Here is a 56,066-nt window from a genome sequence, read left to right as displayed (position 1 = left end):
CGCGCGGCTCGGTTCGTCGAGGACGGCGAGCCGGTCGTCGAGGCCGAACACGCCGAGTAACGTGTTACGGGCGACCTTCACCGGCTCGTCGTACGTGGGCGTGTTCGCCCGCGCCGTCGACGACCTCCTGTTAGTCCGGCCGGACGTCGACGAGGAACTCGCCGAGGACCTCGGCGCGGAACTCGGCGCGGAGCCGCTGCTGACGACGGTCGGGAGGTCCAACACGGTCGGCGCGCTCGCGACGGGCAACGAGCACGGCGTGCTCATCTCCTCGCGCGCGACCGAGCGCGAGAAGGACCGAATCGCCGACGCGGCCGGCGTCCCGGTGCGCGAACTGCCGGGGGAGATCAACGCCGCCGGCAACGTCGTCCTCGCGAACGACTACGGCGCCTACGTCCACCCGGACCTCTCGCGCGAGTCGGTCCAGGTGATCAAGGAGGTCCTCGACGTCCCCGTGACTCGGGGTGACCTCGGCGACGTCAGAACGGTCGGCACGGCGGCGGTCGCCAACAACACGGGCGTGCTCTGTCACCCGCAGTCGACGGAGTCGGAGCTACAAGCGGTCGAGGAGGCGCTCGACGTCCGCGCCGACCTCGGCACCGTCAACTACGGCGCGCCGCTCGTCGGCTCCGGCCTCGTCGCCAACGACGAGGGGTACGTCGTCGGCGAGGACACCACCGGCCCGGAGCTCGGCCGGATCGAGGAGACGCTCGGCTTCATCGACTAACGCCCGCGTCGTCGCGTTCGGTCTCTTTCGTATAGCACTCCCACATTTAAGACCCACAGCGGAGTTGCTGGCGGTATGCCCGCTATCGAGTGCCGAAACCTCTCGAAGTACTACGGCGACGTCCGGGGGATCGAAGACGTCTCCTTCGCAGTCGAGGACGGCGAGGTGTTCGGCTTCCTCGGCCCGAACGGCGCGGGGAAGACGACCGCGATCCGCACCTTGTTGGGGTTCCTGTCGCCGACGAGCGGCGGCGCGACGCTGCTCGGCCGCGACGCGACGGACCCGGTCGAGTCGCGCCGCGCACGCGAGCGGATCGGGTACCTCCCCGGCGACCCCGGACTCGACCGCGACCGCACCGCGGCGGCCTTCCTCGACCACCAGGCGGCGCTCCGCGGCGAGTCGAGCCGCGACGAGCTCGTCGGGCGGTTCGGCCTCGACGAGTCGCGGCGGATCGGCGACCTCTCGCGAGGGAACCGGCAGAAGGTGGCGCTGGTGGCCGCGTTCATGCACCATCCGGACCTGCTGTTGCTCGACGAGCCGACCTCCGGGCTCGACCCGCTGTTACAGGAGGAGTTCGCTGCCCTCGTGCGCGAGCGCGTCGAGGACGGGGCGAGCGTCCTCCTCTCGTCGCACGTCCTCGGCGAGGTAGCCGCGCTCTGTGACCGCGTGGGGGTCCTCCGGGAAGGGCACCTCGTCGCGGTCGAGTCCGTCTCGGACCTCCGGTCGCGCGGCGGCAAGCAGATCCGCGTCCGCGTCGCAGAAGAGGTCGACCGCGCCGACTTCGAGGTCCGCGGCATCATGAACCTCCGCGTCGGCGAGACCGTCTCGTTCACGTGGACGGGGGAGTACGACGCGCTGATCGACCTCCTCTCGCGGTACACCGTGCTGGACCTCGATGTCGTCGACGCGCCGCTCGAAGAGGCGTTCATGACGTTCTACGACGGCGACGTGCCGGGCCCGACGGGGAGCGGGAGCGGCGGGACTTCGGGTCCCGACGCGGCGGGAAGTGGGGCGGTCGACTCCGGAGGTGAGGGCCGATGAGCGACCGTCCGGCGCCGTGGCTCGCGATCGCGCGGTACGACGCCACCGGTCGGGCCCGCGGATCGCTCGTGGTCACGGGGCTGCTCTCCGCGTTCCTGCTCCTCTTCTTGGCCTTCTTCCCCTCGCTGTCGACCGCCGGAATCGACCTCGACGCGTACGTCGAGGCGTTCCCGCCGGCGTTCCGGGAGGCGTTCGGGATCATCGCCATCTCCTCGATCGAGGGGTTCCTCGCGGTGGAGTTCTACCAGTTCGCGTGGCTGCTCCTCGTCGGCCTCTACCTCGCGTACCTCGCCGGGGGGACGATCGCCGGCGACGTCGCCTCCGGCCGGATGGACCTCACGCTGTCGGCGCCGGTCGCGCGCCGCGACGTGGTGATCGGGCGGTTCCTCGGGCTGGTCCCGCTCGTCGCGCTCCTGAACGTCGTGCTCCCGGTCGTCGCGTACGTCGGCGTCCTCGCGGTCGGGGAGACGATCGCCGTCGAGCGGCTCGTCGCGGTCCACGCGCTCGCGGTGCCGTACCACCTGACGTGCGTCGCGGTCGGGATCGCCGTGTCGACGCTCGTCTCCCGTCCGGGGATCGCCCAGCGGGTCGCGCTCGGCGCGCTGTTCGCGCTGTTCATGTTCGAGTCCGTCGTCGCCAGCACCGACTACGCCGAGGCGGGAGACCTCAGCCCGACGGCGCACTACGACCCCTCCGCGGTCCTCGTGCTTGGCGAGTACGACCTGACGGGCGCGGCGGTCCTGCTCGCGGCGACGGCCGTCCTCGTCGCCCTCGCCGTCGTCCGGTTCCGTCGCGCGGACCTCTCCGGGTGAAACCCGCGTTTCGGGGGCGCTCCGCCGTCGTTCGAGGCCGGTTCGTTCCGCCTCCGGCCGCCTCGCAGCCTGTCCCTTTTTAGGAAGATACTTCCCTGTCCCTGCCGGATCGGGGAACATGAGTACCTACACGGTGAGTGGACGGTTCCAGAGCCGAGACGGCGACCAGCCGTTCACGAAGGACGTCGAGGCGGAGAACGAGGACCTCGCCCGCGAGCGGATCTACACCACGGTCGGGAGCCAGCACAACCGCAAGCGCACCCAGATCGACATCGAGGAGGTGTCCGAGGAATGATGGGCGGCGGGCAACAGCAGCTCCAGCAGCTCTCGCAGGAACTGCAGGAACTCGACGAGGAGATCGAGGCCCTCGAAGCCGAGATCGCGGACTACCGCGAGGAGAAGGCCGACATCGACGACGCGGTCGAGGCCATCGAGACGCTCGACACGGGCGCGACCGTTCAGGTCCCGCTCGGCGGCGGCGCCTACCTCCGCGCGGAGGTCCAGGACATCGACGAGGTCATCGTCTCGCTCGGCGGCAACTACTCCGCGGAGCAGGAGCAGGACGACGCCATCGACGTCCTCCGCCGCAAGCAGGAGGCGCTCGACGACCGGATCGCGGAGACCGAGGAGGAGGTCGAGGAGCTGGAGTCCGAGAGCGACGAACTCGAACAGCAGGCCCAGCAGATGCAACAGCAGATGCAGCAGCAGCAGATGCAGCAGATGCAGCAGGCCGAGGAAGACGACGGGGAGTAAGACGGAGACTACACCGTGTTCGACGGACTGAAAGACAAGCTCTCCGGCTTCCGCGAGGACGTCGAGGAGTCGACCGAGGTCGAGGAGGACGCGGCGCCCGACGACGGGGCGGCCGCCGAGAGCGACGCGGGCGACTCCGGCGCCGAAGCCGTCGGTGACGACGCCGCCGAGGCCGAGACCGCCTCCGACGGGCCGACCGCGGACGGCGACTCGTCGTCGAGCGACGACGAGCCGAGCACCTTCCAGCGCGCGAAGGCGTTCGCGACCGGCCGGATCATCATCGAGGAGGAGGACCTCGAGGAGCCGCTGTGGAACCTCGAGATGGCGCTGCTCGAAAGCGACGTGGAGATGAGCGTCGCCGAGCAGATCCTCGACAGCGTCCGCGAGAGCATGCTCGGCGAGTCGCGAAAGCAGGTCGAGACGACCGGCGAACTCGTCGAGTCGGCGCTTCACGACGCGCTACTCGACGTCATCGCCGTCGGGCAGTTCGACTTCGAACAGCGGATCGCCGACGCGGACAAGCCGGTCACCATCGTCTTCACCGGCGTCAACGGCGTCGGGAAGACGACGAGCATCGCGAAGCTCTCCGAGTGGCTCGCCGACCGCGGCTACTCCTCCGTCCTCGCGAACGGCGACACCTACCGCGCGGGCGCCAACGAGCAGATCCGCGAACACGCCGACCGGCTCGGCCGCGACCTGATCAGCCACGATCAGGGCGGCGACCCGGCGGCGGTCATCTACGACGGCGTCGAGTACGCGGAGGCGAACGGCATCGACGTCGTCCTCGGCGACACGGCGGGGCGGCTCCACACGAGCGACGACCTGATGGCCCAGTTAGAGAAGATCGACCGCGTCGTCGACCCCGACATGACGCTGTTCGTCGACGAGGCGGTCGCGGGCCAGGACGCGGTCAACCGCGCGAAGGAGTTCGACGACGCCGCCGCGATCGACGGCGCGATCCTGACGAAGGCGGACGCCGACTCCTCGGGCGGCGCCGCCATCTCGGTCGCGTACGTCACCGGGAAGCCCATCCTCTTCCTCGGCACCGGACAGGGGTACGACGACATCACCCGGTTCGACCCCGAGGACCTCGTCGAGAGCCTCCTCGACGAGGAGTGAGCGACGGGCGCACCGCTCTCCCTCTCTCGCCGTTTCGCCTTTCCCGCGAGCGGCGCGACTCCCGGTTCCCCGCGCGTCCGACGGTTACAGCCGTCGTCCGAGCGCCCCTCCGGCGTCGCGCGCGCAGTGCGGCCGCGAACTCGCCCTCGACCGCGTGCGGCCCGTCGGTGACGCGGTGCGGTAGTTCCCGCTCGGGTCTCGCTGATCGCCTTCGCGCGCCCCGCTCCGATCGCGTTCCGATCCGAACCGCGATAAAGAGATTTCTCACGCTTTTTTATTATCGGTAGCGTCGATGAGTATAGTGGATAATTATTTATGTTACTCAGGGAGCGATTAGTTTGAGGCGAAAGTTATGACCGACGGCGATAATCACGGGGACGGCTCGACGCACAGCCCAGAGACAACCGCGTCCGATCGCGGCTCGCAGCGCCGCGATATTTTAAAGGTGGGGGCCGGGGCGGTAGGGATCGCCGGACTCGCGGGGTGTCTCACCGACGACGGCTCGAACGGGTCGGACGGTTCGGACGGTTCAGACGGTTCGGACGGTTCAGACGGCTCGGACGGCTCGGACGGTTCAGACGGTTCAGACGGCTCGGACGGCTCGGACGGCGGCAGCGAGACGACGAACGTCGCTATCGTCTCCAGCCCGGCGGGGTTCGGCGATCAGGCGTTCAACGACCTCGCGCTCGACGGGCTTCAGAACGCGGCCGAGGAGTACGACATCGAGATCCAGCAGGTCGAAGAGACCAACCAGTCGAACTACCAGACGGTCCAGTCGCAGCTCGCCGAGAGCGGCGACCCGGACTACGACCTCATCGTTCTGGTCAGCTACAACCACACGCAGGCGCTCCAGACGAACGCCGAGGAGTACCCGGACCAGAACTGGATGCTGATCAACGCGTCGGTCGACCAGCCCAACGTGGCGGGGTACACGTGGGCGAACCACCAGATGTCCTTCCAGGCGGGCGTGTTGGCGGGGACGATGACCACGCGCGAGCTCTCCCACGAGGGCAACTCGCTCGACCCCGACGAGAGCGTCGTCGGGTTCGTCGGCGGCGTCGACGGCTCGCTCATCAACGCGTTCGAGCGGGCCTACCGCGCCGGGGTCGAGTGGGTCGACGAGGGGATCGAGGTCAACGTCGGCTACATCGGGAACTACACCGACACCCAGACCGCGAACAACATCGCCACCTCGCAGTACGACGCGGGCGCCGACATCGTGTATCACGCCGCCGCGGCGGCCGGCCAAGGCGTGTTCCAGGCCGCACAGGAGACCGACCGGTTCGCAATCGGTGTCGACGCCGACCAGTCCGTGACCCTCCCCGACTACCAAGACGTCATCATGGCGTCGGCGGTGAAGTACATCAACGAGGGGACCTACGAGGTCGCCGAAGCGGTCGTCGAGGACGACTGGTCCAGTGTTCAGGGGTCGAACGTCCTCGGCCTCGAGTCCGAGGGCGTCGAAGTCGTGTTCGGGCAGGCCATCGGCGACAGCCTCCCGGACGTCGCGGCCGAGAACCTCGAGGAGAGCAGGCAGGCGATCATCGACGGGGAGGTCACGGTCCCCTGTAGCGCCGGCGGTTGCTGACAGCGGGCGGTGCCCGCGAGTATTTTTCCACTATGCCAGAACCCACAGACAACGCGTCCGCCGTCGAACTCACGGACATCACGAAACGGTTCGGCGACGTCGTCGCGAACGACGGCGTCGACCTCACCCTCCGGAAGGGGTCCGTCCACGCCGTGGTCGGCGAGAACGGCGCCGGGAAGACGACCCTGATGAAGGTGTTGTACGGGCTCTACGATCCCGACGAGGGGACGGTGACCGTCGACGGCGAGCGCCGAACGTTCGAGTCGCCGCGCGACGCGATCGACGCCGGCGTCGGGATGATCCACCAGCACTTCCAACTGGTGGACACCATGACCGTCCTCCAGAACATCGTCTTAGGTCACGAGCCGTCGAGAAACGGGCTCGTCGACGACCGCGAGGCTCGCGAGCGCGTCCGGGAGATCTGCGACGCCTACGGGTTCTCCGTCGACGAACACCTCGACACGGACGTCGAGGACCTCGGCCTCGGCGTCCAGCAGCACGTCGAGATCGTCAAGAGCCTCTACCGGGGCGCCGAGACGCTCATCTTCGACGAGCCGACGGCGGTGTTGACTCCACAGGAGGTCGAGGGCCTGTTCGACGTCATGGACGCGCTCACCGACGACGGGCGGTCGCTCGTCTTCATCACGCACAAGCTCGACGAGGCGATGACGGCGGCCGACGAGATAACGGTTCTCAGGGACGGCAGCGCGGTCGGCACGGTCGACGCCGACGAAACGTCGCGGAACGAGCTCGCCCGGATGATGGTCGGTCGGGAAGTGCTCTTCGACGCCGAGCCCCGGGAGCGGTCCCCCGGTGACGTCGCGCTCTCCGTCGACGGCGTCTGCGCGGACGACGAGCGGGGCATCCGCCAGGTCGACGACGTGAGCTTCGCCGTCAGGGAGGGAGAGATCCTCGGCGTCGCCGGCGTCGAGGGAAACGGACAGCGGGAGCTGATCGAAACCATAACCGGCATGCGGGGCGCCGAACGCGGAGTCGTGGCGCTGTTCGGCGACGACATCACGGAGCTGAGTCGGCGAGAGCGCATCGAGTCCGGGATCGCGTACGTTCCCGGAGACCGGACGCGGGAGGGGCTCGTCCAGGAGTACAGCCTCGTCAAGAACGCGCTGCTCGGCAACCAGACCGTCGAACCGTTCGCGGACGGCGCCTTCCTCGACTGGCGGGCGATCACCGACCACGCGGACGCCATCGTCGAGGAGTACGACGTCCGGCCGGCCGACGCGGACGCCACGGCCGAGTCGCTGTCCGGCGGCAACCAACAGAAGTTCGTCGTGGGTCGCGAGCTCGAACGGAACCCGTCGCTGCTCGTCGCGGCGCATCCGACCCGCGGCGTCGACATCGGGTCGATCGAGTTCATTCACGAGCGGCTCCGCGAGATGCGCGACGAGGGCGTCGCCGTGGTTCTGGTCTCCTCGAAGCTCGACGAAGTCAAACGGCTCTCCGACCGGACGGCGGTCATGTACGAGGGGGAGTTCGTCGACGTGGTCGACCCCGGCGACGTGACCGAGGAGGAGCTCGGACTGATGATGGCCGGACAGTCGCTCGACGACCCTGACACGGTCGCGCTCGACGCGGGGGGTGACGCGTGAGCGACGCCGGCACTTCGCACGTCCGAGCCGCGCTCGACCGGATCGTCGACCGGATGCTCCGGGCGACCGTGCTGGAGCGGATCGTCATCGCGATCGTGTCGACGACCCTCGCGCTCGGTATCGGCGCGGGCATCGTGGCCCTGTCGGGCTACGACGCCGTCGAGTTCGTCTATTCGCTCGTGTACGGGGCGGTCGGCGAGCTCTCGAACGTCGCCTTCACGCTCCGGCAGTCGACGATGCTCATCCTGGCCGGCGTCGCCGTCGCCGTCGCGTTCCGCGCCGGCGTGTTGAACATCGGCGTTCAGGGGCAGTTCGTGGTCGGCGGGTTCGCCGCCACCCTCGCGATCCTGTTTCTGACGCCGCTGCTCCCCGCGAACACCGTCGTCGGCGTCGTTCTGATGATCGTCGCCGGCGGGGCCGCCGTCGTCGCCGGCGGGGCGTACGGCGCGCTGCCCGGACTGATGAAGGCGTACGCCGGCGCGAACGAGGTCATCACGACGATCATGTTGAACTTCATCGCCTCCGGCGTCGTCTACTTCCTGTTGGACGCGTACCTGCGTCCGCCGGGGGCGGCGGCGCCGAACACGGAGGCGTTCCCCGACTACGTCGACCTGCCGGGGTTCGCCTTCGGGAGCCCGTCGTTTTCGGTCATCGGGTTCGGGATCGCACTGGTGACCGTCGCCGTCGTGTACGTGTACATGACGCAGACGGGGTCCGGCTACGACCTCGTCACCAGCGGCTACCAGGAGCCGGCCGCGAAGTACTCCGGCGTCGATCCGAACCGAATGATCGTCCGGACGATGACGCTCTCCGGGATGATCGCCGGGCTCGCCGGGGCGCTGTTCGCCGTGATGATCCTCGGGTACTACAGCGACCCGAACACGTTCCCGACGTTCGGGTTCGACGCCATCGCCGTGAGCCTCTTGGCCGCGAACAATCCGCTCGGGGTGATCCCCGCCGGGCTCCTCTTCGGCGGGCTCGACGCGGGCGGACAGTACATCGGTTTCACGCTCGACGTCCCCAGCGAGCTGGTCGACGGCGTGATCGGGCTGATCGTCCTGTTCGTCGCGGCGCCGGAGCTGTTTCGCGCCGCCGGCCGGTACACGGGCCTCGGAGGTGACGCCCGATGAGCGCCGTCCGGGACGCGATCGGCGGCCGCTCGGCGTTCGTCGGCGGCCTCGGGCTGCTCGCGGCCGCTCTGCTCGCGTTTCTCGTCGCCGACATCCCCGGCTCCGACCTCGTGACGGTCGGCGCGATGGAACGGGCGCTTCAGGCCGCGACGCCGATCGCGCTGGCCGCCATCGGCGGGCTCTACGCCGAGAAGAGCGGCGTGTTCAACATCGGGCTGGAAGGGTTCATGATCTTCGGCGCGCTGTTCGGAGCCGTCACGGCTTGGACCGCGTCCGGCGGCGACGGCGTCGGGCAAGCGGACCTCTGGTTCGGCGTGTTGGTCGCGACTCTCGTCTGCGGCCTGCTGGCGGCGCTGTTCGCGGTCCTCCTGATCCGCTACGAGGCCGACCAGATCGTCGCCGGGCTCGCGGTGTGGTTCATCGGACTGGGCTTCGGTCCGTTCATCTCTACGGTCGTCTGGGGCGGCGTTTCGAGCCCGTCGCTCCCGAACATCGACAACGTGGCCGTCCCCGTCCTCTCCGAGGTCCCGATCGCGGGGCGGCTGTTCTTCGACGCGTCGCCGCTGGTCATGTTCACGGTCCTCCTCGCGGTCGGCGCGTGGGTCGTGCTGTTCCGGACCCGATACGGCTATTGGGTACAGGCGGCCGGGGAGAACCCGGAAGCGCTCGACACGGCCGGGGTCGACGTGAACCGCGTCCGCTACGCGACGCTCGTCTTCTCGGGCCTCATGGCCGGGCTCGGCGGTGCGGTGCTGTCGATCGGCATCGGGAGCGGCTTCACCGGGACGGGGGTGACGATGGTCGACGGTCGCGGCTGGATCGCGATCGTCGCGTACCTGTTCGGCAACTACAATCCGCTCGGTACGTACGGAGCGTCCCTGCTGTTCGGTGCGATGGACATGCTCCAGATCCAGCTTCAGACCGTCGGCATCTCGCTTCCCGGGAGCATCACGGGGCTGTTCCCGTACGTCGCCGTCCTCGTCGTCCTCGTCGTGGTCGGGTACACGCGGGTCCCGGCGGCCGTCGGCGAACCGTACACGAAGGAGGACTGACCGACGGGTCAGCGCTCTCGGCCCGTTCGGGCACTTCTTTACCCGCCCTGTCGAAAGCCGGCGTCATGAGCGGAACCGATCCCGATCTCCGGGACCAACTGAAGTCGTTCGGGTTCTCCGACAAGGAGATCGACACGTACACCACTATCCTGACCCTCGGCGAGGCGAAAGCGAGCGCGATCGCCGAGGGGGCCGACGTCTCCAAGCGGTACGTCTACAACGTGTTGGGGGAGTTCGAAGACCGCGGGCTCGTCGAGATACACGACCACGAGACGCCGACGACCGTCCGGGCTCTGGACCCGTCGACCGTCGTCGACCGACTCTCCGACACGCTCTCGACGCTCGAAGGGAACCTCGACGCGCTCTACGAGCCCGACCCGGAGGTCGACCGGCGCTACGAGGTCATCAAATCGACGGCGACCGTCCGAAAGCGTATCTCGCGGCTGCTCCGGGAAGCTGAAAACGAGGTGAGCCTCTCGGTCCACGCGTCCATCGTGTCGGACCTCGCCGCCGACCTCAGGTCCGCGGTCGACCGCGGCGTACTCACTCTCGTACTGGTCAACGACGACGGGACCGACGCGGTCGAGAGAGACCGCTTCGAGGGGCTGGGTAGCGCGGTGCGCGTCTGGGACCACACGGGGCCGATGATCCTCAGCGTCGACCGGACCCACGGCCTGTTCTCCCCGCCCGAAGTGGTCGTCGGGCCCCCTACCGACCAGCAGGCCATCGGCTTCACCGAGGACCGGCTCTCGCCGGCGCTGGTCGGGTCCTTTCTCGGGAACTACTGGCCCCTCGCGACCGAGGTCTACGTCGACGGGCCGAGCGAGCCTCCGGAGACGTACGATAGATTCAGACACGCGGTGTTGGACGCGACGCTCCACCGCCGCCGCGACCGCGAACTGATCGCGGAGGTGTCCGTTCGTCCCGCTCGGTCCTCCGAGCCGTTCGAGACCCGGCGCGGACGGGTGACCACGGTGCGGCAAGGGCTCGTCGAACCGACGACGAATAACATCCCCATCGAGAACGCGTTGGTGCTCGACGACGGAACCGAGGAGTTCACCGTCGGCGGGCCGGGCGCGATCATGGAGACGTACGAGGCCAGGCGAGTCACCCTCGAGACCCCCGAGACGGCCGACCAGTCCGTCTCCGAACTGCTCGACTCCTCCTCGAAGGTGTAGTCGAAGCCGGACCCGCCCCGCGGACTGGCCGCTCGACCGCCGATAGCCGTGATCTCCCGCTCACGCGTACGATTCCGTCGGGGGCGCCCCACATCAAATTGTGTATCGCGGTATATGATTTATGAGTTTCGCACTGAACGCGTTTTGACCGACTGAGCCCGACGGAATACGAGACGATTTGCCGTCAGACCTCTCAACCCAGGAGCCGGTACACGTTCGCTTCGTAGACCTGCCGCACCTGATCCCCCCAGTTGTGCGTGTACGTGTCGATCACGTCGTCGGCGACGTCGCCGCGGAGGTACTTCACTACGCCGCGGTCGCCGGTCCTGTCGCGGAGGTGCGTCGTGAAGAAGTGCCGGAAGTAGTGGGGCGTGACGTTCTCGTCGGCGCCGCCGCCGGTCCGGTACCATCCCTCCTCGCGGGCGTACCGCTCAACGACGTGTCTGACCGCCTCCGGCCGGAGCCGCTCGCCCCACCCTTCCGCAGTACCGACGAACAACGGCTCCGCGGGCGACGGCGAATCCGGTCGCACCGCGAGCCACGCCTTCAGCGCCCGACGGAGCTCGTCGTCGACCGGGATCACGGTCCCTCGCTTGCGCTTGTTCGCGGCCGTTCGAACCTCTCCGTTCAGCTCCTCGCCGACGGTCGCCTCAGCGGTCACGAATATCGAGTCCGGCCGCTCGGACAGCGCCGGCCGGCCCCCCAGCGAGTACGCCGCTTCGAGGTCCGGATCGGTGACCGACAGGTCCCGTAGATCGAGGTTACAGAGCTCGCCGACCCGCATTCCGGTCTTCAGGAGGGTGACCACGAGCGCGCGGTGGAGCGGGTGGCGGATCCCGGCGACGAACGACCGCATCGCCGGGATCGAGACGTCGCGACGCGCCGGGTCCTTGTCCACGGTCTCGTCCATCTCCTCCATCACCAGCGTCATCGGATTGCCGTCGAAGGCGCCGACCTCCGTCATGTACCCGTAAAACCGATGGAGATAGGCCGCGTACGTCGCGACGGTGCTGTCGGCGACGTCGCCCCGAAGCGAGTGGACGAACGACATACAGTCGCGGTGGCTCGCCGACTCCGGGCCGGTGTCGTCGAGAAACTCCTCGAACCGCCGCAGGACGCGCTCGTACGCCTGTCTGGTTCGGTCGGTCTTCCCGTGGTAGGTGAGGTCCTCGAGGAAGTACCCGATCGGGTCGTCGGGATCGGGGGCCGCGCGGGTGCTACTCATCGGTCAACACGTACCCCCCGTCGCGGCCACTGTACCGAACTCGGTTTCGTTCTTGGAGGTCGTCGAGCGTCGCCTCCAGTTCGTCCTCGACGTCGCCGACCACCGCCTCGACGAGCTCGTCCCACGAGCAGGGGCCCGATTCGAGAGCCGTCCGGACGCCCCTTTCGAGGTCGTTACCCCCGGGGTCACCGCCCTCGGGAGCAGGTTCCTCACGCTCGCCGGAGTCGACCGGCGCGAACCCCCTGCGTCCGGCCTGAACCATCGTCCTGACGAACTCGCTCAGCGACATGTCGAGTTCGTCGGCGTGGTCGCGCCAGACCTCTTTCTGTTCCGCCGGCACGTACGTCTTCACGGACCGTCGATCGCCTCCCATCGTTCTCGGACGACGGTTCTCACGGCCGCGACTTCAATCTATCCCAGATTTGCGGATAAGTGACTTTATCTCGGCGAGTGGTACCCTATATTCGCCGCTGCGTAAGTAATATCCCAAATTCTAGTACCGTACCTCGCGACTTTGGGGTCCAGATATTCGAATATCTCTCGGGTAGTATGCTCCACCCAAACACCCCCGAAGTTCGCCGCTCTCGGATCCCTATCGGCCGGCTCGGTAATGGTCCCGAGTATTCGGGCACGGCCCGCGTTGCGTCGTCGGCAGTAGTTCGGGAGGGTCGCGTGGATCGCAGATGGGTAGGCTAATCTGCGGAACTCGCGACGAATCGCGCGTCGGGACCGAACCCATCTTCTCCGCACGCGTATATTCCATACCGCTATACGATACGTGGACTCAGACCCGGATCTCCGAGTCGGCCGCCTCGCGTTCGAGCGCCCGCAGGACGCTGGAGACCGAATCGTCCGTCTCGGCCGCGTTACGCATCAGAACCGTCTCGCTGGGGAAGAGGTGTTCACCGACGCTGAGCCCGTGTTCGCGCGCCGTCGACCCGGTGACGGTGAGGTACACGCCGAGTCCGACCCGGGCGATCGCGGCCTCTTCCTCCTCGTCCGCCTCGGGATAGACGAACTCGACGCCGTCGAGCGCGTCGGTGCCCAACACCGCGGTGACGAGGCGCTCGTACCGCGGCGAGATACACAGCGGTCCCTCGTAGTCGTCGAGATACGCCCGGTCGAACGTCGCGTTCGGCGCCCGCCGGTCCTCGCGTCCCATCAGGGTGTGATACACCGTGTCGCCGAGTCCGGTGACGACGCGCACGTCGGTGTCGACCGGGTCGATCCGGTCGTTGATGTCCGAGATGTTGCCGAGCCCGGCGTCTCGAATCTCGACCACCTCCTCTAAGACGAGGTCCGCGGAGTCGAATCCGAGCGCGAACTCGTGGGTTCGAAGCGCGCGGAACGGCTCCTCGCGACCGACGAGCTTGACCGTCACGTCGCCCAGATCGACCGTTGCGGCGTCGAAGACGATCCGGCGGGGCTTCCCGTTCCGATCGTCGCGCATCAGCGTGAACTCCGGCTCTGCCGTCGTCGTCGGGTCCGAGTACTCCGCGAGCCGATCGTAGGGGCCGGCGTCGGCGTCGACCGACCCCTTCGTGACGGCCTTCTCGTATCGGAGCGTGTTGCTCACGCTGTCCGCGAGCCGGTCGAGGCGGTCGTCGGCCGAGACGGCCGCGATCCGCTCTAAGACCGCTTCGAGCGGGCGTCCCTTGCGGGGGACGGCGACCGGTACCGGATCTGTCATTGACCGATCTGCGTCCGGGCGCGTGAAACGGGTTGCGTTTTTGAACCGGCGCGGTAGAACGCGACCGCACAGGCCTACGGCGGCGTAGCGTCGAAAACGGCCTATTTAGGGACCGAAAGCCTCGTTGAGCCTGGTCCGGAACTCGTCGAGCTCGTCGAGGTGGTCGTTGATCTCCTCGATCTCGGACTCGACGTCGTCGAGGTCCTCCCCGAGGCGGTCCTCGATGTCGGTGAGCCGCGCGTCGACCTCCGCGAGGTCGTCCCACAGGTCGTCGAACTCCTCGTCGAAGCGGTCGAGGCCGGACTCCACGTCGTCGACGCGCTCCGCGGCGTCGGCGGCGCGTTCCTCCGCGTCTTCGGCCAGATCCTCGGCGATCTCGGCCCGCTCGGCAGCCCTGTCGACCTCCTCGTACAGCGTCTCGACGTCGTCGCCCAGGTCGCCGACCGTCTCCGCGACGGTGTCGGTCTCCGTTTCGACCCGGTCGACGTCGGCGGCGAGGTCGTCCACGTCGGCTTCGACGGCCGAAACGGCGTTTTGAACCGATTCGACGCTCTCGTCGACGGTCGCGACCTCGTCTTCGACCGCCCGCACGTCCGATTCCACGCTCCGTACGTCGCCTTCGACCGCCTCGACGTCGTCCTCGACGGCGTCCACCCGCTCGTCGACGGCGTCGACCGCCTCGGAGGCGGAGTCGACCGCAGAGTCGACGCGGTCGACGTCCGACGCGATCGCCTCTCGCTCCTCGTCGGCCGCGTCGAGCCGGTCGTCGAGGGCGTCGACCTCGGACTCGACGGCGTCGACGCGCTCATCGATCCCGTCGAGGATCTCCCGTGCCGTCCCCTCGCCGTCGATGAACTCCGCGAGCGCGTCGGCGTACGCCTCGATGTCGGCCACGCTCGACTGGAGGCGGGCGATCCGCACGTCGACGCTGCGCGGGACGCCGCCCTCGAACGCCTCCTCGATGGTCTCGATGTCCTCCTCGTCGGCCGCGCCGGAGCGGATCTCGGCCGCCAGCGCCGCCGCGAGGCCGCCCTCGCCGGGCAGCGTCGCGGGCTCGCCGGTCTCGTCGGCCGGTTCCTCGTCCGCCGTTTCGTCGTCGAGAACCTCCTCAACGGCCGTCTCGCCGGCTTCATCCGGTTCCTCGGACGCGTCGTCGGCCGCCGGTTCGGGTTCGGAGTCGGTCTCCGTCGCCGCGGTACCGATCGGTCCTCCCTCGTGCGCGGTCACGGCTGCCGTTCCCTCGTCGACCGCACGAGGTTCGAGAGCGTCGACTTCCGGCTCGTCGTCGTCGTCGGATTCCGCGTCGACTTCCGGCTCGTCCCCGGCTTCCCTTGATTCGTCGGGTTCAACGTCTTTCTCCTCGGTCTCGGACGCCTCGGCGGGTTCTTCAGCCGGATCGTCCGCCAGCAGCTCGCCGTCCTCCGCCATGCCGGGGAGCGTCGCGCGGTCGCCGGAGAGCACCTCCCGTACCGCGTCCGTGTCGCCGGCGCCGAGGACGTCCTCTATCTCCTCGCCGACCGGGACGTGTTCGATCACGGGCGTCCCGAGGAACCCGTCGAGGTCGGGGTCGTCGTCGCGGATCCCGAACACCGTCTCGACGCTCTCGTCGGGGTCGATCACGCGTTCGAACTCCACCCGGTGGTCCTTGTACGCCGTCCAGTTCTCGCTCTCGTACTCCGGGTGGAACCCCACCCGATCCATCGGGAACGACTCCGGGATCCGATCGACGATACGCACCCGTACGGGGTCCTCGCGGTGCGAAGAGAGGGTGTACATCACCGCGGGCACGGGGAACGCGTCGTCCGTGAAGGATTTCTCGACGCGGATGCCGTCCTCGTCGACGGTCGTGGCCGCCTCCGCCGTCCGTTCGCTCATATCCGCACGTCCCGGAGCAGGGGCTTAAATTCCACGGGCTGGGTTTCGTGGTTGATAACCGAAACGCCGAGAAAACGGCCGCTCGACTCCCCTCTACAGGTCGATTCGATCGCCGATCTCGACTATCTCTAACCGCTCCGGTGACTCGTAGCTCCGGACGTGGTCGTGGAGCGCGGTCGGATCGGCGGTCAGTCCCTTCCACATGTCCCAGTGGGTCGGCACGAGCCGGTCGAGGCCGAGGTCGTTCGCGGCCGTCGCGATCTCGTTCTCGTCGCTGTACCACTTCGTCTGAACCGGATCGCCCGTCTCCTTGTCGGGAACCGTGCCCTCGGAGCCGAACGCGAGGATGCCGAGGTCGATGTCGAACCGCTCCGCGAGCCCCGTAAAGGACGGCGATGGCTTGCTGTCGCCGGCGTGGAACACCGTGCCCGCGTCGTGTTCGATGACGTAGCCGACCGGGTGGGTGGCGTCGGCGTCGCGCGTCTCGACGACGTGGACCGTGAACTCCCCGATGCGCAGCTCGTCGCCCTCCCGAACCTCGGTGAAGGCGGCCTCCTCGACCGCGTACTCCTCCGTCCACGCCTCCTCATCGCGTGCGACGGCGAGCGAGTCGTCGGGCGCGACGAGGTCGGCGTCGGTGTTCGCTAAGATCGGCGCCTGCGAGGGACCGTGAACGTGGTCCGTGTGCTCGTGAGTCGCCAGTACCGCGTCCGCGGCGTCGACGTCGGCCGGATCGAACGGAATTGGGATCATGCGGATCGTCCGCGGCGGGTCGCCCGTGCCGACGTACGGGTCGATCCAGATGACGGTCCCCTCACTTCCCTTGATCGCGAAGCCGTTACAGCCTAAGTACCACAGCGCCACCGTGTCGGGGTCGGCGTCCGCGATCGCGCGCGGCAGCCAGTCGCCCCAGTCGGAGTCGACCATGGGCGTCGATGCGGATGCGGCGGGGGTAATTATTCCGGAGTGCGTCCGAATTGGTGGCCCAGTGCCGATATCCGTTGCTCCTGAAACGACAAAAATCTGTTCGACCCCGAACAAATAAATCATATGTCGCTATACTAAATACAGGCCGAATCGGAACGATAGGCGGTCACCGAGTATCCCCGCGAAACCCGGTCACGGCGTCCGATCGGAAGCGACGCGGTCAGCCGCGAAAGAGGTTGACGACCTCGTCGACGACGTCGGACTCCACCGCGAGGATGTACCGTTCGGAGGCCTCCAGCATCGTTTCGGGGCCGGCGAGACCGTCCCGGTCCGCGGTGGAAATGAGGAGGCTCCCGGCGGGAAGAGCGACCTCGTCGAGTCGTCTCCCCGCCACCGGGGCCGACTCGGCGACCGTCACCTCGATGATGTCGAGGTCGGCGGTGGGGTACACGAGCGTCCGAATCCCCTCGCCCGTGAGCATGTCGGCCGCATGGTCGCCGCCGAGCGACTGCGGGAGGAGGGTGGCGTCGACGACCTCGTCGTGGTCCGGCTCCGTGGCCGTCTCCGATCGGGCGAGCGTCCGGATCGACGGCTCGAGGTAGTGGGCCGTCAGGCAGATCTCCGTGTTCGTCTCCGTCTCGTCGGTGAGCGCCGCGATCGCGTCGGCGTCGCCGAGGTCCGCCTGCCTGAGAATCGACTGGTCCGTGGCGTCGCCGTGGATCACCGGTCCGAGGTACGCGTCGGCTAACTCCTCGACGCGGTCCCCGTCGACCTCGATCAGCAGCACTTCGTGTCCCTGCTCCGTGAGGTTCTCCGCGGTCCGCAGCCCGACCCGACCCCCGCCGGCGATGACGAACCGCTTCGTTCGAGTCATCGTGCCGGGTCTCGGCCCGCAGCGCCTTCAATCCGGCCGACGTTCCTACACGTCCGGAACGCCGGACACGGGCGCCGCGGATAAACCGTTATCAGCCCACGACACGATTCCCAGGTCGGGGAAACTCTCACCGGATATGAAGTGGTCGAGACCGTCCGGATCCGAGCGTACGATGGACGAACTCGGACGCGGCGCTCCCGAGCGATGAGTGGGGAACAGACCCGGTCCCCCGAGGCCGAACTGGGGCTGCTTGACGCGACGATGATCGGAATGGGAGCGATGATCGGCGCCGGCATCTTCGTGTTGACCGGATTGGCCGCCGAGATCGCGGGCCCGGCGGCGATCGTCGTCTTCGCATTGAACGGCGTCGTCACCGCCTTCACCGGACTCTCGTACGCCGAGCTCGCCAGCTCGATCCCGAAGAGCGGCGGCGGGTACGCCTTCGTCCGCGAGATCTTCGACGACCTCTCGTCGTTCATCATGGGGTGGATGCTCTGGTTCGCCTACATGATCGCGGGGGCGCTGTACGCGCTCGGGTTCGCCCCGAACTTCCTCGAACTGCTTCACGTGTACGGGGTCGTCCGACCGCCGGAGGAGGTCGGCGCCCTCGCCCTGCCGGTCGTCGACGCGGCGGTCCCGACGGGGTTCCTGCTGGCGTTCGCCGCGGTGTTCGGGCTCGTCGCGCTCAACGCCGTCTCGACCGCCGCCAGCGGGAGCGCCGAGACGGTGTTCACGATCATCAAGGTGGCGATCCTGCTGGTGTTCGTCGCCTTCGGGCTGGCGTCGCCGATGTTCTCGGGCGCCGAGTTCCAGCCGCTGTTCCCCGAGGGGAGCGGCGCGGCCGCCGTGCTGCCGGCGATGGGGCTCACCTTCATCGCCTTCGAGGGGTACGACCTCATCACCACGGTCACCGAGGAGGTGAAGAATCCCCGCGAGAACATTCCGAAGGCGATCTTCGCGAGCCTGGCGGTGACCGTGGTCGTCTACCTGGCGGTCGTCGCCGTCGCCGTCGGGACGCTCGGCGCGAGCGGACTCGCCGAGGCGGGGGAGGCTGGGATCGCCGAGGCGGCGACCTCGTTCATGCCGACCGGACTGCCGATCATTCAGAACGGCGGCGCGCTCGTCGTCTTCGGCGCGGTGTTCTCGACGCTGACGGCGCTGAACGCGGTCGTGATCGCCTCCTCTCGGGTCGCGTTCTCGATGGGGCGCGAGGGGCAGCTGCTCCCCTCGTTCGGCCAGATCCACCACCGGTACGGGACGCCGTTCGTCGCGATCCTCGCCAGCGCGGTGGTGATGCTCGGCTCGGTCGCGCTGCCGACCCAGAGCGCCGGCAACATGTCGAGCCTGTTTTTCCTGCTGTCGTTCGTCATCGTCAACGTCGCGGCGATCAGGCTCCGCCGGGAGCGCCCGAACATGCACCGCCCCTACGAGATGCCGTTCTACCCCGCCCCGCCGCTGATCGGAATCGCGCTCAACCTGGTCCTGACGGGCGTGCTCGTGGAGTACCTGCTGCGGACGGACCCGCTGGCGTTGGGGCTCAGCGCCGGATGGATCCTGCTCGGCGGGGCCGCGTACCTCACCCTCAACAGGCTGCGCGCGGAGCCGGACTCCGGGCCGGCGGCCGCCGAGGCCGAGATGACCACGGAGACGGAGGACTGAACCCATGCCAAGCTCACTCGACATCGTGATCGCGGGCGGCGGACGCGTCGGCTTCCAGACGGCGGAGATCCTCGCGGACCGCGGCCACGAGGTGACGATCGTCGAACGCGACGAGGCGGTCGTCTCCGAGATCGCCGACGAGTGGATCGCGACGGTGATCCGCGGCGACGCGACGAACCCCGACATCATCGAACAGGCGGGCATCGAGGACGCCGACGCGATCGCCGCGCTTACCGGCGAGACGGGGCTGAACCTCGCGGTCTGTCTGGCGGCCTCGGAGCTGTCCCCGGGGATCCGGACGGTCGCCCGAATCGACCGCACCGCCGGCGAGGCGTACACGCGCTTCGTCGACGCGGTGCTGTTCCCCGAGCGGGCCGGGGCCCGGGTGGCGGCGAACGAGGTCCTCGGCAGCGACGTCCAGACGCTGGCCGACGTGACGGGGAACCTCGACATCATGCTCATCCGGGTCGCGGAGGGGGCCCCGGCGGCCGGGAAGTCGCTCACCGAGGTCCGCTTCCCGGCGGGCGCGGTCGTCGTCTCCGACGCCGACGGCCACCGGATCGCCCGCTCCGACACGTCGCTGACCCCGGGCGAGCGCTACGTCGTCGCCGTCGAGCCCGACGTCGCCGACGAGGTCATGAACCTGTTACAGGGGTAGCAGGGTCGCTCTCGGGGCCTCGACTGCGGTCACCGCCCACCGGGCGTCCACTCGGCGCCGTCGAGCTCGCGGTGCGTGAACGGGACCGCGTCCTCGCCGCTGTAGCTCGCGACGAGGTGGCCGTCGCCCTCGAGGTAGTACTTGTACGTCGTCAGCCCCTCTAAGCCGACCGGGCCGCGGGCGTGGATCTTCCCGGTCGAGATGCCGACCTCGGCGCCGAGGCCGTAGCGGTAGCCGTCCGCGAACCGCGTCGACGCGTTGTGGAAGACGCTCGCGGCGTCGACGCCCGTCATGAACGTCTCCGCGGTCTCCGGGTCCTCGGTGAGGATCGACTCGGTGTGTTTCGAGCCGTGCTCGTTGACGTGTTCGATCGCGGCGTAGGCGTCGCCGACGACCTTGATCGACAGTTCGAGGTCACCGTACTCGGTGTCCCAGTCGTCGTCGGTCGCGGGGTCGACGTCGACGACCTCGCGCGTGCGCTCGTCGCCGCGCAGTTCGACGCCGCTCTCCTCGTAGCGCGCGACGAGGTCCGGGAGGAACGCGTCGGCGACGGACTCGTGGACCAACAGCGTCTCGACCGCGTTGCAGACGGCGGGGTACTGGACCTTCGCGTCGAAGGCGACGTCTTCCGCCATCTCCAGGTCCGCGTCCGCGTCGACGTACACGTGACAGATCCCCTCGGTGTGGCCTAAAACGGGGATCTGGGTGTTCTGCTGGATGTAGGAGACGAACTCCGAGGAGCCGCGCGGCATCACGAGGTCGACGCGGTCGTCGAGCTCGAGCAGCCGGTCGACTTCCTCGTGGGCCTCGACGAGCGCGGCCCACCCGTCGGGGAGGTCCGCGGTCGCGTCGACGATCGCCTCGTGGAGGACGCGGTTCGACTCGCTGGCCTCGCTGCCGCCCTTGAGGACGACGGCGTTGCCGGACTTCAGCGCGAGCGCCGCGATCTGGACCAGGGCGTCGGGCCGCGACTCGAACACCGTCGCGACCACGCCGATCGGCACCGCGACCCGGTACAGCTCGAGGTCCTCGTCGAGCTCGCGCGCCGCCAGCGTCTCGCCGAGCGGGTCGTCCTGTTCGGCGACCGCCTCGACCATCGAGGCGATCTCCTCGACCTTCGTCTCGTCGAGCTTCAGCCGATCGACCAGCGCCTGCGTGTACTCGCCGTCGGCGAGCATCGCCTCGGCCGCCTCGACGTCCTCGGCGTTGGCCGCCAGGATCTCGGCCTCGCGCTCGCGGATCGTGTCGGCGATCGACCGGAGCGCCTCGTTTCGGGTCGCCTCGTCGGCGTTCGCGAGCCGCAGGGCCGCGCGCTCGGCCCGGCGTGCCAGTTCGTCCGTGTCGGCCTCGACGTCGGTGTCCGGTTCGGTGTGGCTCTCACTCATGGTCGTCACCCGTCTTCGGCACGAATAGCGTGCCCGTCGGCTTACCCGCTGCGATCCGCGCTAACACGTCGCGCTCGGCCGATCCCGCGATGATCGCGGGGATCCCGTTGCGGCTCACGTCGTGGGCGCCCTCGACCTTCGTGCGGATCCCGCCGAAGTCGGTCTCGGTGCCGTCGCCGACGATCTCGCGGAGCCGCTCGTAGCCGTCGTCGACCGCCTCGATCAGCGCCGCGTCGTCGTCGCGCTTCGGGTTCCCGGTGTAGACGCCGTCGACGTCGGTGAGCGTCACGAGGAGGTCGGCGTCGAGCCCGATCGCGATCGACGCCGACAGCATGTCGTTGTCCCCGATCCGCAGCTCGTCGGTCGCCACCGCGTCGTTCTCGTTGACGACGGGGACGACCCCCCACGACAGCAGCGTCTCGACCGTGTTCGTGAAGTTGTCGAACCGCTCGGGCGCGTCGAGGTCGGTCCCGGTCACGAGTATCTGTGCGACGTCCTGGTCGAACCGCTCGAAGCTCTGCGTGTAGTGGCGCATCAGCAGGCCCTGGCCGACCGTCGAGAGCGCCTGGCTCTCCGCGATAGAGTCGACGCCCTCGCGCGACTCCGGGCCCTCGTCGAGCCGGCCCGTGCCGGCACCGACCGCCCCCGAGGAGACCAACACGACCTCCGTGCCGCGCTCGCGGAGGTCCATCACGTCCGCGACGAGCTTGTCGAGCTTCACGCGGTCGAGCCGCGAGTCCTCGTCGGTCAGCGAGTTCGTCCCCGCCTTGACGATCACGCGGTCGGCCGCGGCCGCCTCCCGTCGGGCGGCTTCGACCCGATCGCCGTCGGTCGCGCCCACGCGCTCGACGCCCGCGTCCTCAGGCATCGTCGAACGCCTCTGCGAGCTCGCGGGACCGGCGCTCCGCGGCCGCCACGGCGTCTTCGACCGCCGCGTCGGCGTCGCTGTCCCACAGCGCGTCCATCCCCTCGATGGTCGTGCCGTTCGGCGAGCAGACCGCGTCGATGAGCTCGTCGACGCTCCGGTCGTCGCGCAGCACCGTCTCCGCGGCGCCCTTGAACGTCTGGGCGGCCAGCGTCTCCGCCTGCTCGGGGTCGAGCCCGCCGTCGATCCCGCCCTGTTTCATCGCGTCGATCAGGTAGAAGGCGAAGGCGGGACCGCTGCCGTTGACCGCGGTCGAGACGTGCATCAGGGACTCGTCGACCTCGACGAACTCGCCGACCGCGTCGAGCATCGCGCGGACCTCGTCGGTGAGGCCCTCGTTCGTCGCGGCCGCGGCCATGTCGCCCGTCTCCGCCGCGAGGTTGGGCATGATCCGGACGACGGGCGCCTCGGTGCGCTCGGCGACGAACTCGCGGGGGAGCCCCGCGGCCAGCGTCACGAGCTGCTGGTCCGCGCGCAGTTCGAGGTCGTCGAGGACGGCCGGCGCCACGTCCGGCTTCACCGCGAGGACGACGACGTCGGCGTCGCGCGCCGCCGCCACGTCGTCGGTCGTCTCGTCGACCGTGTCTTCGATCGCGGCGAGCGCCTCGGGGTCGAGGTCGATCGCCGTCAGGTGGTACCCCTCCGCGCGGGCGAGCCCCCGGAGCAGGGCGCCCCCCATGTTACCGCAGCCGATAACGCTCACTCGAGTCATTTGCCTCTACGGAGTCGACGGGCCGACATACCAACTGCGGTTTTCGCAAGTTTCCGTGAGAAGCCGACGATCCGCCGTTCGGGGCGGTCTACACCAGATCCGCGTACAGTGACCGGTACCGATCGGCGATCGCGTCGAGCGAGAACTCCTGACTGCGTTCGGCGGCGGTCGCGCCGAGCTCCGCGCGGCGCTCGGGGTCGCGGAGCTCGTCGATCGCGTCGACGAACCCCTCGACGTTGTCGCCGCGTGCGTCGTCGGCTCCGCCCGGCGCGCTCTCCCCGTCGCCCTCGCTGCCCACCTTCAGGCACTCCTCGCCGTCTTCGAGCCACGAGAACGTCTCGATGTCGCGCACGACGAGCGGCTTCCCGGCCGCCATCGCCTCTAAGAGCGCGATCCCCTCGTTCTCCTCGTGGGTCGGGAAACAGAAGACGTCGCCGGCGGCGTACGCGCCGCGGATGTCGTCGACGAACCCCGTGAACGTGCAGTTCGACGGCGCCTCGTCGATGAGCCGCTTCGTCTCGCGACCCTTCAGGGAACGGTCGACGTGGCCGAACCACGCGAAGTCGACGTCGGGGGTCCGGTGGGCCGTCTCGACGAACGTCTCCAACCCTTTCCGCTTGATCACGTGGCCGACCATGAACACCGTCGGCGGGTCGAGGTCGTAGCGCTCGCGGTACTCGCCTTCCAGCGACTCGAACCCCGCCAGCTTCTCGCGGTCGACGCCGTTCGATATCACCGTGGTCGGCGCGTCGGTGTACCCCTCGATCACGTCGCGGTTGTACTCGGAGGGACAGACGAGCCGGTCGGCGAGCCCGTAGGCGCGCCGGAGGTACGGCCTGAGCGGCCGCGCGAGCGCGTTCGTGAACCGGAAGCTGTCGCCGAAGTCCTCGGCCGTGACGTGGGTGTGCGCGACGACGGGGACCCCGGTCTTTCGGGCGCGGCGCGCGTACCAGACCGAGCGCGGCCCCATCAGGTTGAGGTGAAGCACGTCGGCGTCCAGCGTCGGCTCGGTGGTGTACTCGATGCCGGCCCGGTCGAACATCTTCCGCTGGTGGTCGACGGACGCCGCCATGCCGCCGGTGACGTGCTCTTCGAGCTCGAAATAGTGGCTGACCTTCATCGTCGACACCGGGAGCAGGTCCGGGAGCGGCCGATCACTCGACTTCCAGCCACGGGACCTCCATCAGCGGCGGGATGTACGTCTCGATGTGGTGCTCCCAGACGCCCTCCTCGCCGAACGCCTCGCCGTGGTCGGCGGTGACGACGACGTCGCCGTCGAGCTCGTCGACCAGCTCCGAGACGCTCTCTAAGGCGATCCGGAGGTTCTCCTCGTACATCGACAGCGCGGTGACGCGCGTGCCGTCCTTCACCAGGTCCTTCGGGTCGAGTTCGAGCCACAGACCGGCCTTCTGCGCGAACTCGCTGTCGTCGAGCCGGCTCTCGATCTTCGGCCGCACCGAGTCGCTGAGCGAGGAGAGCAGGCCGCCGTCGTCGTCGCTTCCGCCGTCCTCCTCCGCTTCCCCCTGCTCTCTGATCCCCTTCTGGATCTGCTTGAGCTTCTGCCCTTTTCCGCGGGAGAGGTACGGCGCGTGCGGCTGCATGTAGTGGAGGACGGTGCGGTCGGCGCGCTCGACGGCGTCCTGATTCCGGTGGAACGCGTCCGCGAGCCCCTCCGGCGGGACGGTACCGAGGTCGTCGTCCCAGTCGGTCTTCCACACGTCGTGGATGTCGCTGATGTGCTCGGAGGCGGTCCACTCGTAGTCGCAACTGGCGCCCCACTTCAGCTCGTTCAGCGGGATCCCGAGGTCGTTGATGAACGGGTTCCCGGAGAAGTACGCGATGTCGTGGTCGCCGGTGAACGTGCGGTACGCCCACTCCGGCGTCGACGAGCCGACGCTCTTCCGCTTCTCGAGCGTGCCGTCGAGGTACTCGTCGTACACGTCGGCGAACACGTCGTACCGGCACGCGTCGAGCACCAGGCAGTAATCCCACTCCGACTCGAGGAACCGCTGATCTTCCATTGGGTGGGCCGTCGGCCCGGCGGTACGTATGTATTCTCATTCTCGGCCCGGCACCGCGGGGTCCGCCGAAGGAACGCAGTCCGGGGAGGCGGCCTCCGCCCGACGGACGCGAAGCAGACGTTTCAAGTTCGCTACGGCGCCACCTGTTCTATGGAAGGCCCACAGCGGCGCGCGCTAATCTTGGGGGCGGGCGGCGCCGTCCTCCTCCTCGCGGTGCTTTTCGTCGTCGTCGGGGTCGATCGCATCGTCGACGCGCTCGCTCGGGCCGACCCGGCGCTCGTCGCCGCGACCGCCGGCCTCGGGCTCTGTTGGCTCGCGGCGTGGAGCCTCATGCTCCGCGCCGTGTTGGGCGCGCTCGACGTGGAGCTGTCGGTCCGGACCGCCTTTTTGGTCTACAGCGGCGCCGCCTTCGCGAACAACGTCACCCCGTTCGGGCAGGCCGGCGGCGAGCCGGTCGCCGCGGCGCTCATCTCGAAGGTCGGCGAGGCCAGATACGAGACGGGGCTCGTCGGCATCGCGAGCGTCGACGTGCTCAACGTCGTCCCCTCCGTGTCGCTCGTGTTCCTCGGCGTGGGGTCGTACGCGGCCACCACCGCGGTCGGCGACCGCGTCGGGTTCGCCGTCGCGAGCGCGGTCGCGCTGATCGCCGCGATCGTCTCGGCGATCGCGTTCGTCTGGCGCTACCGCGTCGCCGTCGTCGACCGCGTCCCGGGCGCGGTCGGCCCCTTCCTCGGACGGTTCGACCGCTTCGACGCCGAGACGATCGAGGCCGGACTCGCCGACCGGCTCGGCAACTTCTTCGCCGACATCGAGCGCGTCGGCACCGACCGCACCCGCCTCCTCGGGATCGTCGGGCTCTCGCTCCTCGGCTGGCTCTTCCAGGCGGCCGCGCTCACGGCCGCGTTCGCCGCGGTCGGCCACCCGATCTCGCCGGTGATCCCCGTCTTCGTCGTCCCGCTGTCGTACGTCGCGGGCGCGACGCCCCTGCCCGGGGGGCTCGGCGGCATCGAGGCCGCGCTCGTCGGCCTGCTCGTCCCCACGACCGGGGTCGCCGCGTCCGCGATCACCGCCGCAGTCTTAGTCTTCCGCGGCGCGGTCTACTGGCTCCCGATGGTGATCGGCGGCGCGTCCGCCTCCGCGCTGGGCGTGAAGGCGTTCGAGTAGGGCGGCTCCGTCGGAATCCCTCTCTTTTAGACACGTTCTCGTTTAAATCGGCTGGCCGTTCAACGATGGTTCTCGATCGAGTTCGGGAGTAGGTGTAGTATGGCGTGAGTGTGGCCATTTATAAACCAGAGTGCGGTGTTGCTGTCGGCTGTTTATAAGTTATCGACGCTGTAGCGGTGAGGACTTCCAAAGCCCCAGCCGCGAGGCGGGCGCAGGCGGCGCTGCGCTCCTCAGTCGCTCGCGTTGCTCGCTCCCTGCGGTGCTTGCGCCGCCTGCGCCCGCCTCGCGGCTGCCCCTTTGAGTCCCGCCCCGCACAGCACCGCAGCCTCACGCCTCCCCAGCCTCGTCAGTCGCCTCCGCTTCGCTCCGGCGACTGACTCCCTCGCGGGCTGGCTCGCGGCCGCCGGTGGCGGCCGCTCGCAGGCGCGCCACCGCCGGCTATTTATAATCGGCCGTCGGTGCCGCTGGCGGCTATTTAAATACCAAATCGCTGCTACCGATCTGCGATACTCACTCCCGCTATCGCTTACCGCCACTTCCGTACTGGGCGATTCAGAGCGCAAAACCGGCGACTGCTGAGGATTTACATAACGTCCGGAGAGCGGGAGCGTCCGAGCGGGGCGAGGAGTCAGGCGTCGAGTCACCGCACCGAGCGCCGACGCAGTCCCGCCCCCAGCGCGAACGCCGCGCTCCCGAGCGTGAGCGCGACCAAGAGGGCGACGACCGGCCCGATCCGGAGTCCGGTCAGCAGTTCGGCGCGGGGACTCAGCGCGACGATCGACGGTCGCGGGACCGCGTAGCCGCCGGCGTCGAGCGTATCGCCGCGAACGACCGCCGCGAGCGGCGGGACGACGAATATCCAGATCGCCGCGAGGAACGTCGCTCCCCACCCCGCGACGAGGCCGCCGCGGTGCCGACCGGCGTACCCGGCGCCCGCGAGGCCGACCGCGACGAGGGCGGCCCAGATCGGGTACCGCCCGGCGGTTCGTATCGGCTCCCAGGGGAGGGCGACGAGGAGCGACGCGGCGACGAACGCGGCCGCGACCGCGCCGAGCGCGCGTTTCGGGGACCGGCCGGTGCCGAGGAGGAGGGCTCGCGAGACCATGGGGACGCGTCGACGGGAGCGCACAAAAACGACGGGGACCGCTCGCTTGGGCGGCCCCGCCCGCGATGCCCTCCTCTTAGAAGAACAGCCACAACACGAGCAGCACGTACAGCGTCACCAGCGAGATGAGCGTCAGCCGGATGAGGATGTTGACGCTGAACACCAGCCCGTTGTAGTCGTTCTTCAGGAGCTTCACCGGCTCCGTCCGCCGGCTCTCGAACCCGACCGTCGCGGGCGCCACGTCGTCGACGGCGCGGTCGACCGCGCGCTCGATGGCGTCGGTGTCGGACTCGCGCATGTTCGCCAGCTCGTGGATCGACGCGTGGGTGTCGGTCGAGAAGGGGATCACCGCGTCGAACTCCTCGCGGTACGCGTCGGCGGTCGCCCGCACGTCCGGGGTGAGCCCGTTCGTGTCGACGCCGACCCAGAGGACCTCCTGCCCGTCGACGCGCTCGACCATCGCCAGCGCGTCCTGCCCGGTCCGGGTCACAGAGAAGCCGGCGGCGTAGTCGTCGGCGAGGTCGGCGTCCGCGAGGCGCTCGCGGAACTCGTCGAACGCGCGCTTGAGGCGGTCCGCCTCGGCGGAGCCGTACTGGATCTCCACGTCGGGCCCGTTCTGGATGTCGTGTCTGTGCTGGTCGATGAGCAGCACGTCGTCGTGGTCGACGTCGCGCATGAACACGCCGGTGTCGTAGTCGTCGATCCCCTCGCCGTGGAGGACGATCACTTCCTTGTCGCCGACCCGACGCCCGTGGAACCGCACGTCCGCGTACCCCTCCCGATCGCCGTACGATTCGGTCACCAGCCGCGAGGCGCGGTCGGTCCGCTCCGGCTCCGCGACCGCGTCGCGGATCCGCTCCGCGTCCGCCGGGTTCGAGAGGTCCTCCTTGTGCGTACACGGGACGTGGAAGAAGAAGCCGGCGTCGCCGTCCGCGGCGGCCTCGGTGCCGCCGTCGGCCGCGGCGGGGGCCTCGGCTCGCTCGCTCCCATCGGCCTCCCGACCGTCGTTCAGCGCGTCGATCAGGTTCCCGCTGAGCTGACCGCCGCCGAACCCGCCGAGCGGACCGGGGTGGACCCACGGGGCCGCGACCGTGAGCCGGCTCCCGTTGTCGACGGCGAACGTCTCGACGGCCGGGCGGGCCTCGACGCCGAGGTCGAGGGACTCGCGGTCGTTCCGGAGGAGCCCGGAGGTGAGCGCGAACGCCGAGACGTCCGTGTTGCTCTTGATCAGGTAGTCGACGACGAGGAGGACTAAGACCAGGAAGCCGGCCGCGATGAGCAGCGAGGCGAACGCGAACACGTGGCGGTACGTCGAGAAGCCGAGGTCGCTGCCGCCCAGCGCGTAGAACGCCGCGATGAGCAGTCCCGGTTCGACCAGCGAGACGAGGAGGATCCGGTCGGAGCGGTCGATGCCCGTCGAGACGACGAGCACTAGGATGTTGACCAGGTACAGCGTGATGAAGCTCAGCCAGATGATGCTCCAGGCGTTCCCGACGTTGTTCGCGCCGGAGAGCACCAGCGCGTACACGAACAGGACGAACTGCGAGGTGAGCGCGAGGAAGTAGCTCCACGGCCGCGGGTAGCCGTCGAGGACGCGGGGGAACAGCTCCGCGGCGACGACGAACGGGATCAGGAAGATGAGGACCGCGACGGGCACGATCCGAGACGGGTCCGGCGAGAAGGGCGTGAACAGCCAGAACCCCGCGACGGTCGCGATTCCGTACACGGCGCTGAGGAGGACGAGCGCGGCAGCCTGTACCCGGAGCCGCGGAACCGAGAAGATGAACCGCTGGAAGGCGTCGACGTTGTCCGCGCCCATCTACCCTGTCACCCCGTAGATGGATTCGAGCTCGTCTATCGTCTGTTCCACAGAGAACCGCTCGACGGCCGCGCGGGTGTCCCTGTCGCCGTCGAGGCAGTCGCGGACCGCGCGCTCCATGTCGTCGAGGTCGCCGAACGCGAAGCGGGCCCCGTTCTCGGGGCCGATCGTCTCGTCGAACGGCGCGACGTCCGCGGCGGCCACCGGGGTGCCGCAGGCGTTCGCCTCCAGCGTCGAGAGCCCGAGCGTGTCGCAGGTCGACGCCGTGACGAAGACGTCGAGGGCGGCGTAGAAGTCGGGGAGCTCCTCCCGCGGCAGGAAGTCGTGGAACCGGACGTTCGCGGGCGCGTCCGCCTCGAGCTCCGCGCGGACCGGGCCCTCGCCGACGAGTTCGAACCGCACCTCGGGCAGCCGCTCGGCGAGCCGGAGCGTCTCGTCGACGTTCTTCTTGCGGGTCATCCGGCCGCTGTACCCGACCACCGGCGCGTCGGCCGCGGCCGGGCCGCCGTCGGTCGCGAGCGCGGCCACCCGGGCGCCCTCGCGCGGCCGGAACCGGTCCATCTCGATCCCGACCGGGAGCCGGTACGGCTCCACGTCGCGGCGGATACGCGAGGTCGAGGCCGTCACGCAGTCGAACGCGTTCAGGAACCGGTTCTCGTAGGCGACGTACGCCCGGCCGACCGCGGAGGCGAGCCGCTCCGACTTGAGCCCCTGAACGAAGTAGTCCTCGACGGGGGTGTGGTGGGTGTACACCGACGTCGCGCCGTACCGCCTCGCGTACCGAAGTCCCATCAGGCCGGTCGACGCCGGGCCGTGACAGTGGACGACGTCGAGGTCGGGGAGCGTCGAGAGGCGGCGGTAGGTCGGGAGGCGGTACTGCCGGTAGAAGGGGTTCGGCAGCGAGGGGACGGGGATCTCGTGATCGTCGGGCTCGTGACTGCTCTCCGGGTAGACGACGTACACGTCGTGACCTCGGGCTTCGAGCCGATCGCGCCACGCCTGAATGGTGTACGTGACCCCGTCGATGCCGGGGAAGTAGCTGTCGGTGAAGAAGCCGATGTTCATGGTCGCGGTCGTGCGTGGAGGGGTCGCGTCCGGCCGGGGCGGGCGCCGCCCCCGCGGCCGGAGAGGGGTGTGTCGGTCGCAACGGGGGCGCGGCCGGGGGCTCGGTCCGGCCGGCGGCCGTCTGCGACGACGAGTGCTGCCGATACCACTGTTGGTCGCGACGTTCTCCACCTGACCGCTTCAACATTTTCATTTCCGGAAGCGCCGCGGAGGCCGCGACGACGGCCGCGTTCGGACCCCGCCCGCTTAATCCCGGGGCGGACGAAAGAGGAGCCATGATCACGACAGACAGGATGGCGGCCGTCGACGCGAACGCGGCCGCGCTCGGCGTGCCCCGCAAGCAGCTGATGGAGTCGTCCGGCAACGCGGTCGCCCGGGAGGTGCGCGCCGTCGCGGACCCGGGCGCGACCGTCGCGCTCGTCTGCGGCCGGGGGAACAACGGCGGCGACGCCTTCGTCGCGGCGCGGTTCCTCGAGGAGTACGACGCGGCCGTCAGCCTGCTCGGCCGCCCCGAGACGATCCGCACCGACATCGCGCGGGAGAACTGGAACGCGCTGGCGAGCGCCGAAATCCCGTCCGAGACGGTCACCGACTCTCGCGAGTTCGCCCTCAGCGCTCCCGACGGCGACGGCCCGGACGTCGTCGTCGACGCGATGCTCGGGTCCGGGATCTCGGGCGGGCTTCGCGAACCGGAGCGGACCGCCGCAGAGGCGATCAACGCGAGCGAGGCGACGGTGATCGCCGTCGACGTGCCCTCCGGGATCGACGCCGACACGGGCGATCCCACGGGCGGACCAGCGTCCACCGCCGTCGACGCCGACCGCGTGGTGACGTTCCACGACGAGAAGCCGGGGCTGGCCGCGCTCGACGCCGACGTCACGGTCGCGGACATCGGGATCCCGGCCGCCGCGGAGCGGTTCACCGGCCCCGGCGACCTCTTCGGGCTCGACCGCGACCCGGACTCGCACAAGGGCGACAACGGCGAGGTGCTCGTCGTCGGCGGCGGACCGTACACCGGCGCGCCGACGCTGTCCGCGCTCGCCGCGCTTCGCGCCGGCGCCGACCTCGTTCGCGTGGCGTGCCCGGAGTCCGTCGCCGGCGCGGTCCAGGGGTTCTCGCCGAACCTCATCGTCCGCGCGCTGCCCGGCGACCGCGTCGGGCCCGCCCACGCCGACCGTGTCGCGTCGCTCGCGGCCGACAACGACGTCGTCGTCCTCGGCCCGGGGCTCGGCGGCGGCGACGGGACCGAGGAGTTCGTCCGCGAGTTCCTGACGGGGTACGAGGGGCGCGCGGTCGTCGACGCCGACGCCCTTCGGGTCGTCCCCGACGTCGACACGGACGCCGACCTGATCTGTACGCCCCATCAGGGCGAGCTCGTCGGCATGGGCGGCGAGACGGCGGGCGACCCGGACGAGCGCGCCGAGCTGGTCCGCGAGTTCGCCGCCGACCTCGGACACGCGCTGCTCGTGAAGGGGGCGGTCGACGTGGTCGCCGACGCCGACGACGTGCGGCTGAACCGCACCGGCAACCCCGGGATGACCGTCGGCGGGACGGGGGACGTGTTGGCGGGGACGGTCGGCGCGCTGGCGGCCGTGACCGACTCGTTCCGGGCGGCCGCGGTCGGCGCGTACGTCGTCGGGCGCGCGGGCGACGCCGCCGCGGCGGCGAACGGCGCCGGCTTAGTGGCGACGGACTTACCCGACCGGCTGCCGGAGGCGATGCGTAATGAGTGAAGAGGGAGGCAGCGCCGACAGGGGGGCCGACGGAGCGGGCGCGGAGCCCGCCGGCGCGGACGCGCTGACGCACACCGACGACGCGGGCGACGTCCAGATGGTCGACGTCGGCGCGAAGCCCGACAGCAGCCGCCGCGCGGTCGCCCGCGGTGCGATCCGGCTGACCCCGGAGACGATCGACGCGGTCGAGGCCGACGCCGTCGAGAAGGGGGACGTGCTCGCGACCGCCCGGATCGGCGCGGTTCAGGCCGTGAAACACACCTGGGAGACGATCCCGATGTGTCACCAGATCCCGATCACGAACGTCGACACGGAGTTCGCGGTCGGCGACGACCGGATCGAGCTGACGGTCGCGGTCGAGACGACCGGGAAGACGGGCTGCGAGATGGAGGCGTTAGAGGGCGTCACGACCGGCCTCAACACCGTCTGGGACATGGTGAAGGCCGCCGAGAAGGACGCGGACGGCGGGTACCCGGACACGCGAATTTCGGACGTCGAGGTCGTCGAGAAGCGGAAAGAATCGGTCGGGGAGTAGACCGATCGACGGGACGCGAGCGCCGTCAGCCTGCGGGCGCCGCGCGCGTCGACGCTTCAGAACAGCCCGGTCACGTCACCGTCGGCGTCGACGTCGATGTCCTCCGCCGCGGGCTCGGCGGGGAGCCCCGGCATCGTCATCACGTCGGCGGTCTTCGCGACGACGAAGCCGGCGCCCGCCGAGGGAGTCACTTCGCGGATCGTCAGCGTCCACCCCTCCGGCACCCCGGTCCGCGCGGCGTCCCCGGACAGCGAGTACGGGGTCTTCGAGAGGCAGACGGGCAGGTCGCCGTACCCCCACCCCTCGACGCGCTCGACGTCGTCGGCCGCGCCGTCGACGTACTCGACATCCGCGGCCCCGTACACCTCTCGGGCGACGGTCTCGATCTTCTCTCGAATCGGTGCGTCGACGTCGTACAGGGGCGAGAACGAGCCCGTCCCGGCGCGCTCGCGGACGAGTTCGGCCAGGTCGGTCGCGCCCGCGCCGCCGTCGCGGTAGGCGGTCGAGCGCGCGACGGGGATCCCGCGGTCCGCGATCGCCTCCTCCAGCGCCGCCAGTTCCGCCTCCGTGTCGTCGCCAAACACGTTGATCGCGGCGACCGTTGGGATCCCGAACGACTCGGCGATCGAGACGTGTTTCGCGACGTTGTCGACGCCGGCGCGGACCGCGTCCGGGTCCGGTGAACCGAGCGTGTCGAAGTCGGTCGGCCACATCTCCAGCCCGTGCCGCTTCGCGCCGCGGACGGTGGCGACCACGACCGCGACGTCGGGGACCATCCCCTCTCGCGCGACGATGTTGCCGAACTTCTCCGCGCCGAGGTCGGCGCCGAAGCCCGCCTCGGTGACGAGGTAGTCGGCGAGCGCGCTCCCGACCCGGTCCGCGACGAGCGTGTTCGTCCCGTGCGCGATGTTCGCGAAGGGGCCGCCGTGGACGAACGCCGGGACGCCCTCGACCGTCTGGACGAGGTTCGGACGGAAGGCGTCGCGGAGCAGCGCGGCCGCGGCGCCGGTCACGCCCAGGTCGTCCGGCGTCACCGGCTCGCCGTCGGCGTCGACGGCGAGGACGATGCGACCGATCCGCGCTTTTAAATCCTCTAAGTCGGACGCGAGCCCGAGGACCGCCATCAGCTCCGAGGCGGCGGTGATCACGAACTCGTCCTCGCGGGGGACGCCGCCGGTCGTGCCGCCGAGGCCGACGACCGTCTCGCGGAGCGCGCGGTCGTTGACGTCGAGCGCGCGCGGCCAGTGGACCCGCCGCGCGTCGATCTCCGCGTCGTTCCCCTGATGGAGGCGGTTGTCGAGCGCGGCCGCTAGGAGGTTGTGCGCCGCCGTCAGCGCGTGGATGTCGCCGGTGAAGTGGAGGTTGATCGCCTCCATCGGCAGCACCTGCGAGTACCCGCCGCCGGCCGCGCCGCCCTTGATCCCGAAGACGGGGCCGAGCGACGGCTCGCGCACGGCGACCGCGGTCCGCTCGCCAAGCTCGGCGAGCCCCTGACCGAGCCCCACGGTCGTGACCGTCTTCCCCTCCCCCTTCGGGGTGGGCGACATGCCGGTCACGAGGACGGTCGTCCCGTCGGAGCCGGCCGTTCCGCCTCGCTCGGCCGGTCCGCCGGCCGCGCTCGTCCCGTTTGCGGCGTCCGCCGCGCCGCCGACGGCCTCGCGCACCGCCGCGTGCGTGAGCTTCGCGACGCCCTCGCCGCGGCGCTCGACGTCGTCGGGGGAGAGGCCCAGATCGGCCGCGACGTCCTCGATCGGGCGGGGATCGGTCGCTTGCGCGACGGTGAGGTCGGACTCCGGTGTCCCGGTCGCGTCGCTCGCGGAATCTGTTGGCGCCATACCGGCGCTTCTCAGGCCGGTCGTATGAGCGTTGCTCGGTCCTTGGTGACGATCCTCACCGATCGAGGAACGGCGGGATCACGACCTCGGCGCGCTTCTCGTCGCCGCGCACGACGACGCTCACCTCGGCGCCGGCGTCGGCGTACGACTCGTGGAGGTACCCGAGTCCGATCGGCTCGTCGAGCGTCGGGCTCATCGTCCCGGAGGTGAGCTTCCCGACGCGGGTGAGGTCGCCGTCGGTGACCGCGTAGCCGCCGCGGGGCACGCCGCGCTCAAGGAGGCGGACGCCGACGAACTTCTCGTCGACGCCCTGCTCCTTCTGGGCCTCCAAGGCGTCACGGCCGACGAACTCCGTGTCGAGCTTCACGACGAAGCCGATCCGCGCCTCGTACGGCGTTCTGGGTTCGTTCTCGGGGTCGAAGTCCTGCCCGGACAGGAGAAAGCCCATCTCGGTGCGGAGCGTGTCGCGCGCGCCGAGCCCGCACGGCTGCGCCTCGCGCGGCGCGTCGACGAACGCCGTCCAGACGGCCTCGGCGGCGCCGGCGGGGCACATCACCTCGAAGCCGTCCTCGCCGGTGTAACCGGTGCGCGCGACCCAGCTCTCAGTCTCCGCCACCGCCGCCGACGTCGCCTCGAACTTCGAGAGGTCGACGACGCGGTCGCGGGGGGTGGCCTCGTCGAGCGCGTCGGCCGCGTCGGGTCCCTGGACCGCGAGCATCGCCCAGTCGTCGGTGGCGTTGGCGACCGTCGCGTCGAGGTCCCACTCGTCGCGGTGCGCGGTCCAGCGGTCCTCCATCTGCTCGTCGTGGCCCGCGTTCGGCACGAAGAGGTACGCGGGGTCGCCGCTCGGCGCGTCGAGGTCGCCCTCGTGGGCGACCTCCAGATGCGCGAGCGAGGCGGCCGCCTCGCCGGCCGGGGTCCCGTCGGGGAGCCGGTAGACGACCGTGTCGTCGAGCATCACGCCCTCCTCGTTCGTGATCGCGGCGTACTGGGAGTCGCCCGGGTCGAGCGCGCGTACGTCGTTGGTCGTGAGCCGGTTCATCAGCTCGGTCGCGTCCGGGCCGGCCACCTCTATCTCGCCCATGTGCGAGACGTCGAAGACGCCGACGGACTCGCGGACCGCGGCGTGTTCGGTCCGGATCGAGTCGAACTCGACCGGCATCTGCCAGCCGCCGAAGTCGGTGAACTTGGCGCCGCGCGCGTCGTGAGCGTCGTGGAGCGGAGGGAGGCGATCGGTCATACTCGCACCTCGCCCGGACGCGCCTAAGCCTTTGTGGCATCGGGGAAGGGGAGCCCCGACGCCGGATCCGGCGGTCGTCGACGACTCCGCCGGAGCGACTCGGCCGACAGCCTCAAGCGGTCGCCGGTCCCCGTATCGGGCGTGAGCAGCCGTCGCCCCGATCGCACCGGCCTCGTCGCGCCCGCGGTCGCGGTCCTCCTGATCGCGGTCCTGCTCGGGTCGCTCGTCGGGACGTGGCCGCCGTTCGTCGCGGTCGAGAGCGGCAGCATGGCGCCCGGCGTCGAGCGCGGCGACCTCGTCGTCATCACGGATACCGACCGCGCGCCGTGGGGGGAGCTCTCGACCGCCGCCGACCCGGACGCACCGACGCGCCTCGGTGAGCCGGGCGACGTGGTCGTCTACACCGTTCCGGGCGCCGGGGGGAGACCGGTGTTCCACCGACTGGCGTTCCCCGTCGACGCCGGCGAGGACTGGACGGAGCGGGCCGACCCGGCGCTGCTTTCCGGCGACTGCGCGGAGCTTTCGACCTGTCCCGCGCCGTACGACGGGTACGTCACGTACGGCGACGCGAACGAGCTGTACGACCAGAGCGCGGGCATCGCGCCGGTCGTCCCCGACGAGTGGATCGCCGGGAAGGCGCTGTTCGCGGTGCCGAACCTCGGCTGGGTCCGGGTGGGAATCGACGCGGCGGCCGCGCGGTACGGCGGGGTCGCGACGGGCGTCGTCCTCGTGGGCGGCGCGGGACTCGCGGGGGGCGTCGGCGCGCTCTTGCTGGCACGGTTTCGGCGGAAGAGGCGGCGATGAGCCAGCCCAGTAGCGGTGATTCGATATATAAATAGTCTGTAACGGCAGCAGCGATTGCTTATAAAACCCGTGCGGTCGGCGCGCGCCTCCGAGCGGCCGCCATCGGCGGCCGCGAGTAGAGAGAGACCGAAGGTCTCTCTGACAGCCGGCGGCGCAGCCGCCGGCGAGAGCGCGTGCGAGGGAGTCGCGACCGAAGGGAGCGACGAGGCTGGGGAGGTGTGAGGTGCGGTGCTGTGCGGGGCGGGACTCAAAGGGGCAGCCGGGAGGCGAGCGCAGGCGACGTAAGCACCGGAACGAGTGAGCAGAGCGAACGAGTGAGGAGCGCAGCGAGCGTGCGCTCGCCTCCCGGCTGGGGCTTTGGAGGTGTTCGCCGTCGATCCGTCAGCAGCTATTTATAAGTAAGCGGCTGGGGCTTTGGAGGCGGTCGTCGGCGATCTACGATGTATCGAATCGCACTCGACTCCCGGCGCTACTGCGTCGAAGACGTTTCGGCGCTCTGCTCGTCCCCGTCGCTCGCGGACTCGCTCTTCGTATCGCCGTCGAGTGTCACGGAGCCGTTGGCGGCGTTCCGGAGCGCGTCCGAGCGCCCGAACTCGCCGGGCGCGATGGCGAGCGTCCGGATCCCGTAGCCGTTCGCGGTCTCGACGACCGGCTTGAAATCCGTGTCGCGCGAGGCGATCGCGAGCGCCTCCATCCGCCCCTCGGCCGCGAACCGCGCGGCGTCGACCGCGAGCTTCACGTCCACGTCGCCGCTCGTGATCACGACCTCGAAGCCGCGGGCCTCCGCGGCCTGGATCAGCCCCGGCGTCGCGTGTTCGTCGAGGTAGAGCCGGGTCGTCACCAGCGGGCCCTCCGCCTCGCCGGCCCGCCGCACGTCGTCGAGGTCGACGTCGAACTCCTCGCGCAACACGTTCGGGCCGTCGACGAACAGCGCCACGCCGCCGGCGTCGACGTCCGTGACGCCGTCCGCGTCCGTCGCGTCGTCCGGTCCGACCTCGTCTTCCGGCCGGATCTCGCCATCCACGTTCGGCTCGCTCTCCGGCCCGTCGCCTCGGTCCATGGCCGGCCTTCGCCGTCGCCGGAGATAGGTATGGTGATTCCGCTCAACGGCGGGTCGCGGCGCCGCCCGATCGTTTCGGGACTCCAATACCTTATATCGATATTACGACTTCGGTCACGACCGTAGTGAATATACGGAGATTTGAAGTAGGGTGTCCAGCAATAACGGGATAAGATGTCACAATCGAACGCGTACACCGTCATTTCCGCACAGAACGATCACGATTGTACCACGGTACGTGCCCATCCGCGCAACGAGACGTACCACGTCGTCGAGTACGCCGACGAGGACGCCCGCGAGCGCGTCGCGGACCTGCCGGTGGGCTCGGTCGTGAAGATGGAGCTGTCGCGCGCCGGCCGCCGGAGCAACGTCTGGTGCGCCGAGTCGGTCAAGACCGCACAGACCGACGGCGGCGGCCGCCAGTAGGCGGCGATCCGGTTCCGCCGACCCCGCGCGAGTCGCTCACCCCGCGCGTCGATCGAACTCCCGCCTATCTACTGACCTCGCTGCGACCCGCAGCGGCGTCCGATTCCCGCCGTCGACGACAGGTATTTGCCGTCGATGACGGTACCACGAGGCGATGGTCGAGACGCTGCTCGCGGTCGGAGTCGTCGCCTCCGTGTTCGTCGGCTTCAACATCGGCGGCTCGTCGACCGGCATCGCGTGGGGGCCGCCCGTCGGGGCCGGGATCCTGAAAAAGACGACCGCGGCGGGCCTGATGACGGCCTTCGTCTTCCTCGGCGGCTGGACCGTCGGCCGAAACGTGATGGACACGCTGAGCGGCGAGATCATCACGACCGAGCTCTCGCTTTCGGCGGGCGTCGCCGTGCTCTTCTTCATCGGCTTCGGGATCCTCATCGCGAACGTCTTCGGCGTCCCGGTGCCGACCTCGATGACGACCGTCGGCGCGATCGCCGGGCTCGGGCTGGCGACCGACACGCTCAACTACGCCACGATCACGCGCATCGTCTCGTGGTGGATCGTGACGCCGATCATCGGGTTCTGGGTCGGCGTCGTGATCGGCCGGTACGTCTACCCCGCGGTGAACCGGCGGGTGCGGATCGAGAAGTCGCCCGGTCCGCTGCTCCGACTCGACCGCGACGGCGGCGTGCCGCGCCCCGCGCTCGGCCCGAACACGACGCGGTCGGAGCTGATCAGCACGGTTGTCGTCCTCGTCATCGGCTGTTACATGGCGTTCAGCGCCGGGGCGAGCAACGTCCCGAACGCCGCCGCGCCGCTGGTCAGCGGGGTCAGCGGCCTCCCGGACGACACCGCGATCGGGATCGCCACGCTCGCGATCGGCCTCGGCGGCTTCACGATAGCGCGCCGCACGATGGAGTCCGTCGGCGGGGAACTGAGCGACATCCCGCTGCTCGCCGCCCTGTTCGTGATGACGACGGCCTCGACGATCACGACCGTCCTCTCGTGGATCGGGATCCCGATCAGCCTCGTCATGGGCACCGTGATGACGATCGTCGGCCTCGGCTGGGGGCGCGCGACGCGACCGGTCACCGTCCGGCAGGCCGTCACCCGCGACACCGGCGAAAACGAGATCGTCACCGGCGCGATCACCGTCTCCGAGGACGCGGAGCGGCGGTCGGCCCCCATCGGCGAGGCGGAGCCGGAGGCCGTGTTGAACGCTGGAGACCTCTTCAACCCCCGAGCGGTGTTGAAGTACGTCTCGATGTGGATAATCGGCCCGTCGGTGTCGACCGCGCTGGCGTACGCGTTCTTCGTCCTCGTCCCGGGCGTCGCCTGACGACAGCAGTTAGGTGGGTGCGCGGCGTCAGGTCCCGTATGATCGACCGCATCCTCGTGCCGATGGACGACTCGGACCACGCCGAGCAGGCCCTCGCGTACGCGCTGGAGAACTACCCCGACGCCGACGTCACCGTGCTCCACGTCGTCGGCGCGCCGTCGATGATGATGGGCGAGGCCGCGTCGCTCGCGCTCGCGGACGACTTCGAGGCGGCGGCCGAGGAGCGCGCGGAGAGCGTCTTCGAGCGTGCCCGCGAACTGGCGAGCGACCACGACCGCGAGGTCGAGACGGTCGTCGGCGTGGGGCATCCCGCGCGGAACATCGTCGACCGGGCAGCGAAGTACGACACGGTCGTGATCGGCGCGCACGGGGCCGACCGGGGTCGCGCGACGCGCCGCTTCCTCGTCGGAAACGTGGCCGAAACCGTCTCGAAGCGCGCTCCCGTGCCGGTCGTGCTCGTCCGCTGACGGCGCCCACCGGTCGGCCCGCGCGGTCGACGACCGCGCGTGAGCCCGACCTCAGTCCCGCGTGAGCCGCGGGTTCGTCACCGCACCGTCCGCGGCGGAGGCGAAGTCGCGGCCGTACTTCGCGAGGATGCCGCCCTCGTAGGGCGGTTCGGGAGCCTCCCACGCCTCGCGGCGCGCCTCCAGTTCCTCGTCGGAGAGGTCCACCGTCAGGTCGCGTTCGGGGATGTCGACGGTGACGTGGTCGCCGTCCTCGACGAGCCCGATCGGGCCGCCGACCGCGGCCTCGGGCGCGACGTGGCCGATCATCGGGCCGCGGGTGGCGCCCGAGAAGCGGCCGTCGGTGAGCAGCGCCACGTCGTCCTCGTGGCCCGCGCCGACGACCGCGGCGGTGACGCCGAGCATCTCGCGCATCCCGGGACCGCCGCGCGGGCCCTCGTTGCGGATGACGATCACGTCGCCGGACTCGATCCCGCCCGACTGGACGTACTCCATCGCCGCCTCCTCGTTCTCGAACACGCGGGCGGGGCCCTCGTGGTAGAACTCGTCGTCGCCGGTCACCTTCAGCACCGAGCCGTCCGGCGCGAGGTTGCCGTCGAGGATCTTGATGGCGCCCTCCTCCTCCTTCGGGTCGTCGACGGTATAGAGGAAGTCGGCCTCGATCGCCGACTCGTCCGGAAGCTCGCCGCGCTCCTCGAGCTCCGCGATCTCCTCGGCGAGCGTCCGGCCCGTCACCGTCATCGCGTCGCCGTGGAGCAGGTCGGCCTCCAGCAGCCGGCGGAGGACGACCGGCACGCCGCCGACCTCGTGGAGGTCGTTCATCACGCGGCTCCCGCCGGGCTGAAGGTCCGCGATCTTCGGCGTGCGGCGCGAGATCTCGTCGAAGTCCTCGATCGAGAGGTCGACGTCCGCCTCGCCCGCGAGCGCGAGCAGGTGGAGGACGGCGTTCGTCGAGCCGCCCATCGCGGTCTGGACCGCGATCGCGTTCTCGAACGACTCGCGCGAGAGGATGTCGGAGGGCCGGCGGTCGTTCTCGATGCAGTCCATCGCCAGCTCGCCCGCGCGCTCGGCGACCGCGTAGCGTTCCTCGTCCTCGGCGGGCGGCGAGGCCGAGCCGAGCGGCGCTAACCCGAGCGCCTCCGAGAGCGACGCCATCGTGTTCGCCGTGAACATCCCGCCGCAGGAGCCCGCGCCGGGGCAGGCGTTACGCTCCAAGTCGTCGAGCTCGTCGGCGTCCATGTCGCCCTGCGCGTACGTCCCGACGCCCTCGAACACCTGGACGATCGTCACGTCGCGCCCGTCGTGTTGCCCGGGCATGATCGAGCCGCCGTAGAGGAAGACGCTCGGCAGGTCCGTCCGGATCGCGGCCATCATCATCCCGGGGAGGTTCTTGTCGCAGCCCGCGACCGTCACCAAGGCGTCCATCCGCTCGCCGAAGGAGACCAGTTCGACGGAGTCGGCGATGACCTCCCGCGAGATGAGGCTCGCCTTCATCCCCTCCGTCCCCATCGAGATGGCGTCGCTAATGGTGATCGTCCCGAACTCGATCGGCATCCCGCCGGCGGCGTCGATCCCGTCGAGCGCGGCGTCGGCCACGTCGTCGAGGTGGACGTTACACGGCGTGATGTCGGCCGCGGGGTTCGGCACGCCGATGATGGGGGAGGAGAGGTCCTCGTCGTCGAACCCCATCGCGCGGAACATCGCGCGGTGCGGGGCCTTGTCCGGTCCCTCGGTCACCTCGCGGCTCCGCAGTTCCTCGTCTTTCCCGCCGGCGAATCGGTCCGTGTCCTCCCGGCGACGACGCCGCTCGTCGTCGTCGGATTTCGGCTGCTGTTCGCTCATATTCGACCCTGTCGCTCGGGGGTCTTAAACGGCCGCGTCGGGGCGATGGTTGCTCGGCGGGGCGAACGGGTTCGGCTCCTCGAAGACGGCCGGACGCCCGACGCGACCTGCTCAGACCCGCGCCTTCAGCTCCACCCGATACCCGAACGGGTCCCTGACGTACACCGCGCCCGCCTCTCCGGTCGCGCCGAGCGGCGAGTCGAGCGTCTTCTCGACCTCGACGCCGGCCTCTTCGAGTTCGGCTTCGATCTCCTCGACCGACTCCTCGACGACGACCGCGACGTGGTCGTAGTTCGTCTTCGTCGGCCGCTCGAACCCGTCGGTCGGCCACAGGTGGATCACGGCGGTCGCCGAGAGCCGCACGTCGAAGAACGGCTTCTCGTCGGCCGCGTACAGCGCGTCCTCGATGCCGAAGCCGAGCGTCTCGCCGTAGAACTCGCGGGCGTCGTCGTCGCCGTCCTCTGGGATCCGGAGGTTGACGTGGTCGATGTGTCGCGCTCGCATGGGATCCGGTTCGGCGGCCGGGCGCAAAAGTCGTCCGGGGGCGGCACGACTGGCGTTTCCGAGCGTCGCCGGCGCTTCCGCCCGCGACGCCGGGGCGCAGTTTCGCGATCTGCGAACGCCCGGGGAGTACTTATCGGCGGAAATGTAAGTACCACACATGATCGTTCTCGACACTGCCGCCGTCACGCCGCTGATGGGCGGTATGGCCGGTTCGGGAATGGCGGGCGGGATGGGCGGCTGGATGTTCGCCGTTCCGCTCCTCGCGCTGCTCACCGTCGCGGCGCTGCTCGCCGTGGGCCTCGTCGGGATCAAACTCCTCGCGAGCGAGGCCGACGACGGCTCGGACGCGAGCGAGCCGGACGAGACGCCGGTCGAGCGCCTCCAGCGGCGATACGCGGCGGACGAACTCACGGAGGCGGAGTTCGAGCGAGCGCTGGAGCGCGAACTGGAGCGCGAGGAGACGGGCGGGACGGATACGGGGACGGCGGAGTCGGAACCGACCGAAGCGGCCGCCCGAGTTCGATAAGCCGGCGCGAATCCGAGGGAGTCGACTCAGGCGAACGCTTCGAGGATCCCCGCGCCGTCGACGCTTCGGCCGAGGTCCGGGAGCGTGGCGCGCTCGGGGTGGGGCATCAGCACCGCGACCGTCTCGCGCTCGCCGAGGACGCCCGCGACGTTGTCGGTCGAGCCGTTGGGGTTGGCGGCGTCGGTGACGTTCCCGTCGGCGTCGCAGTAGCGGAAGAGGACGCGGTCGTCGGCGACGAGGTCGGCGTGGGCGTCCTCGCCGATCTCGAAGCGCCCCTCGCCGTGGGCGATGGGGACCTCGATCACGTCGCCCTCGTCGTAGGCGGCGGTCCACGGCGTGTCCGCGCGCTCGACGCGCAGGTGGACCGGCTCGCACTGGAAGCGCGCGGAGGCGTTCGTGGTGAACGTGCCGGGCGTGAGCCCGGACTCCGATCCGATCTGCGCGCCGTTACAGATGCCGATCACGGGGACGCCGTCGTCGGCCGCGGCGCGAACCTCCTCCATGACCGGCGCGCGCGCGGCCATCGCGCCGGCGCGGAGGTAGTCGCCGTAGGAGAACCCGCCGGGGAGGACGATCCCGTCGGGGTCGGCCGGGAGCCCGTCCTCGTGCCAGACGCGCTCGGCGTCGACGCCGAGGTGATCGAGCGCGCGGACGGCGTCGCGGTCGCAGTTCGAGCCGCCGAACTGGACGACGGCGACCGTCACGCCGCCCACCTCGCGCGGGCGGCCGCAACGGCCGAATCGACGACCGTCATCGCTCCGCGACCGCCACGTCGTAGTCGTGGATCGTGGGGTTCGCGAGCAGCCGCTCGGCCATCTCGTCGGCGCGGGCGGCCGCCTCGTCGGCGTCGGCGGCGTCGAGGTCGACCTCGAAGCGGTCCGCCGAGCGGAGGTCGGACAGCTCGAACCCGAGCCGTTCGAGGGCCTGCTGGGTCGTCTCGGCCTCCGGGTCGAGGACGCCCCGCTTCAGCCGGACCGTCACCGTCGCCGTGTACGCGGTCATACCCGTTGGTGCGGAGTCGTGTGTAAAAACCGTTTTGGAACGCCGTTTATAGGCACGTTCGTGGATACAGATCGGTCGTTCGTGCGGGAGGCAGGGACCGCGCGGAACGAAAGGGGCAAACCCCTCCGGCTGTTGGGGGCGGTGTATGCAGCCGCTCGAACCCGCGGAGGTGATCGTCGCATGACCCGCGAACTGACCGAGATCACGGTCGTCGGAGGAGACAAGACCGGACTCATCGCGCGGGTCACCTCCCTGCTGTTCGAGCGGGGGATCAACATCGAGGACCTCGATCAGGCGGTCCGCGAGGGCGTCTTCCGGATGACGACCCGCGTCGACACCGCCGAGATGGAGACCTCCCGCGGCGAGCTCCGCCGCGCGCTCGCCGAGCTGGGCCGCGAGCTCGACGTCGACATCCAGGTGCGGTTCCCGAGCGACCGCGACGCGCGGCGCGTCGCGCTCCTCGTCACGAAGGAGACGCACGCGCCCGAGGCCCTGCTGGAGGCCGAGGCCAACGGGGAGCTGGCCGACGACGGCGCGGAGGCGGAGATACCGGTCGTCATCGGCAACCGCGGCGACCTCCGCTCGCTCGCGGAGCGCTACGACAAGCCGTTCTACGACGTGGGCGACGGCAACGGCAACACCGACGAGGGCCGCCTCCTCGACCTGCTCGCGGAGTACGACGTGGACCTCATCGCCCTGGCCCGCTACATGCGCATCCTCTCGCCGGAGGTCGTCTTCCGGTACGAGGGGCGGATCGTCAACGTCCACCCCTCGCTGCTCCCGGCGTTTCCCGGCGCGGAGGCGTACCGGCAGGCGAAGGACGCCGGCGTCCGCATCGCGGGCGTCACCGCCCACTACGTCACGACCGACCTCGACCAGGGACCGGTCATCGCCCAGCGCGCCTTCGACGTGCCGCCGGGCGCCGACGTCGACGAGATCAAGCGCCGCGGGCAACCCCTCGAGGCCGAGGTGCTGCTCGACGCGGTGCGGCTCCACCTCGCGGACGCCATCGCGGTCCACCGCGGCACCGTCCACGTGCGCGAGGACGCCGACGTCGACGCCCAGTTCGGGCTGAGCGAGGCCGCTATCGACGCGAACCCCGACGAACCCGTCGACGGCGAGCCGCTCGGTCGGTCCCCCGTGTCGCCCTCGGACGACTGAGGAGTCGCGGCAGCGTCGAGCCGTCCGGCCGACTCGCCTACCGAGACCGCCTCACCGGCTATTTTTAAACGGACGCGCACGTAACGGCTGGTCGATGGTCGAGCGTCGCCCGCGCACGGAGTTCCTCGCGGACACCGCCGCGGTCGTCCGCAGCGACGAACGGTTGGTCCTGCTGTTCCTGCTGTTGCTGTCGATCGCGGCGCTGGCGGTCTTCCTCCACTATACGACGCTGATCTTGGACGGGCTCCCCGATCCGCTCCCGACCGAGCCGATTCGGCCGTGATACGCCGTCTCAGGCCGGTCAGCGGTCCGCGGCCGGTTCGGCGTCGCGGTCTCCGGCGTCGCGGTCTCCGGCGTCGCGGTCACCGGACTCGTCGCTCCCGGCGCTCCGCGGCGCCTCGCCGATCTCCTCCATCACGCGGGCGTGGAACTCGCGGAGGACGGCCGACTCGTCGTCGGCGATGACGGTGTCGGAGTCGACGAGCGTCGCCAGCCCGAACGCGAGCGGACTCGGCGAGTCGACGACGCGGTGTTCGACCGCCAGGTCGCCCGTCGCTATCCGGCCGACCGCCTCGCGGATCCCGTCGACGTCCAGCCGGTCCTCTAAGAGTTCGCGGTACGTCTCCTCTAACACGGCGAACTCCGCTAAGTCGCCCGCGAACGACAGCAGCATCTCGGCGGACACCTGCTGTTCGGCGGCCGACTTCTCGTACCCCTTGTACCGCTTCAGGATGAGGAGCGCGCGCCCGGCGTCGATCCGGAAGTACCGCTGGAGCAGGTCCGTCCCCTGGACCGCCTCTCGGAGGTCCTCGCGGACGGTCTCCGGATCGAGGTCGGCCAAAATCTGTGCCACGTCGACCTTGCGGTTCAAGGGGAGCGCGAGCGAGAACCCGCGGTCCGCGACCGCCACCGCGACGTTGGCGTCGGTCCGGTTCGCGACCGCGGCCGCGACGAGCCGCGAGAGGCCGTCGTTGAACCGGCGGCCGTAGGTCGAGTGGACGTAGAAGCGACGCTTGTACTCGCTGCGGTCGAGCTCCTCCTCGACGACGAGGCGATCGGGCGTCGAGACCGAGTCCGGGCCCGCGTACCGGACCTGCTCGTCGTACATGCGGGCGAGCGCGCGGACCGCGTTCTCGTCGAGGGGGAACTCGCGGAGCCACGCGCGGACCGCGGCGGGACCGGCGTTCGGGTCGTCGGCGGCGGCGAGACGGTCGAGGAGTTCGGCCTGGAAGTCGAGGACTTCCCGCGCGAGGTCCGCGGAGAGCGGGAGGCGCTCGGCGAACCACGAGGGGACGGTCGGGCGCTCGCTCGTGCGGTCGACGTACACCTTCGAGCCGCGCCGGTAGCGGAACGCGAACCGCTCGCCGCCGAGGGCGAACACGTCGCCCGACTCCAGCGTGTCGAGGTACGACTCGTCGAGTGTGCCGACCCACTCGTCGTCGCGCGTGAACACGTCGCAGGTGAACGAGTCGGGGATCGTCCCCACGTTCGTCATGTAGATGACCCGCGCGAGCCGCCCGCGCTTCCCCACGAGCGTCTCGCCGACCGGGTACTCCGCGTGATGGTGCTCGCCGTCGGGCGGGTCGTTGGCGTCGCGCCACACCTTCGGGTAGACGTTCTTCTCTTCGAGCCCGTCGTAGTCGCCGGTGAGGTACCGCATGAGCCGCTCGTACGCCGCGTCGTCGAAGTCGCGATACGGGTGCGCCCGGCGGAGTATCTCCCGGACCTCCCGGTCCGGCCGGATCCGGTTTATCGCCATCCCGTACACGTGCTGGGCGGCGACGTCGTAGGCGCCCTCGGGCGGGAACACGCGGTCGACGAACCCGTCCTCGGCGCGCGCGAGCAGCGTCGCGCACTCGATCAGCTCGTCGCGGTCGAGCGCGAACACCCGGCCCTCAACGGTCTCGCCCGGGCTGTGACCCGCGCGGCCGACGCGCTGGAGCAGCGCCGCGACCGACTTCGGCGAGCCGACCTGGACGACCAGGTCGAGGTGCGGCATGTCGATGCCGAGCTCCAGGCTCGTCGAGGTGGTGACGACGTCGAGCTCGCCCGACTTCAGCCCCTCCTCGACGTGGGTGCGCTGCGCCTCGCCGAGGCTCCCGTGGTGACAGCCGGAGTCCGACTCGTCGTAATCGAACCGCTGTCGGAGTTCCTGAAGGGTGCGCTCGGCGCCCGACCGCGAGTTCGTGAACACGAGCGTGTTCTCGTGTGACTCGATCAGGTCGTGAAGCGACTCGTAGAACCGGTCGGTCACCGCCGACCGCGGCGTGTGGATCAGGTCGGCCGCGGGCGTCCGGAGTTCGAGGTCGAACTCGCGGGCGAACCGGGCGTCGACCACCTCGCAGGGGCGCGTCTCGAACCCGTCGACGGCGCCGACCTCGCCGGTGGCGCGCTCGCGGCCGACGAGGAACGAGGCGATGCCGTCGAGCGGCTCGACGGTCGCCGAGCAGCCGATCCGCGTGATGTCGCCGGGGTCGTGCGCCGCGGGGGCGTCTTCGGGAGCGTTCCGCGTCAACTCGGTCAGCCGCTCTAACGACACCGCGAGGTGCGTGCCGCGCTTGTTCGCGGCCAGCGAGTGGATCTCGTCGACGATCACGTACTCGACGGTTCGGAGCTTCTCCTTGAACTTCGGCGAGTTGAGCAGGATCGCCAGCGTCTCCGGCGTGGTGTTGAGGACGTGCGGCGTCTCCGAGAGCATCGCCTGCCGGTCCGCCTTCGAGGTGTCGCCGTGGCGGATCGCCTGCCTGACCTCGGGGTCGTAGGCGTCTTCAGCGTTGTCGGAGGCACCGGTGGCGTCCGCGTCGTCCCCGTTCCCCGCCGCGGCGGCGACCGCGTCGCCGATTCCTTCCAGCGGGGTCTCCAGATTCCGCTCGATGTCGTTCGCGAGCGACTTCAGCGGCGACACGTACAGGCAGTAGACGGAGTTCTCCAAGTCGCCGGCGCGGTCGCGCGCGAACAGGTCGTCGAGGACCGCGAGGAAGGAGGCGAGCGTCTTCCCGCTGCCCGTCGGCGCGGCGACGAGGCAGTTCTCCCCGGCGTCGACGTGGGGGATCGCCTCCCGCTGCGGCGGCGTGAAGAAGCCGCCGTTCTCGCCGACGTACCCGCCGAACCGCTCGACCCACCAGCGACGGACCGGCGGCGAGAGCCGAGCGAGAACGTCGGCGTCCGCGATCGGGACCGACGCCGGGTCGAACTCGGGATCCGCGACCGCACCGCGGTCGACCGCGTCGCGGAGGAGCGCCCGCGCGGCGGCCTCGTCGCTCCGGTCCGTGGTCTCGCTCACGACGTTCACGAGGGCTCGGGAAGGGAAATCGGTTGCGTCGATCCTCGTGAGGCGTTCGCGCAACCGACCCCCTTGTCCGTCGGTTCCGCGGAACTTCCCGCGACCGACCCCTTGTCCGTCGGTTCCGCGGATCCCCGCGCAACCGACCCGTTTATCCGGCGGCCATCCGTGGCGCAACACGCATGAGCGGCACCTCGCCGGAGCCCGACCGACGGATCGACCGGAACCTGTTCGTCACCGTCTCCGGCCCGCCGGGCTGCGGGGCCACGACGCTCGTCGAGGGGATAGCCGAGTCCCTCGACTGCGGCTACGTCTCCGGGGGCGAGCTGTTCCGCGAGATCGCCGCCGAGCGGGACATGAGCCTCTCGCAGCTCATCGCCGAGACCGGCGAGTCGGAGGAGATCGACCGCGCCCTCGACCAGCGGCTCCGCCGGATCGCGGAGAAGTGGGGCGCCGCGAACAAGGCGTTCGTGCTGGAGTCGCGGCTCGCGGGCTGGATCGCCGGCAACCGCGCGGACATCCGGATCTGGCTCGACGCCCCCGACGAGGTCCGGGCGGACCGCACGGCCGCCCGCGAGGAGATGACCTCGGAGATGCAGGTCCGCGAGGTGATCGAGGAGCAGCGGTACAAGTCCTACTACGGCATCGACCTGTCCGACCGCTCCATCTACGACCTGGTCATCAACACGGGTCGGTGGGACCCGGAGGCGACGCTCGATCTGGCGCTCACCGGGATCCAGGGGTACGACGTCGACGCCGACGAGGGCGCGTTCGACACGCCCGACTTCGATATCTGAGCGCCGCGTCCGGTCCGGGCCCGAACCGATTTATAAGCCTTCCACGCGCCGGAGCGCGCTCCGAACGTCGCCCGGCGTGGCGTACGGTCCGCCGCTCACTCGGTGGTCCGGCAGCAGCACCGGGATCGGGTTCTCGTCGAGCGCGCCGGTCACGGTCTCTAAGTCGTCAGGGTCGTCGGGATCGAAGCCGCCGAGCCGTGCGAGCCGGCTCACGGAGACCTCCTCGCCGTACGGCACGCTCCGGAGCGACTCCAACACCTCCCGCTGATCGGTCGGCACGGTGAGCCCGAGCGCCACCTCGGCGAACTCGTCTCGCTCGCCGCCGAGGTACGCGTCGATCCGGTCCAACAGGTCGTGGTCGCCGTCGGCGTCCCCCGGCGGTTCGGCGGGGAACGACACCGAGATGACGCGACCCCCCGCGAAACCTATCTGGACTGTCCGGTCGATGACGTCGAACCCGCGGGCGAAAACGCCGGACGTGCCCGATACGCTCATACGCTTCATTGGTAGGGTCGCTCACTTAAAAGGTCTCCCGCGAGACCGGTTCGCGCCGCCGACCGGGAGCTGAGCAGGTCGGTCCGGTCCCCCCGCAAGCCTTATGAACAGATACGTACATTAGTGTATAGTAATGGACGATCCAGACGAGCTGGCGCCGGCGGTCAGATCGATCCTGTCCGCCGCTCGGGAGCGCGCCGACGCGGCCGCGGGGGCCGGAGAGGCCGTCTCGGTCGCGCCGCGCGACCTCGAGGCCGCGTTCGAGCGGGTCGAGGCCGACGGGCGCGTCCCGGTGATCGCCGAGGTGAAGCCGACGAGCCCGACGACGGAGGGGAGCCGCGAGGACGACCCGGTCGCGCTCGCGGAGGGGATGGTCGCCGGCGGGGCGGCCGCGCTGAGCGTGCTCACGGAGCCGGAGCACTTCGGCGGGAGCGTCGACACGCTCCGGCGGGTGCGCGAGGCCGTCGACGTGCCGGTCCTCCGGAAGGACTTCGTCGTCGAGGAGTCGCAGCTCGACGCCGTCGAGAGCGACGTGGTCCTCCTGATCGCGCGGTTCGTCGGCGACGACCTCCCGGGCCTGCTCGCCGCCGCCCGCGACCGCGGCTTTCAGGTCCTCGTCGAGGTCCACGACCGGGAGGAGTTAGCGCGCGCGCTCGAAGTGGGCGCGACGACGATCGGCGTGAACAACCGCGACCTCGCGGAACTCGTCGTCGACCTCGGAACCTTCGAGTCCGTGGCGCCCCACGTCCCGGACGACGTCACGCTGATCGCCGAGAGCGGAATCGGGTCGCCGGCGGACGCCCGCCGGATGCGGGCGGCCGGCGCCGACGCCCTGCTCGTCGGCAGCGCGATCATGGACGGCGACGTGGAGGCGAACACTCGAGCACTGACGCGGGCGGAGGCGGACGAGGACGAAGACGCGGACCCGACACTCGACGACACGACTGACACCACGGAGACACCCACATGAGCGAGACCGAATCATCGACGAGCGAGGTTGGAGAGCTTTCGCGACGCCCCGGCCGCGAGCGCGGCCGCGACGACGGGAAGTTCGGCCGCTACGGCGGCCAGTACGTCCCCGAGGCGCTGATGCCGGCGATAGAGGAACTGGCGGACGCCTACCGGCGCTACGTCCTGAACAACGAGGACGGGTTCATGGACGAGTTCCGCGAGCGCCTCGCGGACTTCGGGGGGCGGCCGACGCCGCTCCAGCGCGCCGACCGGCTCTCGGAGCGCTACGACACGGAGGTGTACCTCAAGCGCGAGGACCTGCTCCACGGCGGCGCCCACAAGCTGAACAACGCGCTCGGGCAGGTCCTCCTCGCGAAGTACATGGGCAAGGAGCGGATCATCGCTGAGACCGGCGCCGGACAGCACGGCACCGCGACCGCGATGGCGGCCGCGCACCTCGACGTGCCCTGTACGATCTACATGGGCGAGCGCGACATCAACCGCCAGCGCCCCAACGTGTTCCGGATGAAGCTCAATGGCTCCGAGGTGAAACCGGTCACCACCGGGCGCGGCACGCTGAAGGAGGCCATCTCCGAGACGATGCGCGACTGGGCCGAGACGGTCGAGGACACCCACTACGTGATCGGCTCGATCGTCGGCCCGCACCCGTTCCCGGTGATGGTCCGCGACTTCCAGGCGGTCATAAGCGAGGAGGCCCGCGAGCAGGCGATCGAGAAGACCGGCGGGCTCCCGACGGACGTCGTCGCCTGCGCGGGCGGCGGGTCGAACACGATGGGCGCGTTCGCCGACTTCGTCGACGACGAGTCGGTCGCGCTCCGCGCGGTCGAGGCGGGCGGCTCCACGCTCGAAGTCGACGAGGAGGCGGGCGTCGCGCCCAACTCCGCGTCGCTGTACGCCGGCGAGGAGGGCGTCCTCCACGGCGCCCGGACGAAGCTCCTCCAGGACTCGGACGGGCAGATCATGGAGAGCCACTCCGTCTCCTCCGGGCTGGACTACGCCGGCGTCGGCCCGGAGCTGGCGTACCTCGTCGACGAGGGGCGCGTCGAGCCGGTCGCGGTCGACGACGACGCCGCCTTAGAGGGGTTCCACCGGCTCTCGAACACCGAGGGGATCATCCCCGCCTTGGAGACCGCCCACGCGTTCGGCTACCTCGAAGAGCACCACGAGGAGCTCGGCGAGCGCGTCGTCGTCAACGTCTCCGGGCGCGGCGACAAGGACCTCGACGCCGCCATCGAGGAGACGGACAAGCGCGACCTCCCGAACGCGCCGGACATGTCGATGTTCACGGGGGGGATCTGAATGGCGGACCGGAGCGCGGAGCCGGCGGCGGGCAACTCCGAGGCCGTCGCCGCCGCGTTCGCGGACGGCCCCGCCTACGTCCCGTACCTCGTCGTCGGCGACCCCGACTACGAGTCGTCGAAGGCGTACGTCGAGGCGCTCGACCGCGGCGGCGCCGACGTGATCGAGCTCGGGCTTCCCTTCTCCGAGCCCATCGCCGAGGGGTCGACGATACAGGAGGCGCTCGTCCGCTCGCTCGACGCGGGGATGACGCCGGAGCGCTTCTTCGCGTTCGCGGAGGAGGCGGAGGTCGACGCCGCGCTGGTGTGTATGACCTACTACAACCTCATTTACCAGTACGGCAGTGAGACCGGCCCCCGACCCTTTGTCGAGCGCGCCGCCGCGGCCGGGATTCAGGGGCTCGTCGTCCCGGACCTCCCGGCCGAGGAGGCGGACCCGCTGCGCGAGGCGTGCGACGAGTTCGGGCTCGACCTCGTCTTCATCGTCGCGCCGACGACGCGCGGCGACCGACTGGACCGCATGATGGGGAACGTCTCCGGGTACGTGTACGTCCAGGCGCGGCTGGGGACCACGGGCGCCCGCGACGACGTCTCCGACCAGACGACGGCGAGCCTCGACCGGCTCCGCGAGTACGACGTGCCGAAGGCGGTCGGGTTCGGAATCTCGTCGGGCGAGCACGCCGAGCGCATCGTCGCGGGGGGCGCCGACGGGATCATCGTCGGCTCGGCGCTCGTCGACGTGGTCGCCGAGGGCGTCGCGGAGGACCTGTCGACCGAAGATGTCGCCGACAGGCTGGAGGCGCTCTCCCGCGAACTGAAGGACGGAGCGGAGCGCGGCTACCGCTCGCGGACCGAACCGGTCGAGTCGGCCTGAGCCGCTCGCCCCGAAACGAACCAATACGTCCCCGAACGAAACCGACTTACCTTCGATTGCCACACTCTCACACAACGACCCACCCCACAATGACAGCAGGACTCTCGGCACGACTCGACCGTATCTCCACGAACGACCGATACCTCATCGTCCCGATGGACCACGGGATCACGATGGGCGCCGTCGAGGGGCTCGTCGACATCGAGTCGACGATCGACGGCGTCACGAGCGGCGGCGCGGACGCGGTGCTCACCCAGCGCGGGATCGCGCCCCGGGTCCACGAGAACAAGAACGACGCGGGCTACATCGTCCACCTCAACGGGTCGACCACGATCGGTCCCGACGAGAGCGACAAGCGCGTCACCGGCACCGCCGAGGACGCGGTCCGCGCGGGCGCCGACGCCGTCTCATTCCACATCAACGTCGGCTCCGACCACGAGCCGGACCAGATCGAGGAGCTGGCGGAGCTGACGGCCGACGCCGAGCGCCTCGGGCTCCCCGTCCTCGCGATGGCGTACGCGCGCGGTCCGGGCGTCGACGAGAGCGATCCGGAGGCCCTCGGGCACGCCGTCCGGCTCGCCGAGGAACTGGGCGCCGACGTGGTGAAGACGGGCTACTCCGGCGACGGCGACTCCTTCGAACGCGTGACGGAGTCGACCCGGCTCCCGGTCGTCATCGCCGGCGGCTCGAAGGGGACCGACCGCGAGACGGTCGAGATGGTCCGCGGCGCCATGGACGGCGACGCGGCGGGCGTGTCGATGGGGCGGTCGATCTTCCAGCACGACGACCCCGAGGGGATCGCCCGCGCCGTCTCCGCCGTGGTCCACGACGATGCGGCCGTCGAGGAGGCGCTCCGGGCGGGCGGATTCGTCGAAGCGTAGGTCGCTCTCCGGCTCCGCGTCAGCAGGCGACGCGCACTCGCTCCTCCGCCTCCGGTTCCCCGACCGGGCCGTCCGAGTCGACGGGCTGCTCGACGTGGAAGACGGTCACGGACTCCAGGTCGCGGTCCGACCGCTCGCAGGCGTACGACGCCACCGGCCGATACTGCGACTCGCCGGCGTTCTTCATTCTGAAGCCGAACTGGTGCCAGAGGGTGGACGGATACGTCTCCGCCGCGTCCGGCGGCCGGTCGAACGTGACCGCGCCGCCGTCGCGCAAGTCGACCGTGCGGCCGGATTCGAGCGCACCCGCGACGACGTACCAGCCCGAGGCGTCCGGGGGGTTCGGCGCGAAGAACGACCAGCTCACCTCCGACAGCTGTCCGGTCGACTCCTGCGCGGGGAGGTCGACGAGCCCGACCCCCGCGGCCTGCCACCACACGAGCGCGAGGAAGAAGCCGACGAGCAGCGCTGCGGCTCCCGCCCTGATCCCGCGGCGGGTCCGCGACGGGATCGGGGACGGGGTCCGTGCGTCGGCCCCGCCGTCGCTCCGGTGCGGCCGATCGGTCCTTGCGAGCCCCGTGGACTCGGAGAGCCTCGACGCGACGGCCTCGAGGCGGTCCCACGCGCCGGGCGGGAGGAACAGGAGCAGGACCGAACTCATGACGAACGGGAACACCGCGAGCCGCATCGTCGCGGCCATGCCGAGGTGCGCGGAGACGAACGCGAGGACGAGTCCGGTCCTGCGTCGCCCGGTCGCGACGACCAGCAGGGGGGAGACGGAGAGGAGCGCGATCCAGAGCCAGTTGATCGCGGTGAGGGCCGCGGTGTACTCCGAGACGAGCGGCCCCAGTCCGACGGTGAACTCGCTCAGCTGGAAGACCCGCGGGACTGCGGTTCCCGACATCCACGCCTCGCTCCGGTACTTCGAGACCGCGTTCGCCGCGTATATCGACACGAGCGTCAGGAGTGCGACGGCCGTGCCGAGCGAACAGATCCGCGGGTCACCGCCGTCTCCTCCCCCGGCGCTCGCACCTCCGTCAGCGTCGTTCGGCTCCCCGCGAACGCTCCGGCGGCCGGCACCGAGCGACCAGCGGGCGTCGAGCGGGAGGAAGAGGCTCAAGAACAGGAACGCGACGAGCACCGTGTTCCCGCCGTTGAGCACGTACGGGTTCCGCGCGTACAGCGACGCGAAGAGGAGGACCGAGAGGCCCGCCGACGCCCGCGTGCGATAGCCGACTAACAGGCAGACGGCGGCGACGGCGGCGACCGCGAGCAGCCCGGTCTGTACCCGCGCCGATCCGGACATCGCGTAGAGGGACGCGCGCTCCAACAGCGGGTAGACCTCGGCGAGCGTCGCGCGCGGGAGGACGCCGTCGTCCGTGTAGAACGTCCGCAGCGCCGGAAGCCGGTAGATCAGCAGGTCCGAGAGGAGCACCAGCGCCACCGCGATTCGGAACGCGCCGAGCGCCCGCGGGTCGATCCCGAGGTGGGGCCGGGCGCGTTCGCGGAGGGACTCGCGCGCCGCGGCGTACCGGGACCCCGCGTCCGAGAGGCGCTGGCTTGGTTGCGTCATGCGGGAGTGTGTGTCAGACGATACTATCTCACCGATAAGTGCTTTGTCGTCTGCCGGGCCGACGCCCGCAACGCACGACCCTTTCGCAGTTTTCAAGCCGGCGCGCCGTGAGCTTTCGACAATGACACGCACGGTCTGGGTCAAAGCCGACGGCGACGTCGGCGACTGGGAGGCGCGCAAGCGACGGGTCACGACGGCCATCGAGGCCGGCGCGGACTGGGTGCTCGTCGACGAGGACGACGTCGGCCGCGTCCGCGAACTGGGCGACGTGAACGTGGCGGCGTTCCGCTCGGACGCCGACGTGATCGACGACGCCGAGAGCGACGTCGAGGCCGACGCGTACTTCGTCGGCAAGGGCGGCGAGGGCGACGGGACGGTCTCGATGCCGGACGACTTCTCCGGGTCGGCGGACCTGACCACGCTGCGCCGTCGCGACGACCGCGCGCAGGGGGCGTACGTCCGCGTCCTCGGCACCGAGTACGAGGAGTTCGCCGAGGCAGCGGCCGACGAGGCCGAGTTCACCGTGGTCATCGGCGAGGACTGGTCGATCATCCCCTTGGAGAACCTCATCGCGCGGGTCGGCGACGAGACGCACCTCGTCGCGGGTGCGACGACGGCCGCCGAGGCCCGGACGGCCTTCGAGACGCTGGAGATCGGCGCCGACGGCGTCCTCCTCGACACGGACTCCCCCGACGAGATCCGCGGCGCCGTCGAGGCCCGCGACGCGGCCGACCGCGAGACGCTCGACCTCCGGCACGCCGAGGTGACAGAGGTCGAGCAGACCGGGATGGCGGACCGCGTCTGTATCGACACGGGGTCGCTGATGGACGACAGCGAGGGAATGCTCGTCGGCTCGATGTCGCGGGGGCTCTTCTTCGTCCACGCCGAGACGGCGGAGTCGCCGTACGTCGCCTCGCGGCCGTTCCGCGTGAACGCCGGCGCGGTCCACGCGTACGTCCGCAACCCCGAGGGCGGCACGAACTACCTCGCCGAGCTGTCGAGCGGCGACGAGGTTCAGGTCGTCGACACCGACGGCCACACCCGCGAGGCGGTCGTGGGCCGGGTGAAGATCGAGAAGCGCCCGATGTTCCGGATCCAGGCGGAGATAGAGACGGAGGACGGGACCGACCGGATCGAAACGCTCATCCAGAACGCCGAGACCGTGAAGATCGCCACGAGCGAGGGGCGGAAGGCCGTCACCGACGTCGAGCCGGGCGACGAGGCGCTCGTCTACTACGAGGACGTGGCGCGCCACTTCGGCGAGGCCGTCGAGGAGAGCATCATCGAGAAGTAATCGGGGGTCTCGCGACCGGAAGG

At 70.0% G+C, this 56,066-nt stretch carries 54 protein-coding genes (1 of these 54 running past the window's edge); 30 read left to right on the top strand and 24 right to left on the bottom strand.

Annotated elements, in window-relative coordinates; all coding sequences use genetic code 11:
• From DVK07_RS03265 to DVK07_RS03210, 12 genes are all read left to right on the top strand, one after another.
• A protein-coding gene (locus DVK07_RS03265; RefSeq protein WP_096393014.1) for a 50S ribosomal protein L31e crosses the window boundary here: on the top strand, positions 1-60 show its end. The gene continues 219 nt to the left of window position 1, outside the view; only the last 60 of its 279 coding nucleotides appear in the window; its start codon lies beyond the left edge, outside the window; it ends in the stop codon at positions 58-60.
• A gap of 1 nt (position 61) precedes the next feature.
• A complete protein-coding gene (locus tag DVK07_RS03260) occupies positions 62-727 on the top strand; it encodes a translation initiation factor IF-6 (protein ID WP_121595717.1) in 666 nt (221 codons plus the stop codon).
• A 75-nt stretch (positions 728-802) separates the two neighbouring features.
• On the top strand, positions 803-1,768 hold the full coding sequence (locus DVK07_RS03255; RefSeq protein WP_121595716.1) for an ABC transporter ATP-binding protein: 966 nt from the start codon (positions 803-805) through the stop codon (positions 1,766-1,768).
• Entirely contained in the window at positions 1,765-2,580 is an 816-nt protein-coding gene (locus tag DVK07_RS03250; protein WP_121595715.1) for an ABC transporter permease, read from the top strand. Before DVK07_RS03255 ends, DVK07_RS03250 begins: the two co-directional genes overlap by 4 nt.
• A gap of 118 nt (positions 2,581-2,698) precedes the next feature.
• The gene (gene rpl18a, locus DVK07_RS03245; RefSeq protein ID WP_017343293.1) at positions 2,699-2,875 is read left to right on the top strand and encodes a 50S ribosomal protein L18Ae; all 177 of its coding nucleotides are present in this window, start codon (positions 2,699-2,701) and stop codon (positions 2,873-2,875) included.
• Positions 2,875-3,333, top strand: a complete 459-nt coding sequence (pfdA, locus tag DVK07_RS03240; protein ID WP_017343292.1) for a prefoldin subunit alpha — start codon at positions 2,875-2,877, stop codon at positions 3,331-3,333. The genes rpl18a and pfdA overlap by 1 nt, the downstream gene beginning before the upstream one ends.
• A gap of 15 nt (positions 3,334-3,348) precedes the next feature.
• Positions 3,349-4,452 carry a signal recognition particle-docking protein FtsY gene (gene ftsY / locus DVK07_RS03235; RefSeq protein ID WP_121595714.1) on the top strand — a complete coding sequence of 368 codons (1,104 nt, stop codon included), beginning with the start codon at positions 3,349-3,351 and terminating at the stop codon, positions 4,450-4,452.
• Positions 4,453-4,897: 445 nt separating this feature from the next.
• A complete protein-coding gene (locus DVK07_RS03230; RefSeq protein WP_121595713.1) occupies positions 4,898-6,040 on the top strand; it encodes a BMP family protein in 1,143 nt (380 codons plus the stop codon).
• Between the two features lie 32 nt (positions 6,041-6,072).
• Positions 6,073-7,647, top strand: a complete 1,575-nt coding sequence (locus DVK07_RS03225) for an ABC transporter ATP-binding protein (RefSeq protein ID WP_121595712.1) — start codon at positions 6,073-6,075, stop codon at positions 7,645-7,647.
• The gene (locus DVK07_RS03220) at positions 7,644-8,777 is read left to right on the top strand and encodes an ABC transporter permease (protein ID WP_121595711.1); all 1,134 of its coding nucleotides are present in this window, start codon (positions 7,644-7,646) and stop codon (positions 8,775-8,777) included. Before DVK07_RS03225 ends, DVK07_RS03220 begins: the two co-directional genes overlap by 4 nt.
• The gene (locus DVK07_RS03215; protein WP_121595710.1) at positions 8,774-9,829 is read left to right on the top strand and encodes an ABC transporter permease; all 1,056 of its coding nucleotides are present in this window, start codon (positions 8,774-8,776) and stop codon (positions 9,827-9,829) included. The genes DVK07_RS03220 and DVK07_RS03215 overlap by 4 nt, the downstream gene beginning before the upstream one ends.
• 65 nt (positions 9,830-9,894) lie before the next feature.
• On the top strand, positions 9,895-11,007 hold the full coding sequence (locus DVK07_RS03210) for a TrmB family transcriptional regulator sugar-binding domain-containing protein (protein ID WP_121595709.1): 1,113 nt from the start codon (positions 9,895-9,897) through the stop codon (positions 11,005-11,007).
• A 193-nt stretch (positions 11,008-11,200) separates the two neighbouring features.
• On the opposite strand, the gene DVK07_RS03205 is transcribed toward DVK07_RS03210, so the two are convergent.
• The 6 genes from DVK07_RS03205 to DVK07_RS03180 all read right to left on the bottom strand — a co-directional run bounded on the left by DVK07_RS03205 (position 11,201) and on the right by DVK07_RS03180 (position 17,598).
• Positions 11,201-12,232 (bottom strand): tyrosine-type recombinase/integrase, encoded by a 1,032-nt coding sequence (locus DVK07_RS03205; RefSeq protein WP_121595708.1) that lies wholly within the window; start codon positions 12,230-12,232, stop codon positions 11,201-11,203.
• Positions 12,225-12,605 carry a DUF5805 domain-containing protein gene (locus DVK07_RS03200; protein ID WP_121595707.1) on the bottom strand — a complete coding sequence of 127 codons (381 nt, stop codon included), beginning with the start codon at positions 12,603-12,605 and terminating at the stop codon, positions 12,225-12,227. Before DVK07_RS03200 ends, DVK07_RS03205 begins: the two co-directional genes overlap by 8 nt.
• Before the next feature lie 411 nt (positions 12,606-13,016).
• On the bottom strand, positions 13,017-13,922 hold the full coding sequence (locus tag DVK07_RS03195; protein WP_121595706.1) for a hypothetical protein: 906 nt from the start codon (positions 13,920-13,922) through the stop codon (positions 13,017-13,019).
• Between the two features lie 105 nt (positions 13,923-14,027).
• Positions 14,028-15,797 (bottom strand): alanine-zipper protein, encoded by a 1,770-nt coding sequence (locus DVK07_RS03190; protein WP_121595705.1) that lies wholly within the window; start codon positions 15,795-15,797, stop codon positions 14,028-14,030.
• Positions 15,798-15,890: 93 nt separating this feature from the next.
• Positions 15,891-16,724, bottom strand: coding sequence for an MBL fold metallo-hydrolase (locus DVK07_RS03185; protein WP_121595704.1), 834 nt, complete (start codon positions 16,722-16,724; stop codon positions 15,891-15,893).
• A gap of 220 nt (positions 16,725-16,944) precedes the next feature.
• The gene (locus DVK07_RS03180) at positions 16,945-17,598 is read right to left on the bottom strand and encodes a TrkA family potassium uptake protein (protein ID WP_017343280.1); all 654 of its coding nucleotides are present in this window, start codon (positions 17,596-17,598) and stop codon (positions 16,945-16,947) included.
• A gap of 204 nt (positions 17,599-17,802) precedes the next feature.
• Here DVK07_RS03180 and DVK07_RS03175 point away from each other — a divergent pair, with 204 nt between their 5' ends.
• Both DVK07_RS03175 and DVK07_RS03170 read left to right on the top strand, forming a co-directional pair.
• On the top strand, positions 17,803-19,257 hold the full coding sequence (locus tag DVK07_RS03175) for an APC family permease (protein ID WP_026046221.1): 1,455 nt from the start codon (positions 17,803-17,805) through the stop codon (positions 19,255-19,257).
• Between the two features lie 4 nt (positions 19,258-19,261).
• Complete coding sequence (locus DVK07_RS03170; protein WP_017343278.1) at positions 19,262-19,915, top strand: TrkA family potassium uptake protein; 654 nt, start codon at positions 19,262-19,264, stop codon at positions 19,913-19,915.
• Between the two features lie 29 nt (positions 19,916-19,944).
• Here DVK07_RS03170 and DVK07_RS03165 read toward each other — a convergent pair whose 3' ends face one another.
• The 5 genes from DVK07_RS03165 to DVK07_RS03145 form a co-directional block, all read right to left on the bottom strand.
• Positions 19,945-21,309: a glutamate-5-semialdehyde dehydrogenase gene (locus tag DVK07_RS03165; protein WP_121595703.1), complete on the bottom strand. Its 1,365-nt coding sequence runs from the start codon at positions 21,307-21,309 to the stop codon at positions 19,945-19,947.
• Positions 21,293-22,168, bottom strand: a complete 876-nt coding sequence (gene proB, locus DVK07_RS03160) for a glutamate 5-kinase (RefSeq protein WP_121595702.1) — start codon at positions 22,166-22,168, stop codon at positions 21,293-21,295. The genes DVK07_RS03165 and proB overlap by 17 nt, the downstream gene beginning before the upstream one ends.
• The gene (proC, locus tag DVK07_RS03155; RefSeq protein WP_121595701.1) at positions 22,161-22,937 is read right to left on the bottom strand and encodes a pyrroline-5-carboxylate reductase; all 777 of its coding nucleotides are present in this window, start codon (positions 22,935-22,937) and stop codon (positions 22,161-22,163) included. Before proC ends, proB begins: the two co-directional genes overlap by 8 nt.
• 88 nt (positions 22,938-23,025) lie before the next feature.
• A complete protein-coding gene (locus tag DVK07_RS03150) occupies positions 23,026-24,057 on the bottom strand; it encodes a glycosyltransferase family 4 protein (protein ID WP_121595918.1) in 1,032 nt (343 codons plus the stop codon).
• A gap of 34 nt (positions 24,058-24,091) precedes the next feature.
• Positions 24,092-24,958: a hypothetical protein gene (locus DVK07_RS03145; protein WP_121595700.1), complete on the bottom strand. Its 867-nt coding sequence runs from the start codon at positions 24,956-24,958 to the stop codon at positions 24,092-24,094.
• 150 nt (positions 24,959-25,108) lie between these two features.
• Between DVK07_RS03145 and DVK07_RS03140 the strand changes: the two genes are divergently transcribed.
• A complete protein-coding gene (locus DVK07_RS03140) occupies positions 25,109-26,122 on the top strand; it encodes a lysylphosphatidylglycerol synthase transmembrane domain-containing protein (RefSeq protein WP_121595699.1) in 1,014 nt (337 codons plus the stop codon).
• 640 nt (positions 26,123-26,762) lie between these two features.
• Here DVK07_RS03140 and DVK07_RS03135 read toward each other — a convergent pair.
• The 3 genes from DVK07_RS03135 to DVK07_RS03125 all read right to left on the bottom strand — a co-directional run bounded on the left by DVK07_RS03135 (position 26,763) and on the right by DVK07_RS03125 (position 30,111).
• Complete coding sequence (locus tag DVK07_RS03135; RefSeq protein ID WP_121595698.1) at positions 26,763-27,227, bottom strand: hypothetical protein; 465 nt, start codon at positions 27,225-27,227, stop codon at positions 26,763-26,765.
• Between the two features lie 76 nt (positions 27,228-27,303).
• The gene (locus DVK07_RS03130) at positions 27,304-29,046 is read right to left on the bottom strand and encodes a DUF2070 family protein (protein WP_121595697.1); all 1,743 of its coding nucleotides are present in this window, start codon (positions 29,044-29,046) and stop codon (positions 27,304-27,306) included.
• Positions 29,047-30,111: a glycosyltransferase gene (locus DVK07_RS03125; RefSeq protein WP_121595696.1), complete on the bottom strand. Its 1,065-nt coding sequence runs from the start codon at positions 30,109-30,111 to the stop codon at positions 29,047-29,049.
• 275 nt (positions 30,112-30,386) lie between these two features.
• Between DVK07_RS03125 and DVK07_RS03120 the strand changes: the two genes are divergently transcribed.
• Both DVK07_RS03120 and moaC read left to right on the top strand, forming a co-directional pair.
• Positions 30,387-31,844, top strand: a complete 1,458-nt coding sequence (locus DVK07_RS03120) for an NAD(P)H-hydrate dehydratase (protein ID WP_121595695.1) — start codon at positions 30,387-30,389, stop codon at positions 31,842-31,844.
• Positions 31,837-32,379 (top strand): cyclic pyranopterin monophosphate synthase MoaC, encoded by a 543-nt coding sequence (gene moaC, locus DVK07_RS03115; RefSeq protein WP_121595694.1) that lies wholly within the window; start codon positions 31,837-31,839, stop codon positions 32,377-32,379. The genes DVK07_RS03120 and moaC overlap by 8 nt, the downstream gene beginning before the upstream one ends.
• Positions 32,380-32,435: 56 nt before the next feature.
• Here the strand turns inward: moaC and DVK07_RS03110 are convergent, their stop codons facing one another.
• Positions 32,436-34,214 (bottom strand): formate--tetrahydrofolate ligase, encoded by a 1,779-nt coding sequence (locus DVK07_RS03110; protein WP_121595693.1) that lies wholly within the window; start codon positions 34,212-34,214, stop codon positions 32,436-32,438.
• Between the two features lie 55 nt (positions 34,215-34,269).
• Complete coding sequence (locus DVK07_RS03105; protein ID WP_121595692.1) at positions 34,270-35,454, bottom strand: glycine cleavage system aminomethyltransferase GcvT; 1,185 nt, start codon at positions 35,452-35,454, stop codon at positions 34,270-34,272.
• 141 nt (positions 35,455-35,595) lie between these two features.
• Here DVK07_RS03105 and DVK07_RS03100 point away from each other — a divergent pair, with 141 nt between their 5' ends.
• Positions 35,596-36,258 (top strand): S26 family signal peptidase, encoded by a 663-nt coding sequence (locus DVK07_RS03100; protein WP_121595691.1) that lies wholly within the window; start codon positions 35,596-35,598, stop codon positions 36,256-36,258.
• A gap of 469 nt (positions 36,259-36,727) precedes the next feature.
• Here the strand turns inward: DVK07_RS03100 and DVK07_RS03095 are convergent, their stop codons facing one another.
• Entirely contained in the window at positions 36,728-37,318 is a 591-nt protein-coding gene (locus DVK07_RS03095) for an NYN domain-containing protein (protein ID WP_121595690.1), read from the bottom strand.
• Positions 37,319-37,492: 174 nt separating this feature from the next.
• On the opposite strand from DVK07_RS03095, the gene DVK07_RS03090 reads away from it, so the two are divergent.
• From DVK07_RS03090 to DVK07_RS03080, 3 genes are all read left to right on the top strand, one after another.
• Complete coding sequence (locus tag DVK07_RS03090) at positions 37,493-37,744, top strand: hypothetical protein (RefSeq protein ID WP_121595689.1); 252 nt, start codon at positions 37,493-37,495, stop codon at positions 37,742-37,744.
• Positions 37,745-37,898: 154 nt separating this feature from the next.
• Positions 37,899-39,077, top strand: coding sequence for an inorganic phosphate transporter (locus DVK07_RS03085; protein WP_121595688.1), 1,179 nt, complete (start codon positions 37,899-37,901; stop codon positions 39,075-39,077).
• 38 nt (positions 39,078-39,115) lie between these two features.
• Entirely contained in the window at positions 39,116-39,544 is a 429-nt protein-coding gene (locus DVK07_RS03080; protein WP_121595687.1) for a universal stress protein, read from the top strand.
• 51 nt (positions 39,545-39,595) lie between these two features.
• Here the strand turns inward: DVK07_RS03080 and ilvD are convergent, their stop codons facing one another.
• Both ilvD and DVK07_RS03070 read right to left on the bottom strand, forming a co-directional pair.
• Entirely contained in the window at positions 39,596-41,383 is a 1,788-nt protein-coding gene (gene ilvD, locus DVK07_RS03075; RefSeq protein WP_121595686.1) for a dihydroxy-acid dehydratase, read from the bottom strand.
• 111 nt (positions 41,384-41,494) lie between these two features.
• Positions 41,495-41,887 carry a VOC family protein gene (locus DVK07_RS03070; protein ID WP_121595685.1) on the bottom strand — a complete coding sequence of 131 codons (393 nt, stop codon included), beginning with the start codon at positions 41,885-41,887 and terminating at the stop codon, positions 41,495-41,497.
• Positions 41,888-42,044: 157 nt separating this feature from the next.
• Here DVK07_RS03070 and DVK07_RS03065 point away from each other — a divergent pair, with 157 nt between their 5' ends.
• Positions 42,045-42,413 carry an SHOCT domain-containing protein gene (locus tag DVK07_RS03065; protein ID WP_121595684.1) on the top strand — a complete coding sequence of 123 codons (369 nt, stop codon included), beginning with the start codon at positions 42,045-42,047 and terminating at the stop codon, positions 42,411-42,413.
• A 26-nt stretch (positions 42,414-42,439) separates the two neighbouring features.
• Here DVK07_RS03065 and purQ read toward each other — a convergent pair whose 3' ends face one another.
• Both purQ and purS read right to left on the bottom strand, forming a co-directional pair.
• Positions 42,440-43,117, bottom strand: coding sequence for a phosphoribosylformylglycinamidine synthase I (purQ, locus tag DVK07_RS03060; protein ID WP_121595917.1), 678 nt, complete (start codon positions 43,115-43,117; stop codon positions 42,440-42,442).
• Positions 43,118-43,163: 46 nt separating this feature from the next.
• Positions 43,164-43,415 carry a phosphoribosylformylglycinamidine synthase subunit PurS gene (gene purS / locus DVK07_RS03055; protein WP_008442483.1) on the bottom strand — a complete coding sequence of 84 codons (252 nt, stop codon included), beginning with the start codon at positions 43,413-43,415 and terminating at the stop codon, positions 43,164-43,166.
• A gap of 180 nt (positions 43,416-43,595) precedes the next feature.
• On the opposite strand from purS, the gene DVK07_RS03050 reads away from it, so the two are divergent.
• The gene (locus DVK07_RS03050) at positions 43,596-44,576 is read left to right on the top strand and encodes a formyltransferase family protein (RefSeq protein ID WP_121595683.1); all 981 of its coding nucleotides are present in this window, start codon (positions 43,596-43,598) and stop codon (positions 44,574-44,576) included.
• 94 nt (positions 44,577-44,670) lie between these two features.
• Positions 44,671-44,859: a hypothetical protein gene (locus tag DVK07_RS03045; protein WP_121595682.1), complete on the top strand. Its 189-nt coding sequence runs from the start codon at positions 44,671-44,673 to the stop codon at positions 44,857-44,859.
• Positions 44,860-44,877: 18 nt separating this feature from the next.
• Here the strand turns inward: DVK07_RS03045 and DVK07_RS03040 are convergent, their stop codons facing one another.
• Positions 44,878-47,868, bottom strand: a complete 2,991-nt coding sequence (locus tag DVK07_RS03040; protein ID WP_121595681.1) for an ATP-dependent helicase — start codon at positions 47,866-47,868, stop codon at positions 44,878-44,880.
• A gap of 173 nt (positions 47,869-48,041) precedes the next feature.
• Here DVK07_RS03040 and cmk point away from each other — a divergent pair, with 173 nt between their 5' ends.
• Positions 48,042-48,656, top strand: coding sequence for a (d)CMP kinase (cmk, locus tag DVK07_RS03035; protein ID WP_121595680.1), 615 nt, complete (start codon positions 48,042-48,044; stop codon positions 48,654-48,656).
• A 30-nt stretch (positions 48,657-48,686) separates the two neighbouring features.
• Here cmk and DVK07_RS03030 read toward each other — a convergent pair whose 3' ends face one another.
• Positions 48,687-49,151, bottom strand: a complete 465-nt coding sequence (locus DVK07_RS03030) for an MGMT family protein (RefSeq protein WP_121595679.1) — start codon at positions 49,149-49,151, stop codon at positions 48,687-48,689.
• A gap of 133 nt (positions 49,152-49,284) precedes the next feature.
• On the opposite strand from DVK07_RS03030, the gene trpC reads away from it, so the two are divergent.
• From trpC to DVK07_RS03010, 4 genes are all read left to right on the top strand, one after another.
• Positions 49,285-50,121: an indole-3-glycerol phosphate synthase gene (trpC, locus tag DVK07_RS03025; RefSeq protein WP_121595678.1), complete on the top strand. Its 837-nt coding sequence runs from the start codon at positions 49,285-49,287 to the stop codon at positions 50,119-50,121.
• The gene (gene trpB / locus DVK07_RS03020) at positions 50,118-51,422 is read left to right on the top strand and encodes a tryptophan synthase subunit beta (RefSeq protein WP_121595677.1); all 1,305 of its coding nucleotides are present in this window, start codon (positions 50,118-50,120) and stop codon (positions 51,420-51,422) included. The genes trpC and trpB overlap by 4 nt, the downstream gene beginning before the upstream one ends.
• The gene (trpA, locus tag DVK07_RS03015; RefSeq protein WP_121595676.1) at positions 51,423-52,295 is read left to right on the top strand and encodes a tryptophan synthase subunit alpha; all 873 of its coding nucleotides are present in this window, start codon (positions 51,423-51,425) and stop codon (positions 52,293-52,295) included. It begins immediately after the preceding gene.
• Positions 52,296-52,384: 89 nt separating this feature from the next.
• Positions 52,385-53,176, top strand: coding sequence for a 2-amino-3,7-dideoxy-D-threo-hept-6-ulosonate synthase (locus DVK07_RS03010; protein WP_004595802.1), 792 nt, complete (start codon positions 52,385-52,387; stop codon positions 53,174-53,176).
• A 19-nt stretch (positions 53,177-53,195) separates the two neighbouring features.
• On the opposite strand, the gene DVK07_RS03005 is transcribed toward DVK07_RS03010, so the two are convergent.
• Positions 53,196-54,749, bottom strand: a complete 1,554-nt coding sequence (locus DVK07_RS03005; RefSeq protein WP_121595675.1) for an HTTM domain-containing protein — start codon at positions 54,747-54,749, stop codon at positions 53,196-53,198.
• Positions 54,750-54,870: 121 nt separating this feature from the next.
• Between DVK07_RS03005 and DVK07_RS03000 the strand changes: the two genes are divergently transcribed.
• On the top strand, positions 54,871-56,043 hold the full coding sequence (locus tag DVK07_RS03000; RefSeq protein WP_121595674.1) for a 3-dehydroquinate synthase II: 1,173 nt from the start codon (positions 54,871-54,873) through the stop codon (positions 56,041-56,043).
• The last annotated feature ends 23 nt before the right edge of the window (positions 56,044-56,066 follow it).

Source organism: Halorubrum sp. Atlit-26R (genome assembly GCF_003666015.1).
Lineage (GTDB): Archaea > Halobacteriota > Halobacteria > Halobacteriales > Haloferacaceae > Halorubrum.
This window is presented reverse-complemented; position numbering and strand designations above follow the sequence as displayed.

Coding starts and splice junctions, on each gene's coding strand:
- rpl18a (WP_017343293.1), top strand. CDS start 2,699: ATGAGTACCTACACGGTGAGTGGACGGTTCCAGAGCCGAGACGGCGAC.
- DVK07_RS03210 (WP_121595709.1), top strand. CDS start 9,895: ATGAGCGGAACCGATCCCGATCTCCGGGACCAACTGAAGTCGTTCGGG.
- DVK07_RS03070 (WP_121595685.1), bottom strand. CDS start 41,887: ATGCGAGCGCGACACATCGACCACGTCAACCTCCGGATCCCAGAGGAC.
- DVK07_RS03145 (WP_121595700.1), bottom strand. CDS start 24,958: ATGGAAGATCAGCGGTTCCTCGAGTCGGAGTGGGATTACTGCCTGGTG.
- DVK07_RS03105 (WP_121595692.1), bottom strand. CDS start 35,454: ATGACCGATCGCCTCCCTCCGCTCCACGACGCTCACGACGCGCGCGGC.
- DVK07_RS03135 (WP_121595698.1), bottom strand. CDS start 27,227: ATGGTCTCGCGAGCCCTCCTCCTCGGCACCGGCCGGTCCCCGAAACGC.
- DVK07_RS03095 (WP_121595690.1), bottom strand. CDS start 37,318: ATGGACCGAGGCGACGGGCCGGAGAGCGAGCCGAACGTGGATGGCGAG.
- DVK07_RS03205 (WP_121595708.1), bottom strand. CDS start 12,232: ATGAGTAGCACCCGCGCGGCCCCCGATCCCGACGACCCGATCGGGTAC.
- DVK07_RS03005 (WP_121595675.1), bottom strand. CDS start 54,749: ATGACGCAACCAAGCCAGCGCCTCTCGGACGCGGGGTCCCGGTACGCC.
- DVK07_RS03010 (WP_004595802.1), top strand. CDS start 52,385: ATGACAGCAGGACTCTCGGCACGACTCGACCGTATCTCCACGAACGAC.
- DVK07_RS03110 (WP_121595693.1), bottom strand. CDS start 34,214: ATGGCGCCAACAGATTCCGCGAGCGACGCGACCGGGACACCGGAGTCC.
- proB (WP_121595702.1), bottom strand. CDS start 22,168: ATGCCTGAGGACGCGGGCGTCGAGCGCGTGGGCGCGACCGACGGCGAT.
- DVK07_RS03150 (WP_121595918.1), bottom strand. CDS start 24,057: ATGAAGGTCAGCCACTATTTCGAGCTCGAAGAGCACGTCACCGGCGGC.
- DVK07_RS03170 (WP_017343278.1), top strand. CDS start 19,262: ATGCCAAGCTCACTCGACATCGTGATCGCGGGCGGCGGACGCGTCGGC.
- DVK07_RS03045 (WP_121595682.1), top strand. CDS start 44,671: ATGGTCGAGCGTCGCCCGCGCACGGAGTTCCTCGCGGACACCGCCGCG.
- DVK07_RS03085 (WP_121595688.1), top strand. CDS start 37,899: ATGGTCGAGACGCTGCTCGCGGTCGGAGTCGTCGCCTCCGTGTTCGTC.
- cmk (WP_121595680.1), top strand. CDS start 48,042: ATGAGCGGCACCTCGCCGGAGCCCGACCGACGGATCGACCGGAACCTG.
- DVK07_RS03120 (WP_121595695.1), top strand. CDS start 30,387: ATGATCACGACAGACAGGATGGCGGCCGTCGACGCGAACGCGGCCGCG.
- proC (WP_121595701.1), bottom strand. CDS start 22,937: ATGACTCGAGTGAGCGTTATCGGCTGCGGTAACATGGGGGGCGCCCTG.
- DVK07_RS03225 (WP_121595712.1), top strand. CDS start 6,073: ATGCCAGAACCCACAGACAACGCGTCCGCCGTCGAACTCACGGACATC.
- DVK07_RS03250 (WP_121595715.1), top strand. CDS start 1,765: ATGAGCGACCGTCCGGCGCCGTGGCTCGCGATCGCGCGGTACGACGCC.
- ilvD (WP_121595686.1), bottom strand. CDS start 41,383: ATGAGCGAACAGCAGCCGAAATCCGACGACGACGAGCGGCGTCGTCGC.
- DVK07_RS03130 (WP_121595697.1), bottom strand. CDS start 29,046: ATGGGCGCGGACAACGTCGACGCCTTCCAGCGGTTCATCTTCTCGGTT.
- DVK07_RS03080 (WP_121595687.1), top strand. CDS start 39,116: ATGATCGACCGCATCCTCGTGCCGATGGACGACTCGGACCACGCCGAG.
- trpB (WP_121595677.1), top strand. CDS start 50,118: ATGAGCGAGACCGAATCATCGACGAGCGAGGTTGGAGAGCTTTCGCGA.
- pfdA (WP_017343292.1), top strand. CDS start 2,875: ATGGGCGGCGGGCAACAGCAGCTCCAGCAGCTCTCGCAGGAACTGCAG.
- DVK07_RS03200 (WP_121595707.1), bottom strand. CDS start 12,605: ATGGGAGGCGATCGACGGTCCGTGAAGACGTACGTGCCGGCGGAACAG.
- DVK07_RS03030 (WP_121595679.1), bottom strand. CDS start 49,151: ATGAGCGTATCGGGCACGTCCGGCGTTTTCGCCCGCGGGTTCGACGTC.
- DVK07_RS03000 (WP_121595674.1), top strand. CDS start 54,871: ATGACACGCACGGTCTGGGTCAAAGCCGACGGCGACGTCGGCGACTGG.
- DVK07_RS03185 (WP_121595704.1), bottom strand. CDS start 16,724: ATGGTCGACTCCGACTGGGGCGACTGGCTGCCGCGCGCGATCGCGGAC.
- moaC (WP_121595694.1), top strand. CDS start 31,837: ATGAGTGAAGAGGGAGGCAGCGCCGACAGGGGGGCCGACGGAGCGGGC.
- DVK07_RS03125 (WP_121595696.1), bottom strand. CDS start 30,111: ATGAACATCGGCTTCTTCACCGACAGCTACTTCCCCGGCATCGACGGG.
- DVK07_RS03180 (WP_017343280.1), bottom strand. CDS start 17,598: ATGACTCGAACGAAGCGGTTCGTCATCGCCGGCGGGGGTCGGGTCGGG.
- DVK07_RS03090 (WP_121595689.1), top strand. CDS start 37,493: ATGTCACAATCGAACGCGTACACCGTCATTTCCGCACAGAACGATCAC.
- DVK07_RS03195 (WP_121595706.1), bottom strand. CDS start 13,922: ATGACAGATCCGGTACCGGTCGCCGTCCCCCGCAAGGGACGCCCGCTC.
- trpC (WP_121595678.1), top strand. CDS start 49,285: ATGGACGATCCAGACGAGCTGGCGCCGGCGGTCAGATCGATCCTGTCC.
- DVK07_RS03175 (WP_026046221.1), top strand. CDS start 17,803: ATGAGTGGGGAACAGACCCGGTCCCCCGAGGCCGAACTGGGGCTGCTT.
- DVK07_RS03050 (WP_121595683.1), top strand. CDS start 43,596: ATGACCCGCGAACTGACCGAGATCACGGTCGTCGGAGGAGACAAGACC.
- DVK07_RS03190 (WP_121595705.1), bottom strand. CDS start 15,797: ATGAGCGAACGGACGGCGGAGGCGGCCACGACCGTCGACGAGGACGGC.
- DVK07_RS03065 (WP_121595684.1), top strand. CDS start 42,045: ATGATCGTTCTCGACACTGCCGCCGTCACGCCGCTGATGGGCGGTATG.
- purS (WP_008442483.1), bottom strand. CDS start 43,415: ATGACCGCGTACACGGCGACGGTGACGGTCCGGCTGAAGCGGGGCGTC.
- DVK07_RS03215 (WP_121595710.1), top strand. CDS start 8,774: ATGAGCGCCGTCCGGGACGCGATCGGCGGCCGCTCGGCGTTCGTCGGC.
- DVK07_RS03255 (WP_121595716.1), top strand. CDS start 803: ATGCCCGCTATCGAGTGCCGAAACCTCTCGAAGTACTACGGCGACGTC.
- trpA (WP_121595676.1), top strand. CDS start 51,423: ATGGCGGACCGGAGCGCGGAGCCGGCGGCGGGCAACTCCGAGGCCGTC.
- DVK07_RS03140 (WP_121595699.1), top strand. CDS start 25,109: ATGGAAGGCCCACAGCGGCGCGCGCTAATCTTGGGGGCGGGCGGCGCC.